52 protein-coding genes and 6 pseudogenes are annotated in these 48,657 nt (G+C 48.2%); 9 read left to right on the plus strand and 49 right to left on the minus strand.

Annotated elements, in window-relative coordinates; translation table 11 throughout:
• The 9 genes and pseudogenes from GPK90_RS03960 to GPK90_RS04000 form a co-directional block, all read right to left on the minus strand.
• The coding region (locus GPK90_RS03960; protein WP_252197345.1) for a VirB6/TrbL-like conjugal transfer protein, CD1112 family at positions 1–671 on the minus strand (671 nt) is incomplete at its 3' end.
• A gap of 69 nt (positions 672–740) precedes the next feature.
• Positions 741–839: pseudogene (locus tag GPK90_RS19505) on the minus strand (Maff2 family mobile element protein); the annotation flags it as partial.
• An 87-nt stretch (positions 840–926) separates the two neighbouring features.
• Positions 927–2,450 (minus strand): annotated as a pseudogene (locus GPK90_RS03970) (recombinase family protein); the annotation flags it as partial.
• Between the two features lie 123 nt (positions 2,451–2,573).
• Positions 2,574–2,936 (minus strand): hypothetical protein, encoded by a 363-nt coding sequence (locus GPK90_RS03975; protein WP_055145343.1) that lies wholly within the window; start codon positions 2,934–2,936, stop codon positions 2,574–2,576.
• Positions 2,937–2,978: 42 nt separating this feature from the next.
• The gene (locus GPK90_RS03980) at positions 2,979–5,483 is read right to left on the minus strand and encodes an ABC transporter permease (protein ID WP_055145341.1); all 2,505 of its coding nucleotides are present in this window, start codon (positions 5,481–5,483) and stop codon (positions 2,979–2,981) included.
• Positions 5,483–6,163 carry an ABC transporter ATP-binding protein gene (locus GPK90_RS03985; protein WP_055145338.1) on the minus strand — a complete coding sequence of 227 codons (681 nt, stop codon included), beginning with the start codon at positions 6,161–6,163 and terminating at the stop codon, positions 5,483–5,485. Before GPK90_RS03985 ends, GPK90_RS03980 begins: the two co-directional genes overlap by 1 nt.
• 100 nt (positions 6,164–6,263) lie before the next feature.
• A complete protein-coding gene (locus tag GPK90_RS03990; protein WP_055145335.1) occupies positions 6,264–7,271 on the minus strand; it encodes a sensor histidine kinase in 1,008 nt (335 codons plus the stop codon).
• A 1-nt stretch (position 7,272) separates the two neighbouring features.
• A complete protein-coding gene (locus tag GPK90_RS03995) occupies positions 7,273–7,941 on the minus strand; it encodes a response regulator transcription factor (RefSeq protein WP_055145332.1) in 669 nt (222 codons plus the stop codon).
• Complete coding sequence (locus tag GPK90_RS04000) at positions 7,938–8,150, minus strand: helix-turn-helix domain-containing protein (RefSeq protein ID WP_055145329.1); 213 nt, start codon at positions 8,148–8,150, stop codon at positions 7,938–7,940. Before GPK90_RS04000 ends, GPK90_RS03995 begins: the two co-directional genes overlap by 4 nt.
• A gap of 401 nt (positions 8,151–8,551) precedes the next feature.
• Between GPK90_RS04000 and GPK90_RS04005 the strand changes: the two genes are divergently transcribed.
• Together GPK90_RS04005 and GPK90_RS04010 are read left to right on the plus strand one after the other, a co-directional pair.
• Positions 8,552–9,112, plus strand: a complete 561-nt coding sequence (locus GPK90_RS04005; RefSeq protein ID WP_055145326.1) for an RNA polymerase sigma factor — start codon at positions 8,552–8,554, stop codon at positions 9,110–9,112.
• Positions 9,109–9,777, plus strand: a complete 669-nt coding sequence (locus GPK90_RS04010) for a hypothetical protein (protein WP_055145323.1) — start codon at positions 9,109–9,111, stop codon at positions 9,775–9,777. Before GPK90_RS04005 ends, GPK90_RS04010 begins: the two co-directional genes overlap by 4 nt.
• Before the next feature lie 133 nt (positions 9,778–9,910).
• On the opposite strand, the gene mobQ is transcribed toward GPK90_RS04010, so the two are convergent.
• The 8 genes from mobQ to GPK90_RS04050 all read right to left on the minus strand — a co-directional run bounded on the left by mobQ (position 9,911) and on the right by GPK90_RS04050 (position 18,247).
• The gene (gene mobQ / locus GPK90_RS04015; protein WP_055145320.1) at positions 9,911–11,608 is read right to left on the minus strand and encodes a MobQ family relaxase; all 1,698 of its coding nucleotides are present in this window, start codon (positions 11,606–11,608) and stop codon (positions 9,911–9,913) included.
• Between the two features lie 401 nt (positions 11,609–12,009).
• Positions 12,010–12,198 carry a hypothetical protein gene (locus GPK90_RS04020; RefSeq protein ID WP_055145756.1) on the minus strand — a complete coding sequence of 63 codons (189 nt, stop codon included), beginning with the start codon at positions 12,196–12,198 and terminating at the stop codon, positions 12,010–12,012.
• 203 nt (positions 12,199–12,401) lie between these two features.
• The gene (locus GPK90_RS04025) at positions 12,402–12,776 is read right to left on the minus strand and encodes a hypothetical protein (protein ID WP_055145314.1); all 375 of its coding nucleotides are present in this window, start codon (positions 12,774–12,776) and stop codon (positions 12,402–12,404) included.
• The gene (locus tag GPK90_RS04030) at positions 12,773–13,702 is read right to left on the minus strand and encodes a ParM/StbA family protein (RefSeq protein WP_055145311.1); all 930 of its coding nucleotides are present in this window, start codon (positions 13,700–13,702) and stop codon (positions 12,773–12,775) included. Before GPK90_RS04030 ends, GPK90_RS04025 begins: the two co-directional genes overlap by 4 nt.
• Positions 13,703–13,985: 283 nt before the next feature.
• Positions 13,986–15,311: a DNA primase family protein gene (locus GPK90_RS04035; protein WP_330375650.1), complete on the minus strand. Its 1,326-nt coding sequence runs from the start codon at positions 15,309–15,311 to the stop codon at positions 13,986–13,988.
• Complete coding sequence (locus tag GPK90_RS04040; protein WP_055145308.1) at positions 15,274–15,909, minus strand: CHC2 zinc finger domain-containing protein; 636 nt, start codon at positions 15,907–15,909, stop codon at positions 15,274–15,276. The genes GPK90_RS04035 and GPK90_RS04040 overlap by 38 nt, the downstream gene beginning before the upstream one ends.
• Positions 15,910–15,992: 83 nt before the next feature.
• Positions 15,993–18,041: a recombinase family protein gene (locus tag GPK90_RS04045; protein WP_055145306.1), complete on the minus strand. Its 2,049-nt coding sequence runs from the start codon at positions 18,039–18,041 to the stop codon at positions 15,993–15,995.
• The gene (locus GPK90_RS04050) at positions 18,038–18,247 is read right to left on the minus strand and encodes a transposon-encoded TnpW family protein (protein ID WP_055145303.1); all 210 of its coding nucleotides are present in this window, start codon (positions 18,245–18,247) and stop codon (positions 18,038–18,040) included. The genes GPK90_RS04045 and GPK90_RS04050 overlap by 4 nt, the downstream gene beginning before the upstream one ends.
• 250 nt (positions 18,248–18,497) lie before the next feature.
• On the opposite strand from GPK90_RS04050, the gene GPK90_RS04055 reads away from it, so the two are divergent.
• From GPK90_RS04055 to GPK90_RS04065, 3 genes are read left to right on the plus strand one after another with little or no spacing between them, the layout of a single operon-like run.
• Entirely contained in the window at positions 18,498–19,376 is an 879-nt protein-coding gene (locus GPK90_RS04055; RefSeq protein ID WP_055145300.1) for a hypothetical protein, read from the plus strand.
• A gap of 47 nt (positions 19,377–19,423) precedes the next feature.
• Positions 19,424–20,350, plus strand: a complete 927-nt coding sequence (locus tag GPK90_RS04060) for a hypothetical protein (RefSeq protein ID WP_215632688.1) — start codon at positions 19,424–19,426, stop codon at positions 20,348–20,350.
• The gene (locus GPK90_RS04065) at positions 20,343–21,710 is read left to right on the plus strand and encodes an ATP-binding protein (protein ID WP_215632689.1); all 1,368 of its coding nucleotides are present in this window, start codon (positions 20,343–20,345) and stop codon (positions 21,708–21,710) included. Before GPK90_RS04060 ends, GPK90_RS04065 begins: the two co-directional genes overlap by 8 nt.
• Positions 21,711–21,770: 60 nt before the next feature.
• On the opposite strand, the gene GPK90_RS04070 is transcribed toward GPK90_RS04065, so the two are convergent.
• The 15 genes and pseudogenes from GPK90_RS04070 to GPK90_RS04135 all read right to left on the minus strand — a co-directional run.
• Positions 21,771–22,142, minus strand: coding sequence for a TnpV protein (locus tag GPK90_RS04070; protein ID WP_055145291.1), 372 nt, complete (start codon positions 22,140–22,142; stop codon positions 21,771–21,773).
• Between the two features lie 143 nt (positions 22,143–22,285).
• Positions 22,286–22,381, minus strand: a pseudogene (locus GPK90_RS19745) (recombinase family protein); the annotation flags it as partial.
• A 136-nt stretch (positions 22,382–22,517) separates the two neighbouring features.
• Positions 22,518–22,709, minus strand: a complete 192-nt coding sequence (locus GPK90_RS04075; RefSeq protein WP_005932101.1) for a transposon-encoded TnpW family protein — start codon at positions 22,707–22,709, stop codon at positions 22,518–22,520.
• 12 nt (positions 22,710–22,721) lie between these two features.
• Positions 22,722–23,561, minus strand: a complete 840-nt coding sequence (locus GPK90_RS04080) for an ATP-binding protein (RefSeq protein WP_054324685.1) — start codon at positions 23,559–23,561, stop codon at positions 22,722–22,724.
• Positions 23,558–24,298, minus strand: a complete 741-nt coding sequence (locus GPK90_RS04085) for a phage replisome organizer N-terminal domain-containing protein (RefSeq protein ID WP_215702227.1) — start codon at positions 24,296–24,298, stop codon at positions 23,558–23,560. Before GPK90_RS04085 ends, GPK90_RS04080 begins: the two co-directional genes overlap by 4 nt.
• Positions 24,288–24,482, minus strand: a complete 195-nt coding sequence (locus tag GPK90_RS04090) for a hypothetical protein (protein ID WP_006573562.1) — start codon at positions 24,480–24,482, stop codon at positions 24,288–24,290. Before GPK90_RS04090 ends, GPK90_RS04085 begins: the two co-directional genes overlap by 11 nt.
• A gap of 174 nt (positions 24,483–24,656) precedes the next feature.
• Complete coding sequence (locus GPK90_RS04095) at positions 24,657–26,276, minus strand: relaxase/mobilization nuclease domain-containing protein (RefSeq protein ID WP_055155943.1); 1,620 nt, start codon at positions 26,274–26,276, stop codon at positions 24,657–24,659.
• Positions 26,248–26,646 (minus strand): plasmid mobilization protein, encoded by a 399-nt coding sequence (locus GPK90_RS04100; RefSeq protein ID WP_008818019.1) that lies wholly within the window; start codon positions 26,644–26,646, stop codon positions 26,248–26,250. The genes GPK90_RS04095 and GPK90_RS04100 overlap by 29 nt, the downstream gene beginning before the upstream one ends.
• 440 nt (positions 26,647–27,086) lie before the next feature.
• The gene (locus GPK90_RS04105; RefSeq protein ID WP_055155944.1) at positions 27,087–27,512 is read right to left on the minus strand and encodes a hypothetical protein; all 426 of its coding nucleotides are present in this window, start codon (positions 27,510–27,512) and stop codon (positions 27,087–27,089) included.
• A 42-nt stretch (positions 27,513–27,554) separates the two neighbouring features.
• Positions 27,555–27,752, minus strand: coding sequence for a helix-turn-helix domain-containing protein (locus tag GPK90_RS04110; protein WP_005946132.1), 198 nt, complete (start codon positions 27,750–27,752; stop codon positions 27,555–27,557).
• A complete protein-coding gene (locus GPK90_RS04115) occupies positions 27,730–28,230 on the minus strand; it encodes an RNA polymerase sigma factor (RefSeq protein ID WP_004853592.1) in 501 nt (166 codons plus the stop codon). The genes GPK90_RS04110 and GPK90_RS04115 overlap by 23 nt, the downstream gene beginning before the upstream one ends.
• Positions 28,231–28,346: 116 nt before the next feature.
• Positions 28,347–29,051 carry a zf-HC2 domain-containing protein gene (locus GPK90_RS04120; RefSeq protein ID WP_054324686.1) on the minus strand — a complete coding sequence of 235 codons (705 nt, stop codon included), beginning with the start codon at positions 29,049–29,051 and terminating at the stop codon, positions 28,347–28,349.
• A complete protein-coding gene (locus GPK90_RS04125) occupies positions 29,044–29,556 on the minus strand; it encodes an RNA polymerase sigma factor (RefSeq protein WP_003533443.1) in 513 nt (170 codons plus the stop codon). Before GPK90_RS04125 ends, GPK90_RS04120 begins: the two co-directional genes overlap by 8 nt.
• Before the next feature lie 257 nt (positions 29,557–29,813).
• Positions 29,814–29,942, minus strand: a pseudogene (locus GPK90_RS04130) (Maff2 family protein); the annotation flags it as partial.
• A gap of 219 nt (positions 29,943–30,161) precedes the next feature.
• A pseudogene (locus tag GPK90_RS04135) lies at positions 30,162–30,407 on the minus strand (VirD4-like conjugal transfer protein, CD1115 family); the annotation flags it as partial.
• Between the two features lie 735 nt (positions 30,408–31,142).
• Here GPK90_RS04135 and GPK90_RS19750 point away from each other — a divergent pair.
• Together GPK90_RS19750 and GPK90_RS04140 are read left to right on the plus strand one after the other, a co-directional pair.
• The gene (locus GPK90_RS19750; RefSeq protein WP_334291862.1) at positions 31,143–31,349 is read left to right on the plus strand and encodes a DUF6199 family natural product biosynthesis protein; all 207 of its coding nucleotides are present in this window, start codon (positions 31,143–31,145) and stop codon (positions 31,347–31,349) included.
• A 17-nt stretch (positions 31,350–31,366) separates the two neighbouring features.
• The gene (locus GPK90_RS04140; protein ID WP_055221986.1) at positions 31,367–32,389 is read left to right on the plus strand and encodes a hypothetical protein; all 1,023 of its coding nucleotides are present in this window, start codon (positions 31,367–31,369) and stop codon (positions 32,387–32,389) included.
• A gap of 198 nt (positions 32,390–32,587) precedes the next feature.
• On the opposite strand, the gene GPK90_RS04145 is transcribed toward GPK90_RS04140, so the two are convergent.
• The 7 genes from GPK90_RS04145 to GPK90_RS04175 form a co-directional block, all read right to left on the minus strand.
• The gene (locus tag GPK90_RS04145; RefSeq protein WP_215702228.1) at positions 32,588–34,228 is read right to left on the minus strand and encodes a recombinase family protein; all 1,641 of its coding nucleotides are present in this window, start codon (positions 34,226–34,228) and stop codon (positions 32,588–32,590) included.
• 72 nt (positions 34,229–34,300) lie between these two features.
• Entirely contained in the window at positions 34,301–34,468 is a 168-nt protein-coding gene (locus tag GPK90_RS04150) for a hypothetical protein (protein ID WP_171027916.1), read from the minus strand.
• 267 nt (positions 34,469–34,735) lie between these two features.
• On the minus strand, positions 34,736–36,094 hold the full coding sequence (locus GPK90_RS04155; RefSeq protein ID WP_055221981.1) for a virulence-associated E family protein: 1,359 nt from the start codon (positions 36,092–36,094) through the stop codon (positions 34,736–34,738).
• Positions 36,054–36,707 (minus strand): CHC2 zinc finger domain-containing protein, encoded by a 654-nt coding sequence (locus tag GPK90_RS04160; RefSeq protein WP_333491344.1) that lies wholly within the window; start codon positions 36,705–36,707, stop codon positions 36,054–36,056. The genes GPK90_RS04155 and GPK90_RS04160 overlap by 41 nt, the downstream gene beginning before the upstream one ends.
• 47 nt (positions 36,708–36,754) lie before the next feature.
• A complete protein-coding gene (locus GPK90_RS04165) occupies positions 36,755–37,999 on the minus strand; it encodes a plasmid recombination protein (RefSeq protein ID WP_117760454.1) in 1,245 nt (414 codons plus the stop codon).
• A gap of 474 nt (positions 38,000–38,473) precedes the next feature.
• Positions 38,474–38,779, minus strand: coding sequence for a hypothetical protein (locus GPK90_RS04170; RefSeq protein ID WP_055222220.1), 306 nt, complete (start codon positions 38,777–38,779; stop codon positions 38,474–38,476).
• The gene (locus GPK90_RS04175) at positions 38,763–39,056 is read right to left on the minus strand and encodes a hypothetical protein (protein WP_055222221.1); all 294 of its coding nucleotides are present in this window, start codon (positions 39,054–39,056) and stop codon (positions 38,763–38,765) included. The genes GPK90_RS04170 and GPK90_RS04175 overlap by 17 nt, the downstream gene beginning before the upstream one ends.
• Before the next feature lie 361 nt (positions 39,057–39,417).
• On the opposite strand from GPK90_RS04175, the gene GPK90_RS04180 reads away from it, so the two are divergent.
• A complete protein-coding gene (locus GPK90_RS04180) occupies positions 39,418–40,266 on the plus strand; it encodes a helix-turn-helix domain-containing protein (protein WP_055266762.1) in 849 nt (282 codons plus the stop codon).
• Positions 40,267–40,346: 80 nt separating this feature from the next.
• Here GPK90_RS04180 and GPK90_RS18975 read toward each other — a convergent pair whose 3' ends face one another.
• The 10 genes and pseudogenes from GPK90_RS18975 to GPK90_RS04230 form a co-directional block, all read right to left on the minus strand.
• The gene (locus GPK90_RS18975) at positions 40,347–40,649 is read right to left on the minus strand and encodes a hypothetical protein (protein ID WP_055219875.1); all 303 of its coding nucleotides are present in this window, start codon (positions 40,647–40,649) and stop codon (positions 40,347–40,349) included.
• A gap of 12 nt (positions 40,650–40,661) precedes the next feature.
• Positions 40,662–40,844 carry a hypothetical protein gene (locus GPK90_RS04190; RefSeq protein WP_055219873.1) on the minus strand — a complete coding sequence of 61 codons (183 nt, stop codon included), beginning with the start codon at positions 40,842–40,844 and terminating at the stop codon, positions 40,662–40,664.
• 14 nt (positions 40,845–40,858) lie between these two features.
• Positions 40,859–41,236 carry a TnpV protein gene (locus GPK90_RS04195; protein ID WP_055219871.1) on the minus strand — a complete coding sequence of 126 codons (378 nt, stop codon included), beginning with the start codon at positions 41,234–41,236 and terminating at the stop codon, positions 40,859–40,861.
• 97 nt (positions 41,237–41,333) lie between these two features.
• Positions 41,334–42,929, minus strand: a pseudogene (locus GPK90_RS04200) (VirD4-like conjugal transfer protein, CD1115 family); the annotation flags it as partial.
• The gene (locus GPK90_RS04205; RefSeq protein ID WP_118040969.1) at positions 42,926–43,426 is read right to left on the minus strand and encodes a PcfB family protein; all 501 of its coding nucleotides are present in this window, start codon (positions 43,424–43,426) and stop codon (positions 42,926–42,928) included. The pseudogene GPK90_RS04200 and the gene GPK90_RS04205, both read right to left, overlap by 4 nt.
• 90 nt (positions 43,427–43,516) lie before the next feature.
• A complete protein-coding gene (locus GPK90_RS04210; RefSeq protein ID WP_002569245.1) occupies positions 43,517–44,263 on the minus strand; it encodes a BRO family protein in 747 nt (248 codons plus the stop codon).
• 36 nt (positions 44,264–44,299) lie between these two features.
• Positions 44,300–45,178, minus strand: a complete 879-nt coding sequence (locus GPK90_RS04215) for a DUF6017 domain-containing protein (protein ID WP_215702229.1) — start codon at positions 45,176–45,178, stop codon at positions 44,300–44,302.
• 284 nt (positions 45,179–45,462) lie between these two features.
• Entirely contained in the window at positions 45,463–45,735 is a 273-nt protein-coding gene (locus GPK90_RS04220; RefSeq protein WP_118041055.1) for a DUF5720 family protein, read from the minus strand.
• 11 nt (positions 45,736–45,746) lie between these two features.
• Complete coding sequence (locus GPK90_RS04225) at positions 45,747–46,676, minus strand: ParB/RepB/Spo0J family partition protein (protein ID WP_118040975.1); 930 nt, start codon at positions 46,674–46,676, stop codon at positions 45,747–45,749.
• A complete protein-coding gene (locus GPK90_RS04230) occupies positions 46,633–47,454 on the minus strand; it encodes a ParA family protein (RefSeq protein WP_118040977.1) in 822 nt (273 codons plus the stop codon). Before GPK90_RS04230 ends, GPK90_RS04225 begins: the two co-directional genes overlap by 44 nt.
• A gap of 699 nt (positions 47,455–48,153) precedes the next feature.
• Between GPK90_RS04230 and GPK90_RS04235 the strand changes: the two genes are divergently transcribed.
• Positions 48,154–48,477, plus strand: coding sequence for an RrF2 family transcriptional regulator (locus GPK90_RS04235; protein WP_243022391.1), 324 nt, complete (start codon positions 48,154–48,156; stop codon positions 48,475–48,477).
• The last annotated feature ends 180 nt before the right edge of the window (positions 48,478–48,657 follow it).

Below are 48,657 nucleotides of genomic sequence, written 5' to 3' on the forward strand. Positions count from 1 at the left end.
TACCGGCTTGCTAAAGCCGGGTTCCCAAAATGCCCGCACACCGCCTTTGGATGAAAAGCGGCGCTTCTGGACGCGCGGTAGATCTCAATCATACGGCCATAAATGACGATAAAGATACAGATATACAGCGCCCACATGGTAATGCCAATAAAGAGGGACTGGAACCAAAGCCCGAATAGCGGTCCCAGATCCATTTCCATAAGTCTCGGCTCCATATCTGCCAAAACAGAAGAAATGTCAATGGACGCATCCGAACCGATGATCCCTGCTGCCTGCGCTACTACGCTCTGCGCCATATCAAAGACGCCCATCACGATATTCCATGTGTTTGTGACAATGAGGATGGCGGCGGCTGATTTGAACACCCACTTAAAAATCATCCAGGTGTCCACATCATGCAGGTTGTTCTTGTCTGCGATCATCTGGATCAGGTCTACGGTCATCACGATAGCCAGGATCACGCCTGCAATCGGCACCATAATGGAGTTTGACAGGTTCTCAATCATGCTGAAAATACTGCCATTCCATCCCTGTGGGGTCTGGCCTACCTGTACGGATATATCCGCGACTTGTTGGTTTACGCTGTCAAACATCCCCGAAAGGTTGCTCATAATACCGCCCACCAGCATTTCTTTCAGCCAATTTGTCAGGGCTTCAAGTAAGAAATCCATACGGTGTCAACCTCCTTTCCGCCGCCCCCGCAAAACTGCGGGAGCGGCAAGGATTTCATGCAGGGACGCTTAGACAGAGAACAGCCCGGAGAGCAGAGGTACAAGGACCATGCCGACCACGGCTACACCAGCGCCGGCCATGAGCTGCTTCATGCCCTGGGATTTTGCTTATGTGTGATAAAGAAGTAATAGAAGTGTAAAAAATTTTGCCTTTCCTATCCGATACTTGTCTTTGGTATCGGATAGGGCGGGCGGTCATTCGGGCAAGTCCACCTTGCCGACGAAAGAATAGTAAATCTCAATATCCTGTCTGCGTGTGCCGTTTTCATCGTAGCTGCACTCATGCACAACGATTTTCTCTACAAACTCACGCAAGAGGGTGTGGGTCAGTTCTTCAAAGTTCATGTGCTTGCGGACAATGTTCATAAACTTTTCTGCGTTTACGGTAGCTTCCTGTGCTTTGGAAAGCTCCGCCTGTATTCTGGCAACACGCTCTTTCAATTCCTGCTGTTCGGCTTCATAGTCTGCCGAAAGCTCCGTGAAACGCTCGTCAGAAATGCGACCGCTTACGCTGTCCTCATACAGCCGCTTGAAAATAGCGGAAAGTTCACCGATACGCTTTTCGGCAGCTTCCAGTTCCTTTTTCTTGGCGGCGTTCCGGCGTTTGCCGCCGTCCTCGTTCTGCTCGATCAGCAGCTTCATAAACCGGGCTTCATGCTTTGCCGCATAGCTCGTCACTTTCCGTAGATTGGAGAGAACGCCCGCAGTCAAAAGGTCGGTGCGGATAAAATGTGCGGTGCAGTCATGGGTGCGCTTCTTGTAGTTCCCGCAGATATAGCAGTCCTGTTTCCGCTTATCGGTCTGGTAACGCTGCTGATACATGACGCTGCCGCAGTCCGCGCAAAAGAGCATACCAGAGAACAAGCCCACTTCATCATAGCGGTTCGGACGCTTGCGCTGTTTGCGTAATTCCTGCACACGCTCCCATGTCTGGGTGTCGATGATAGGCTCATGGTGGTTCTCGAAAATTGCCTGTTTCTCAATGGGATTTTCTATGCTGTGCTTGGTCTTGTAGGACGGTTTCTCCGTCTTGAAGTTCACCAAACAGCCCATGTACTCCCGGTTTTCAAGGATATGCACCACGGTATTTGTCGCCCATTTGCACTCATAGCCGGGGTGATAGCGGCGTGTGCTGCCCGTCCTGCGGTATTCCAGCGTTCCCGGCGTTGGGATTTCCTGCTCGGTCAGCATACGGGCTATCTTGGTCGGACCGTTCCCGGCAAGGCACAGACGGTATATCTGCTTGACTACGGGTGCGGCTTCCTCGTCAATGATGAAATTTTCGTCCTCGTCCATGAGGTAGCCGTACACGGGTTTGCTCGTAACAGGCTTGCCGCTCATGCCTTTTGACCGTTTTACGGCTTTGATTTTCTTGCTCGTATCTCTCACCAGCCATTCGTTGAAAATGTTCCGCAAAGGGGCAAAATCATTGTCGCCCTGTGCGCTGTCCACTCCATCGTTTATGGCGATAAAGCGGACGCCTTTTTGTGGGAAAATCATCTCGGTATACATTCCCACCTGCAGGTAGTTTCGCCCTAACCGTGACATATCCTTTACGATAACAGTAGCCACTTTCCCGGCTTCAATATCCGCAAGCATGGATTGAAAGCCCGGTCTTTGGAAGTTCGCACCAGAATAACCATCGTCCGTGTACCAGCGCAGATTGGAAAAACCGTTCTGCTTTGCATAGGTTTCAAGAATACGCTTCTGAGATGGAATTTGTCAAGGGGCTTTTCTGCAAAACACAATGTTTCTGAAAATAGCGTTCAAAATATATGCAGAGCCGTTAGTCCGCAAAGGATGCGAATTATCGGCTCAATGGTTTTCTTTTATTTGTAATCATTACTTTTCCAATTCCAGATATTCTTGTCCCATGAAGAAGATTTTCAATTCGTTTTGATCTACTTCTATCTCAAATTCTACACTACTATTTCCCTGTGTAACACAGATTATATCCGAGTAAGAAAAACTATAATATGCGTCACCGCAGGATAGACCCGAATCGGGCATATCTTTACTCACAGCAAGTTCCCCGTTTTCTTGAAAGGTAAATATCTCCTCAGCATTTGCATCCTTCCATGTGCCAATAATATCTTTTTCGTTCTGAATGCGATTTACTTTACCAACACATACAATGGCAAGTATAACTGCACCAACAGTCAAAGCAATGCCTGCAACTCTCTTTACCAGTTTCTTTTTACGCAATTTCTATTACCTCTGTTTCAGTTGCTTTGTTAGATTGAATGATTACATATTGCTCAATTTCAGTTCCTCTACAATTTCCACCTTTGATACGCTTCTAACAGCAAACAGCATAGCGATACATACCATAGCGCCGACAGCCATAACTGCAAGAGCATAAATACCGCCGTTCATATAAAAAGCAAATGGTGTCATACCCGACGATATGAAGTAGTAGATAGCACAATGAATCAAAAAGCTCACAGGCAACGCAAGAACCAATGCTTTTACGCCGTACAAAACAGCTTCGAGCAATAGCGTACATTTTAATCCTTTGGCAGTCATACCAACAGAACGCAGAACAGCAAATTCGCTTCTTCTCAAATGAATCGTATTCGAGATAGTGTTACAAACATTCAAGCTGATAATAACCGTCATCAGGATCGAGAACAGGCAGATTACCAGTTTTGCAATCGTATATACCTGTCTGGAATTATTCGTTGCGGCTGCAATGTCCACAGTTTGCGGAAATCCTCTGTCAGCCAGACATTCCATTGCTTCTTTATGCTGTGCTGTCTGTATTCTCATTTCCACATAGGCGTTATCATCTATCAGCAAGTTAAAATAACTTAAAGGCACGATGAGGACAGCTCGATCTCTCACAAACATGGATTGGATATTTGCATTTTCTTCTGAAACGATTTCTTCCACGATAATCGGCAAGGCATCCTCGGATGCCCCCAGCGGAATGATTTCTGTTCCCGGTTCAATAAGAAACGGTGAGCCTGCAATTACCCGATTTTGTGCCGAATTATAGTATCCCATAGTCTGATTGAGCAAAATTCCATGATTGAAATTTGTCACATCCAGACTGAATCCATTTTCATCGCAAAAAGAGACAAAATGTTCTTCGTCCAATCCTACGACATATACCTCTGCTTTCGTACCATTGATAAAATATCCTTGCATATCAGGATTGATTTGTTCCTGCGAAAATTCAGCGGTCATATATCGCTGAAAAGAATAGGAAACATCCGCAGTGATATTTTCATCCGATAATGCCCCGATTGCGACAGGAATATCTTTGTATTGAATCATCGAAATCACATCAGTATAACAGGAACCGTCCTCCTTCATATCCAAGGATGTCTGATAAAGCATAAAATCAGAGAAACTATATAAGGAAAGGGCAATTACCACCGACAAGAAAATAGAGCCGGTAATCGCTCGGAAGCGTTTTGGATTACGCTTAATATTTTTTGCTGCTAACGAACCATAAATGCCAAAAACCAAAGAAACGATTTTTCCGTCACGGAATTTCTTTCTTGATACCGCATTGTTAGACTGGCGGATCGCTTCAATAACTGTAATTTTAGCTGCTTGCTTCACAGGCTTTCTACTTCCGAAGTACAAAGAAGCAATGCCGGATAATCCGCTGACGAGCAGGATCAATCCGTTTACCTTCAAGGACAGTTCTACGATGCCAAAAGTGAATGTTTCTCCAAAAGCTGCCCTGACCACACTTAATAACAGAGCAGATAGCAGGATACCAACAACCAATCCAAAGGGTATGCTCACCACTCCCAAAAGGAAGGCTTCTAAATATACGCTAAGGCGTTTTTGCCCTTTTGTGGCTCCAATACTGGATAGCATTCCCATCTGCTTAATTCGTTCCTGTAAGGAAATGGAGAGGGCGTTGCTGATCATTGAAGCAGATGCAGCCATCAAAAGACAAACGACCATGACCACCAAAGCAATCAGTTTTGCAGCTCCTTTACCCCCGGTAATTCCATGATAGACTAACAATTCCGAATGAAACTTTGCTACATGACTGTCTACTGCCGCAGCCACTTCTTCGGCTTCTGTATAGATCGAATTGGATAAATTCTTTGCCTTGACATACGCAGCAAAATCGGATGCCGTTTTGTCAACACCTGCAAAGGCATTATAGTTTGCTGCGATTTTTGAGTCATTCACATCTGACAGAATACCAACAACTACATACGCTTTCTCTTTTGTTGGAACGAAGCTTTCTTCTTCGCCCCTATAATTTGTCAGCCCGGAAAGCTGGGCATTATATTCATCCCAAATTCTTGAACCAAGAGTTAAAGAAATCGTATCTCCAATCTCTGTATTCATGTTGTTTTTCTTCAAAAAAGATTCTGAAATAACAATCTCATTTTCATCTTGCGGGAAACGCCCTGCAAGCAAATACTGATTTAACGAAAATCTTTGGGTAAAGTTCTCGTCAATCTCGCCAACGGAGAGCATTGTACTGTTGGATTTCTCCCCGTAAAAACTGTTTCCGGCAAAGCGGAGAAGCGAAACTTCGCCTACATTGTTTTGACTATATAGCTCTTGAACCTGCTCCCAAGTCAAATCCTCCATGTAGTAGTCATAATCGCCACCATACACTTTTTCTTTCTCTTTCAAAAAATCAACCAACGACCATCCCCCACAGAGAATAGCGGTTATCATACTGATTGACAAAAGAATGGTTAAAAGTGTGAGTAGGGTACGCTTTTTATTCGACAACAGATTCCTGAGTGTAAGCATGAAAATCATATTCATCAGCGTATCACCTCATCCCTCACAAGTCTGCCATCCTGAATTTCCAGAATACGGTCTGCCTGCATTGCGATTTCACGGTCATGGGTAATCAGGATCATTGTCTGGCGATAGACTTCATTGGATTCACGCAGAAGTTTCATAATATCCCTTGTGTTCTCCGTGTCCAGATTTCCCGTTGGCTCATCCGCAAGGATAATCGCAGGTGCGTTAATCAACGCTCGTCCGATTGCCACTCTTTGTTGTTGACCGCCGGATAACTGACTTGGCAGGTGCTTTCTACGCTTTACCAGTTTGAGTGTGGATAGCAGTTCTTTCAAACGCTCCTGATTGATTTTACGCCCATCCAATCGAATCGGCAGCGTGATATTTTCCTCGACAGTCAAAACCGGGATCAGATTATAAAACTGATAGACAAGCCCAACCTGCCTTCTTCTGAATACAGCCAATTCATCTTCATTTTGCTCATAAACATCCTGTCCATCCACAAATACTTTTCCCGAAGTCGGTCTGTCAACACCACCTAAAATGTGCAACAGGGTAGACTTGCCAGACCCAGATGCTCCAATGATTGCAACAAACTCTCCTTTATCGACGGAAAAAGAAACATCTGACAAAGCATGGACAGGAGCATTGTCCATTTCATAGGTTTTGCAGATATTCTCTACTCTTAATATCTCCATAAAAAGTTCCTCCATATATTTTTGCAATTCAGTATAGCAAAGCCAAGTGACTGCTTCATTACTTTTTCATTACAAAAATGTCACTTAAAAAGGGGCTGCATTAAGCAGTCCCCCGATAAAAGCAGATTTCAAATTTTGCACCGCCTGACTCCCGATTTTTCGCTTGGATGACACCACCCTGATTGACAATGATCGTCTTTGCCAGAGCCAACCCCAAACCGGCATTACCGATTGTAGAGCCACTTCCTTGATAAAATCGGTCAAATAAATGGGGGATGTCTTTTTCCTGAAAACCTGTTCCGCTATCCTCTATAATGATCTGTGTCAAAAGAGGTCTTTCTATTGCCTTGATTTCGATAGTGCTGCCCTCTGGTGAATGTTCGATACAGTTTTTGATTACATTCCCCAAGGCTTCAGCAGTCCAATCAGTATCAAGAGATAGTTTTAATTCTGCCGGAATCACTTGCGTGATTGTCTGCATTTTTAATTCTGCCGCAATCTCCAGAGGACGAATTGCTTTTTCTACCACATCTTTTAAGTATACCGCCTGTGGCTTTAGAGTAATCGTTCCTGCATCCAGCTTGGATATTTTCAGAAGTGTGGCTATCAGCCACTCCATTCTTGATAAGAGCATAGTCTGTTCGCGGATCAGCTCATACCTTTCTTCGTCAGTCAGTTCCTCATTACACAGAGAAGCATTTAAGATATTCAGCGATGTCAAAGGTGTTTTTAATTGATGTGAAATATCGGCTAAAGCATTTGCCAAATTACCTTTCTCCATTTTCAGAGCTTCTGCCTGTTCAATAAGCCGTCTTGTCATCTTGGATATTTCATCATGTAAAACAGATAACTCACCTTCTTGAAACTGCCCAAAAGAAATTTTTTCATCTCCATGTAACAGCCTATCAATATGCAAACTAAAATCAGCAATTTTCTTGTATCTCTGATATGTGAAAAAGAGGGAAACTGCACTGGATGAAATGATAGCCGACAGAACAATCCACACAGCTTTGCTATCAACGATAATGCCAATGCCGCCCCAAAATAGAATAAGAATACTGCTGACAACAATTTGCCTTTTAACTTCTTTATTTCTGATAAAGTCCATATCAACCCACCTTATAGCCAAGCCCACGAACGGTAATTATGATTTCCGGCTCCTGCGGATTGGTTTCAATTTTGTCACGTAGCCTTTTCATATAGACAGTCAATGTATTATCATTGATAAACTCCCCAGTAGTGTCCCATAAAAGCTCCAACAATCTTCTGCGAGAAAGGACAATACCTTTGTTACGCAAAAAGACTAACAGCAACTTATATTCCATAGCAGACAACAAAATCTCTTTCCCATTCTTTGATACGGTTGCTTGATTTGTGTCCACAACTAAGTCGAGGTAACTGATAATGTTTTGTGTGTTCTTAGTTCTCCTTAATACGCTGTTGATCCTTGAAAGCAGTTCTCTTGGTCTGAACGGTTTGCTGATATAATCGTCAGCCCCCATATCTAACCCAGCCACAACACTATATTCATCATCAGAAGCCGTTAAGAAAATAACTGGCATAGTTCCTCTTTCTTTAATTGCAGAACAAACAGAAAAACCATTTCCGTTTGATAATTGAATGTCCACCAAGGCTATATCGTATTGGTCGCTATCCAATTTTTCTATTGCTTCTTTTTGACCGGGAGCATTTTCGATTTTGAACCCTTCATTTCCTAAATAGTCTGATAATGAGGATACGATACTTTGGTCATCCTCCACTAATAACAATTTACTCATCGTGTGTTCTCCTTGTTGTCAGCTATAAATTCATTTTTATTTTGTTTATATCTTCCATCAGCCGGCTTTTGGGCATCTTGGGGAATTAGCCATGCACGAGGTAGCCGAACAATTCCATCAATGCGATTCTCCTCACACAGCTTTTGAACACGACGCACCGATATTCCCCAAAGTTTAGCCGCATCCTGTACTGTCATGTATTCAAACATAGTTTACCTCCGCATCAAATAGTTATATATATTATATACGCACAAACGAACAATATCAATGGGCTGTTTGTAAACACTTAAACACTAACTGTGTACGAATTAACTCGGCGCTAACAATTTCCGTCATCCTGTTTCGGATATTATTTATTTTTCCACCCAACCCATTCTGTCCGGGCAGCTACCTTTAATTTTTTGTTACGCCTCCTCTGCTGCGAGCAACTCTACCAAAACCGAAGGACCATATTTTCAGACTGCCGAGCGACCTCGACTGGTGCCAAACGATTTTGCTGAGGCGATAGAAAATAGAATTGCAATGTACTATAATAAAGGTGTGAAATTTTCCCTCGCTTCTGTAAGATTGTCCGCCAGATCCATAGTACATAGGTGAGGAGGTGGATACCTTGTTAGAGGATGTGAAGATCATTGAACTGTTCTTTGCTCGTACTGAGCAGGCAATAGCTGAACTTGCTGCAAAATACGGTTCAACTTGCAAAAGAATTGCAAACAACATTTTGAAATGCGAACCCGACGCAGAAGAATGTGTAAATGATACATACCTTGCTGCGTGGAATGCAATTCCTCCAGAAAGACCTGACCCACTCAGAACCTATATTTTTCGTATTACCCGCAATATCGCTACCGCAAAATACCACGCAAATACTGCACTAAAGCGAAACAGTTACTATGATGTTGCACTTGATGAGTTGGAAGAGTGCCTAACTTCTGCATCTACTATTGAACAGGAAGTGGATGCAAAGGAGCTGTCACAGGAAATTGATCGTTTCCTTGACAGCTTGGATCAGGAAAGCAGGGTTATGTTTGTAGCAAGGTATTGGTACTCAGATAGCATTACAGAAATTGCAAAGAGGCTTCGTACAACAAATAACAATGTGTCTGTTCGCCTTTCCCGAATCAGAAGCAAACTTAAAAATCATTTACAGAAAGCGGGGTATGATTTATGACACGAAAGAACATCTCTGACGCCGTTGGTGGCATTGGTAGCCGTCATATCGAAGAAACGGCGAGTTATCAGGCAAAGAAACAAAAAAGCATTTGGCTGAAATTTGGGGCAATTGCTGCGTGTCTCTGTCTAATCGTGGTGGGAGTGTTTAGTATGGGATTATTCGGCAAAAGTACAGAAACAGCTACATTAGGTGATGGAACTACCATATCTTTCACTAAAGCAGATACGGTAGCCTCTGCTCTGAGTTTGAACTTGCAAGCACGAGCATTGACCAAAGATGAGGTTCAGACTATTTTCGGTGATCTTCCGATTTCCGGAGATGCCCTCTTTACCTTGGACGATGTAGCATTTGTTGGCTTTGATGGTCATTACAGCGATATGAAATTTGTTGTTTCGCTGTCTGGGAACAATCTTATGGATACTACCGTAATTGGCAAGGGAAATGTATCTATGGTTGGAGATACGCCAGTTAAAGCTGGCTACTTCGTTACAAATGCAAACAGCGAAGGAATTAAGACTGTGATCTATTACGCCTATATCACATTTGATAACTATTCCATCTATATCGAAAATGCAGGCGGAGAAAGTGAAAGAGAGGCTGTTCGAGCGGAACTGATGGCAGCACTTGATAAGTTGTTGGAAAACTCTTTTGATTTTAAGTGATAGAATTCGATTAAATATTGCAAGCACCGGTATGGAAAACCCATACCGGTGCTTATTTTACGCTTGACGTATAGGGATTATCTCCATCCCCCTATGTCACAGACTTCACCTGAAGTTTCAACCTCCAGCACTTTTAACGTTCCATATCTCTGTTTTTCATCTTACGCTCAAGCCGCTCCGATCGCCGCCTTTGCCGCAGTTCTCGATCCATTGTCTTTTCCTGTGCATATTCGTCAAGATAGCCAGACACATCCCGTAGGCCACTCTCCATCAACCACCAACTGAACTTGTCGCCATAAGCCGCTTCAATGCGTTGGGCTGCTGCTTTCTCTCTGTCAGGTCGAAGTGCCTTCCGCTCCAGATAAAGCTGCAAGGAATCAAAGCCGGAAGCTTGCTCTTTCAGCTCGGCATACTCAGACAATGCAGCCTCCAGCTCTCCGGCATACTTATTCTCCTGCGCCTCAAGCCGTTTGAGATTATCTTCATAGCGGTCAATCTGGCGCTGGAAGATATCGCTTGTGGCGTCCTCTGGGTATTCCAGAGAATGAAGCAGCATAGCCTTTTCGCTTTTTAGCTCCTCTAACTTTTCCGTCAACTCGGCTATTTTGGAGGCAAGCTCACGGTGCCTGACAAAGTGGATCGCAGGAAGGGATTTCTTTTCAGCCAGTAGGGACTTCCGTTCTTTGGTTGTTTCCTTTATCTGCTGCACAAGGGAGCGGTACTGTGCCAGATTTGGCTTCAGAATATTCAAGGCACCGGTCATCTGTTTCTTGCTGCTGCGGATATGCCCTAACTGATAGCAGAAGATCAGCATATTTTCCCGCAGCTTTTCCAACGCTTCTGCAATAGCGGGCAGCGTGTTCTTCACCGCCTCCGTAATTTTCTTGAACTGCGCCTTCAGTTCCCGCAGGAGCCTGTTGTCCGCCTTGATCTGACGGTTGAGTTCGCACCTGTCGGACACGATACCTTTCTGTTCCAAAGCACGGGCAATCACGCCCTCGTGGATGGTGGGCTGCTCGTCAATGCCTCGCTCGACAAAGCTGCGGTGGTCGATGCGCTCCTCATGACCGTATCGCTCCAAATATTTGTTTGTCACATCTGCCCATGCTTTGCGCCAGATAAGGAGCTGTTCCTCGCTGTTCCAGCGTTCAGAAATGGGATTCTGTCTCCCGTATTTGGTGCTTTTGGGATACTTGCTGGCACGCTCATATCCATGTTCCTCAGCTGCGGATGGTGTCATATACACTTTCTTCCTGCCTACCTTGTACTGGTACTGTTTCTCCCATCCGTCAGCCTGTGCAGCCTTAAACTCGGCAGCGGTAAAGCCCCGTTCCTCACCGTCACGGCTGCAGAGATATTCCTTCTCCGTTTTGTATTGCCATTTGCCGCTTTCATCAAGCGGGCGCACCGTCAAGAGAATGTGGGCATGTGGATTATGACCCGGTGGATCAGGATCGTGGATTGCCAGATCGGCGCACATCCCGTCTGCGACAAATTGGTTTTGTACGAAGTCCGTCAACAGCGTCTGCCATTGCTCTAGGGACAACTCTATGGGCAGGGCTACCACAAACTCACGGGCTAAGCGGCTGTCCTTGGTTTTCTCGTTTTCCTCCACGGCGTTCCAGAGAACCTCTCGGTCTTGCCATGCGGGTGGGGCCATGTCCGGCAGGAATACCTCCTGCCACACAAGCCCCTGCTTTCGGGTGTAATCGTGCTGTACTCCGTCATAGTCATTGAGGATGTGGGAGCAGCTGAGATAAGCGGAGGCTGCACAGGCGGAGCGTCCGGCTCCCCGGCTGACCACCTTTGCCTCCAAGTGGTAAATTGCCATTTGCGTTCACCTCGATTCGTATTTTGTGAGGGGGTGGTAAAACGCCACCCCTTGGTTTCTGTTTCTCTTTGCAAAGAGAAAATGGGCTGCATTGCTGCCCATATCTGCGATAAAGCTGCCGGTGGCAGGTTTTCGCAGGCAGGAGGCGGGCAGAGTATCTGCCGGATTGGTGCGACAAGCAGCAATCTCTGCATCAGCAGAAGCGCCGACTGCACAGGGAATGCTGACTTGCGGCATTTCCTGCCCTCTCTGGAGAAGTGTCCGATGGACAGTTCGTGAAGAGCGCACGAGCCCGACCAACGGAAGGGATACCACCGCCTGCTTCGCAGGTGGTGAGTAAGTGCGCCCTTCGGGATAAAAAAGGAAGGGACGCCCCGGTTGCCCGGAACGCCCCTCGCAGATTAGTGTAGCTTCTCATATAACAAGTCCTCTAATTTTTCAAGCTCCATTTGCTGAGCCTCTGGAAATACTTTCTCCAAAACAGCGCCCTCCTGAATCAAGCGTCTGGTACGGGCCTTTCGCTCTTTCGCCCGATCCCGCATTTGTGCCTCCTCCAATCGGTGCTTGGCCTGCAATTCTTCCTTGGTCATGATCTTTTTATTTGCCATATCTGGCTCCTTTCTGCCGCTGGGCGGCTTCGTGATAGTAAAAAGCAGGGAACTGGTATCACACAGATACCAACTCCCTGCAGAACTGATGGTAAATTGTTTTCCTCATTCTGAGAATTGCCAATTTGGTAGCAAAGACGGATTGTATTGCCACCAACATAGTAGTAAAATCAAGAAAAGTAATTTCAAAAGCCGTCTGCAAAATCCAGCGCAGCTGAAATGTCCTCCTCGGTTTCCTCCGAAACAAGAGCAGCGGCAGGCTGTGCGCTCTGCATAAGCTGTAGGATACCGCCAAGGCTTACCGGCGTACAGCTCTGCAAGCTGCGTGAGATGGTATCCTCGATCCGGCTGAGGAAAGCGTCCTCCTTCTCCCGTGTTTCCAGATAGGGATCATCGGCAAGCTGCTTGCTACGGTCAAAGTAAGCGTTGACCGCCGAAACGACTGCCTTGCTGACTGAACGATATTCTCGCCTGTCAAGGCTCTGCAAATGCTCCCACGCCCTGCGGTCTGCTTCGTTCTCCAGATTCAGCCGAAGTGTTGTTGTGTAGATTTGCTTCATACAAGATCGCCTTTCTTTTGCATTTTCTGTGCAGACAGCAGCTCATAGCCCTTGGCTGTGGCGCAGATGTCATCATTGATCATCACCCGGCTGGCATCATATTCTCCGAAATTCTTCACCATGCAGCTTCCACCGCCGACAACATAGAGCCTCATCAGTTCCGGGTCATACTCATGCTCACGCAGTCTGCGGAAGATGCCTGCGGTGTAATCCCTCGCTGTGTTCTGGATAGCAGTTAGGTAGCGTTCGCTGATGTCTGCCGTCCCAAAGCGAATCACACGCTCCAGAATCGTATCATCTACCGATGCGCCAAACTGCCGCATGAGATTTTCCCGGACAGCAATCATGCACTGGTTTGTCCCGTACTTCTCCGTGAAGCACTTCTGAGATAGCGGACGGCGCTCGTTGATATACATGACATTCATCGTTCCGTTGCCAATGTCGCAAAGCATATTGATGCCCTTGAATCCCCGCAGTCTGTCCGCCACAGCGGAGAAGCCCTGCGGGAAGATGTCCGCTCCGGCAAACTCCACATGATAGCTGACACCACGGAAAATGAAATCCGCCATTTCATTCTGCAACAGGTACGCCTTGAAGCTATCCTTCTGTTCGCTGACCCAAGTAAGAGGGAGCCCCGCCGCCAAATGCACACGGGCAGAGGTCTGCTTGCGGATATTCAGCTCTCTTGCAATGGCAGCAAGGGTCAGAATATAGTAGTCACCGTCTGTCATTTTGTCAGAGATAAACTCCTTGTGACCTTCGCCCACGGTGTAATAGCTGCCGTTGTAGACAAGCAGATTGCTTTTGAAGGTCGGCTCCTTGTCAGAGATGATCACGCCCGTAGGAAAGCAGCAATGTGCAGTCTTGATATTCCCATAGCCGTGGTCGATGCCGATGATTATAGGGTTATTGTTCATATAGTTCATAGTTTGTCCTTTCTGCCGCTGTGCGGCCTTGAAAATAGATTGTTTGTGTACGGCTCTGTACGGTAAACGCCAGTGCTGTACGCCGCTGTACACCGATTGGTCTTTGGATTTTGCGTTTGCTTTGTCAAATCGCTGTTTATACCGCAAGAAAATGCGGTAATCGCAGCACATTGCACATAAAGAACGCTGATTTTGCGGTAAAATAGCTTTTTGAAAACGGAGTTGAGAACTGCCGTACATCGTGTACGGCATGTACGGCAGTTTTGAAGTCCAGTTCTCATATTTAATAAGGAAGCAAGTTCATCGCCTCCACTCCGATAAATCCACGCACCCGCTTTCCGGCTGCGTACACATTGTTGGTAGCCTCCACATTATAAAGCCGTTCATTCTGGGCCAGCTCTGAGCTGATACGATTTGCTGACATAGGCTTTTGTGCGTTGTCCTCGCACCAGCGGAGATAGGCTTCATAGATAGCCTTGGAGCTGGCTTCGCTGTCGGCCTTAAAGCGGATATAGCCCTCGGATTGCAAAAACTCGATCACATTGTTGCTGCTGCGCTTTACTGTCTCCATATTTTCTTTGGCTCTATCGCTGATGGTGAACTGATACTCGTTCCCAATCAACCGCCGCAGACCCTCCAGACACCACAAAAAGATGCCCTCACGCTCCTGTGTCAGCTTATCCACCAGAAATGGATCATCGGCTCGTCCTGCTGGCCTGTCCTTGGTGGTCAACACGATCTGCCTGCGGAAGAAGCCGTCTGACTTGTCGTGCAAAGCGGTTAAAGCGCCGTTGCCGAAGCAAAGAAAGCGGACATAAAGCTGGCTCTGATAGCTTTGAACACCCTTGCGTTCCATATCCATCTTGCACTCTGAGGTCACGATGGATTTGATATAGTTGGTCTTGGGCAGGGCACTCATATCCATATCGTCATCCACCATCAGCAGCTTGTTTTCCAGGTCTGCACGGCTGAAACGGTTGTTCTCTACCTTCTGGATGCTGGTGGTATTCATGTTATCTCCCAGCATGGAGCGCATTACAAGTCCGATTCGACTCTTTCCTTCGCCGCCCTTACCAATCATCAGGAGCATTTTCTGCCCCTTTGTGGTAGGCAATAGGCAGTAGCCCATATACTCCTGCAAGGTGGGAATGTCCTCCGGGACAAGCAGCTCGGATAAAAATTGCAGCCAGCGCACAGGCGGCGGTGCATCGGGGAGATAGGCCACACTCAGACGGTTGTTGCAATAGCTTTTGTCCTCGGTGAAACGCCCATCCAGAAAGAGTGTCCCGTTTGCCACATGGATACGGTCAGTCTCGATGGGCAGGGGCGGCGAATAGGCTTGCAGCTTGATACTGGCCAGCAGATTTGCCACCACCTTGGAAAGCCCGGAGGTCAGACAGCCGGAGATCTCCTCCAGAATGAGATTGCCGATTTGCGCCTCGTCCTCAATCAGTCCATCCACTGTGAACAGCCTTCCTCTGACACATTTCATGGGATGCTTTTTTAAGAACTGCTGACAAAACAGCACTTCGTTGATGCGTTTTCCATCATACCAATCGGGAATGCTTTCTTCAGGCGGCATAACCATTGGGGTATTCAATTCGTCCATAGGTTTCCTCCTTTCGCAGTTGTTCCAGACGCTCCTTTAGTGCTATGATTTCACCATCCGTCATCCAGTCCTGTACAATTTCCCGACGCTCATAGCTGTCACCAAAGGTGAGAATGTTCAGTTCATATTCAATCTGACTGAGCTTGTGGCAGGCTTCCACGAATAAATCATGGACTGGCTCATCCGGCGTTTGCGGCGCATAGTATGCTTTCCATTCCTCCAAGCAACGGTAATAGTCCGATAAAACAGAAAAGCACAGACGCTCGTTTTCTTTGAGCTTCTGTGCTTCTGTTCGGATACGCTTTGCATTGAGTGCCGCTGCGCTGGGCGGCTTGTCCGGGTCAAGATGAAAGTCTATCACCAGCTTCATGGCTGCGTCGTAGGGCTTGAGATCAAACAACCTTGCAGTGAAGTCAATGACATCTCCATGCTCTCCGCAGGTAAAGCAATAATAATGGTCGTTTGCCACATACAAGCTGGGGTGTCTGTCATTGTGAAAGGGGCAGAGCGCCTTGCCGTGCCGGTTGACCTCAAGGCCATACGCCTGTGCCGCTTCCCGCAGGCTGACGTTGTTTTTTACGGTTTCGAATAAATTCATGTGTCCTCCTTTGCGTAGAAAAAGCGGCTTGCCCTGATATAAGGCAAACCGCTTCCTCAAAATTTATTGTTTTATTGGAAATATTAAGCCGGAGAGGTAACTGTCTCCGCTGCCAGTTTTTCCTTCCTGTTCGCTGCATTGCGAACCCGCTGGCCTTTGATATGCCCCTCATATCGGCACTCATCACTGCAATACTTGACATTGCTTCTTGTGGTGGAAAAGGTCTTACCGCAGTTTTCACAAGTGCAGTCACGCCGCCTGTTTTCTGCCGCTTCCTGCCGGTAGAACTTCGCCCGGCAATTCGGTCCGCAGAACATAGCAGCCGAGCTTTTGGATTCAAATCCCTGACCGCAGCACTTACAGGTTAGCTGAAAAGGCTGCCCAACGGTGTGCTTCCCGGCCTTAATCAACTGATAGCGCTCCCGGCTTTTGATGCGATGCTGGCGTAGCTGCTCCTGCCGCTTGATTTCCTCTGCTGTCAGCTCCGGGGCAGGAAGTTCAAACTTTCCGATGAATTTCAGGAAGATTTCTACCTCCTGCGTTCTGTCCCCGTCGATGCGCTCCGGGGCATGAACGATGATTTTATCAATAAATTCATTGATCATCGGTGTAGTCAGCTCGGAGAAATCGGTGTACTTTTCTGCCAAAGCAAGGAACTGCTCTACACGGGCAGTATCTTCCTCATAGCTCGTCAGGCTTTCCTCCGTTTCTGCAATCTGTGCGGAAAGGTTTTTCTGTTCGACTTCGTACTCAGCAAGCAGGCTGTCAAAGCGTTCCTCAGAAATTCGGCCTACGGCAAAGGATTCATAGAGCTTTTTAATGATCGTATCCAGCTCACTGTGGCGCTTACGGTCTTTGTTCAGCTTTCGTTTGGCATCTTTGGCCGCCTCCACCTGCCTGACCTGTGAAGCGGCTCGTATCTTCTCGGTGAATTTTTCCCGATCTGCTATGGCAAGCTGGCTGACAGTGCGGATTGTCTCTAAAATAAGGATACGCAGCGACTTAGTGGTAATATAGTGCCCGCAGCAGTCCTTTCCATGCTTCTGATGTGCCAGTGTATAAGAGGAGCAGTCAAAGAAATCCGACGGATACGGAGTGCCTTCTGTACCGCCTCTGGAACGATGATTATACATCTTTGCGCCGCAGTCCGCACAGTATAAAAGCCCGGTCAGGGGATTGGCTTCGCCTATGGTATCAATACGCCGTGGCGTTTTCCGCAGTTGCTGAGCAAGCTCCCATGTTTCCGGCTCGATAATGGCCTCATGGGTGTTCTCGAAGATCAGCCAGTCCTCCTTGGGATTAGGAATAGAGGTCTTGTCCTTATATGACAGCTTGTGGGAACGGAAATTGACCGTATGCCCCATATACTCAGGCTTAGACAATATCTGCCCCACAATATAGCCGCTCCAGTTATAAGGATATGCGAACTCGGTCTTACTTTTCCAAACGCCAATGCCTTTCCTTGCAAAATAGACCGCCGGAGCTTCTACCTTATCTTCAAAAAGGATTCTGGCAATGTCATAGGGGCCTTTTCCCTCGATGGTCAGACGGAAGATGCGCCGCACAACGGCGGCGGCCTCCTCGTCAATCAACCAATGGTGCTTGTCGTTCGGGTCTTTCTTATAGCCGTAGATGGCACTGTTGGTGGTAGGCTTGCCTGATTCCCCCTTCACACGGATAGCGGTTTTCTGCTTGCGGCTCAGATCACGCAAGTACCACTCGTTCATGATGTTGAGGAACGGAGCAAATTCATTGCTGTTCTGGTCGTTGCTGTCCACGCTGTTGGCGATGGCAATAAAATGAATGCCATGCTGACGGAACATAACCTCCGTGTAAAAGCCGGTCTGCAAGTAGTCACGTCCGATTCGGGACATATCCTTTACGATCACACGAGCCACCTTGCCAGCTTCAATGTCTGCCACCAGCTTTTTCCATGCCGGTCTTTCAAATGTGCCGCCTGAGAATCCGTCGTCCGTGTAATGGGCAAAGTTTGTGTACCCCTGCTGTGCGCAATAGCCCTCCAAGTATTTCTTTTGATTCACAATGGAGTTGCTATCCCCAATCTGGTCATCGTCACGGGAAAGTCGTTCGTATAAGGCGGTGATCTTGTCCTCAGTCTGAATGATGCTCATGATGCGCTCCTTTCAGACTGACGGCTCATTTGTGGTACACCAATTATATCACAAGTTCCGTCGTTTGTAACTACTTCGTTGCGTATCATTCGTAAAATTTTATCCTCCATTGTCTCTTTCCCACTTTCACTGAAAGCGACTCTCACCTTGTAGGTGGTGCCGCCAATACGTCTTATCATATACTGTGCCTGTTTGTTTTTATCCATAGCGTTCCTCCTTGAAAAATTCATGTTCGTTTGATATACTAATGGTGGTTCCGACTGATGTAAGTCGGTGGCATCTTGTGTCATGTTTCATAAAGCTACCGCAACTTGCGTCCTCCTTTCTCTTGATACGGGTTGAAAAAGTAACCTAAATAACCGCTTATCAGATTACCCTCTCACTAATAGGAGAAATCCGGGGTGTAAATCGGAACTGTTTTTGAAAGAAATTCAAAAAATTTTCGGAGGTGAGGTCATGACAGATGAAAATAGAACATTTCTCCTGTTCCCGGATGACGGTGATGACCTAACCGAATGGGATGAAGCCTCCGATCTGACGATACAAAACGAGCAGTTAGAGGAAATCCTCTCCGAAGAACGAGCCTTAGAGCTGGAAAGAGAGCTGGAGCAGGACGAAAACCCAAGGGACTACACCGTAGAACTGGAGGACGAAGAGGAAGAAGCTGCTCCTGTCAGCGAAAAACGCTTAAAGCGCCAGATACGGGCAGAGGCGTTGGCACGGCTGGAGGATGCTGCAAGAACAGAGGACGACTTTCGATACGTTGTCAGCGAATGGGACAGGTTGGATCGGAATCGGGAACGACGGGAGCGTGACCATGAAAATCTCCGGGGAGATGTTCCGTTAGAATACATGGCAGTTCCCAATCCGAAGATGATTCCGCTGTATTTGAATCTGCCACGATACCGCCAGCTTGCCAGCGGCAATTTTCTGGATATCATTTTTTCTTGCCCCTATGAACTGCATGAGTTGGTTGCAAGCTCATTTATTTCTGAGCTGATACGCAGCCTTACCATTGATCAGAAGGAAGTGCTGTATTACCTGTCCATCCGGCAGTACAGCACCATACAGGTGGGTATGATACGGGGACAGACAGACCGAAACATTAGAAAGCTCCGAAAGAATATCCACAAGAAGCTGCAAAGAGCGGTTTATGATTACCTTTTGGAAAAACAGAACGACTGTGGAAGCCTAACGCTGCGGGAACGGCAGTTCTTAGAGGAATATGGGCTTTTGCTGAAAGCCTATGGCAAGGACGCCGTTATCCTCCGGGAGAACAAATCAAAGCCGAGGAAAAAGAAAGCTGCCCTTGGCAGCAGCAAGGACAGCGAATGATCTGATTGAATTTGATAAGCAGATGACCGAAAGGAAGGATTTGCGTTATGAATACATTTTTTGAGCAATCCCGTTCCCATTGGGTGCGGTATGAACGCTATGAAATCAAAACAGGCAAGGACGGGAAGAAATACATCACCCCGGCAAAGGATGCCAGGCCGGATGTCTATAACCCACTCAAGGAAGCCCCGGACATTGTGCTGGATGCTCTGAATGTGGGGATGCTGATGATGAACGGCAAGAAAAGCTCTGAGCCAGAGGTAGAAAAGGCAATCTTGGAATTTATTACCCACTATGGGCTGCTGGGCCTGATGACGGCCCTGCCCACCACGCCGTCCTTTATGGATTATGAGGCGGTATATCTGCCAAAGAACCATTTTATCAAGGAAGAAACGATGGAGACGGAGAAGTATCTGTCCCTGTTTTACCCCTTTGATAGGCTGGATGTGGTCAAGAACGGTGTGGAATCCAGTTGGAATGTGTCCAGCGACCGGGCAATGATTGCACTGACCATGACCTTTATGGACGAGCCGATGGCAAAGACCATGAGCTTCCAGCGGGCGTATGCAGAGCCTTACGATTGGGTGGCACAGCAACTCAAGGATTGGGCATTTAATATGCTGACCTCTTTCTTCTATTATAATGACTATGATTCCATGGAGGAAGAAAGCCGGAATATGCTGCGTAAGTCTATGGCTGCATTTGGCGGCATTGCACCCACCTATCATATAGAGCTGTTGGATAGGCCAACGATCTATTGGGATTTCCATTCCCTGCTGTTGGGGATTCAGATGATGTTCAGCTTCATGCTGGTGGACAGCACAAAGCCGTTGCGGATGTGCAAGCAGTGTCAGAAAGTGTTCCTGAGTAACCGGGCTAACTCCGCTTTTTGCAGTGCAAGGTGTAAAAATCAGTATAATGTTTATAAGAGCCGGGGAAAGAATAAATCAGAGGATGGTGATAATAATGCCTGAAAATCAGAACATAGAATGGAAAGCTAAGTGGAAGGATGACTATCTGGAATGGATTTGCGGCTTCGCCAATGCACAGGGCGGCAAGATTTATATTGGCTGTGACGATGATGGAAAAGTTATCGGCCTGCCCAATATCCGCAAGCTGCTGGAGGATGTTCCAAACAAAATCCGAAATGCCATGAGCATCGTGGTGGATGTCAATCAGCTGGAGCGTGACGGGAAAGAATATCTGGAAATCGTTGTTCCACCATATCCCGTTGCCATAAACTGCAAAGGTGTCTATTATTATAGAAGCGGCAGCACCATGCAGACCCTTTCTGGCCCAGAACTGGAGAGCTTCATTCTACGCAAACGTGGTGCTTCGTGGGATAATATGCCCTTGCCGGGATTTACGTTGGATGATATTGATGATGAGTTGGTCAAGAGATTCAAGACCCTTGCCGCCAAGAAGGGCCGGATCGACCAAAGCGTTTTAGACGAGGACAAAGCGGATTTAATGGAAAAGCTGCGTCTGACCAATGCCGGGTATTATACCAACGCAGCGATGCTGCTGTTCTGCAAAGACCCTGACCGCTGGCAGCTGGGCGCATACACAAAAATCGGCTTTTTCGAGAATGATGCCGATCTCCGTTATCAGGATGAAATTCACGGCTCCTTGTTGGAACAGATTGACAAGATCATTGAAGTCATCCATCTGAAATATATGAAAGCGAAAATCACTTACGAAGGGATGCAGCGCATTGAGCGTTATTTTGTTCCCGACGCTGCCCTGCGTGAAGCCCTTCTTAACGCTCTATGCCACAAGCAATATGAAAGCGGCGTTCCGATTCAGATCAGCGTGTATGAGGATAAGCTGTATATCGCTAACTGTGGTAGGCTTCCAGACAACTGGACGGCAGACAGCCTGATGTCCAAACACGCATCCCGCCCTTACAACACGGCGATTGCGAATGTGTATTATTTGACCGGCTTCATCGAGAGCTGGGGACGTGGTATTGAGAAAATCTGTCAGGCTTGCAAGGAAGATGGAAGCCCGCTTCCTGCGTACACCGTGCATCCCGGCGATATTATGATTCAGTTTACAGCGTCAGAGGATCGGGTTATTCGATCTGCCACCTACAAGGTGACAGAAAAGGTAACAGAAAAGGTAACAGAAAAGGTAACAGAAACCTTGGATGAAAAATCCATGCAAATTCTGGCCCTGATTTCCGAAGATCCTGCATACACATCTACCACCATAGCAGATAAGCTATCTATCAGCAGAAAAACAGTTTCTCAGCGTCTGAAGGAGCTGAAGGAAAAAGGAATCATCGAGCGCATCGGGTCTGACCGAAAAGGCTACTGGAATATAAAGAGCTAAGTGATACAGAATTAGCCCCACACCAGCGTTCATTCATGCTGATGCGGGGCTAACATGTGTTTAGCAATATACAAGCTCCGTCAGAACAATTTCCTCTGCACGGTTATGAATGTTGTTCATGCGCCGTACCCATTCCATTTGATCGGTAGCTTTAAGTGCCTCGGTCACACCTTCCAGTCGTGCCATAGCTTCGCACATGATCTCCATACGCTGATTGCAGGATTTGTCTATCTCTGCAAGATGTTCATGCAGGGTGCAGCTTGTTAGGTAGTGTGCATAAAGGACGGGACGATGCTCTTTCAAGTAGCGGCGGCGCATACGGCCATACTTACCGATCTGATATTCCTCGGTCTCCGGCAGCGCAAGGTCGGGGATATAGTAATCGCCAACCTTCGTATATGTGCCGCCCATTTCTTCAAAAATAGACTTCATTTTCATGCTCCCTTCGTGCTAAAATGTCAGCAGTTATGCGGATTTTTTTCCTTTCCCACAACTGCCAGACCAATTCACCACAAATGAGCCGCCAGTCATGTAATAGTATTAGGCGGTAGAAACCACCCTCTACATATTACATCTTGGTTGGAAATGGAATTGCTTTCGCCTTGCAGCTCGTCCTCATGGGATAGTCTTGGATAAAGGGCAGTGATTTTCTGGGTGGTCTGTCTTAACATAAAATCCTCCGTTTCCGACAGCCAGCCCCACTATTCCGTATTTCGATTATACCACATGGGGCGGCTGTCTGTATAGCGGCTTCTGCTTCTTTACCGCCTGTCAAAATGACGATTTTTTACTGTGCGGCTTGTAGCGTTAGGGCGAAAGCTGGGCTTTGTGTCCTGCGGCGGCTTCCGCCTCCAGCACTTTCATCATCTTATCGGCTGCGGTGTCGGTGGTATCTTTTTTGAAAAAGCCGGAAACGATAAGGACGGTGTTGCCCATGCGGATCTCTGTCACGCAGTCCGGGCGGCGTTCCGGGGTGGTGTTCTGCTTGTTCTCTGCCATAGGCAACTCCTTTCATTTCATCAATTCTTTTAGTCTGTTCAGCTTGGCTTGCGCCGTTTCACGGCGGAAGTTCTCTCCCGTAAAGAGGATAGGGGCGCACATTTCCAAAAGGCGGTCATAAATCCGGGCATGGGCGGTGTCCAGCGGATTTTGCAGGCTGTCCAATGTCAGATTGGTGGTAACGATTAAGGGCTTGCGGCTGCGGTAGCGGCTGTCAATCACATTGTAGACCTGTTCTAAACCGTACTCTGTGCCGCGCTCCATTCCAAAATCATCAATGATAAGCAGAGGAAAACGGCAAAGACGCTCGATATACTCGTTGCGCCCCTCAAAGCTGGCGGTCAGGTCATTCAAAATCGCAGAGAAGTTCGTCATGCGGACAGCGACTTCCTGCTCCATGAGGGCATTAGCGATACAACCGGCAAAATAGCTTTTTCCTGTGCCGACCTTGCCCCATAGCAGATAGCCGATATTTTCCTCGCGCATGATTTCCCAATGCTCCACATAGAAGTGTGCAATCTCCATTTGCGGGCATTTCCCGTTGTCGTTGGCGAAAGTCCATTCCTGCATGGTAGGATTGGTAAATCCCCGGCGTTTCAAGTCCTCCACGGTGTCAAGGTGCTTTCTGCGCTGTTCGGCGGCTTCACGCTCCAAACGCTGGGCTTTCTGGCAGTCACATTCTGCCGGGTGGCGGTCACGCCCAAACAAGGCGGCTTGCTTTTCCGGGAAGTAGGCTTCTTTCGGAGTGTGACACTTGCCGCAGTAAAGCAGTCCGTCCTCGCCCATGTAGTCCTCCGGCTGTGGGGTAACAGCCGTCATATTCAAAACTCGTTCTGTAAACAGATTACTCATAAGCTCTCGCCCTCCTTGCAGGTGTATTCGGGTATGCCCTGTTTCGGGGCAGCCTTTGCGGTATCGTCTGCCGCCCATCTGCGAATAGTGGCGGCGTGGTTTTTATATTTCTTGCCCGTGGACGCGATATAGCCGGAAAGCCGCTCAATATAGTACGCCCATTTTTCGGGCAGCTCCGCTTGCAGTTCGGAAAGCTCCGTATCAGTCAGAAATACATTCTCATATCTGCCATAGCTGCGGGCGAGGGCTTGTCCCTTTAACTCTTCCTCTTTTTCTAACTCTATATCTATCTCTTTCTTTATCTCTATCTCTGGTGGACGAATGTCGGACAAATGTCCGCCATTTGTCCGCGGCGGCAAAAGTGCCTTATTTTCAAGCCTTGCGGCGCGTTTCCGTTCCGCTTCGGTAGAGGATTGACCGATCATCAGCTCGATGTCGGTCATATAAAGCAGCCCGCAGTCAAGCTGCTCCACAAGCCCTAACTGCTGGAAGATGGCTAATGCCCGTTCCACCGTCCCGTTTTGGTGACGGGTCAGCGTGGCTATCATCTGGGCGGTATAGGGGATATGCTCGTCAAGCTGCAATCTGCCGCCATTTTTCAGCGATTTTAAGTACAGCTTCAAGAGGATATTGGAATACAAAATCCCGTCTTTCATGTCCTCCAACAGCACAATGGAATCGCTGTCGAAGAAGTTTTCTTTCAGTTTGAGGTAGTAATATTTGCGGTTATCTGCCATTGGCGGTGTCCTCCCTGTGTTTCCATCTCTTAGAGAAATACCGGGGGCAGAGGACGATAATCGCCCGGAAGCTCTGCTTGCAGCCGTGTGTGCAGCCCCGGCAAAGGTCATTGTAGGTAATACGGTTTCGGTGGTTGAGGAAAAAGCTCCATTCCAACCGCCGCTTTTTGCTCATACGTGGCATTTCTCGCTCCTTTCTGCCGTTTCCGCTGGTATAAGCGGATAGGTCGGTAAAAATGTAGTTTCTCGGTGTCATTTTCGGGGATTTCCTGCGCTGTGCGCCCCGTTTCAAAGGTGGGCAGTATTGCGGATAGGGTGCAGGGCATATCCCTGTTTTGGTATCGTTTCGGGGCGGTTTTTAACGCTCATGTTCGTGCTTTTTCTCTCTGTCTTTCTCGCCTTGCAGGATTTGAGAAAGATTGCTTTTCACGGTATGCAGCTCCTTGACACGGGCTTTTTTCTCCCGGTATTCGTTGTAATGGGCGTTCTTTTCGGCGGTAAGCTGCTCGATTTCCGCTTGCAGGGCTTTATGGCTTGGCAGCTTGGAAACGCCATGCGCCCGGAAATAACGGGTGGCTGCGTCCGCTATGATAAAATCGCTTTCGTGCCGTTCCCGATAGGTGCTGCGGGCTTTCTCCGTTTTCTGTGCTTTCAGACCGTCACGGGCAGGCTTGGTCTTGGCATAGGCAAGCACCTGTGTCTGAAGCTCCTTTTTCTCCCGGATAGCAGCGTCCAGGGCTTTCAGCTTGGCGGTGCTGTCCTGTAAATCCGCATTGGCAGATACCAGGGCTGCGTCCAGCTCCTCCGGCGAATAGCCGTACTGCCCGTAGGCGGCAACGGTAGCCGCCATTTGTTTCAGATTGTGGACTGCCGCCCAGCGGTCATAGCCCGCGCCCTTTCCCTCCGCTCGCTTCGCTGCCCGGTCAACCATGCGCTGAATACCGTCCTTTTCCGGGGTGGTTTGGACAGCTTTTTTGCCCTGCAAACGCTCCCTTATGTTGCGGGGGTATTCGGGTACGGTTGCGGTCTGCTCGGCGGCTCTGTGGGCGTTCTGTTCCAAAAGGGCAAGAACGGCAGCGCGGTCAAAATCATCTCCCAGCTTGCGGGCGGTAATGGGCTTTGTCCTGTCCGGCGTGAGGTAGGATAGCCGCCCTCGGCTCTCCTTGACAGTCACGCCCTGTTGCAAGAGAACGGCGGCGAACTCGCCATAGCTTGTGGCAGAGGACAGCGCGGTGCGTATGGCCTGCCGCAATTTTTCCTTGTCTGTTTCAAACTTCGTGGGCTTGGCTGGCTGCTCCTCGGCTGGCAAGGCGGCAACTTCCTTGTCCAGCTTTGCCTGCCCTTTCCGCTGCGCCCAATACTCACGCTCGGTAATGCGGTTTTTGCTGCCATGCAAAAGGTCGATTTGATAGAGATTTTCCCGGTGGCACAGCTCCATGACTTCGGCTTTGAAGTATTCCATCGCCGCGTCTGTGCAGCGGTGTTTGCACCCGGCGCGGGTGTCTGCCGGTCTGTCCATGTAAGGCAGGAACGGAACTTCCTCTATCCGCAGAGAATTGATAACGATATGCACATGGATATTGCCGCTGTGGTTGTGTCCGTCCGGGTGGGTGCAGACAATGGCTTGGTGTCCGGGAAACTGCTTCCGGCAAAATTCCTCGCCCAACGCCTGCGCCCGGTCTACGGTCAAACCGTTGTCCACCGCGTCCCGTGGGTCAAAGCTGATAATGTAGTGGTGGCTTTTTACATCTTCCCGCTTCTGGTTCTTCCCATAGCGGAGATTGGAGCGCATACAGGCAACGGCAAAATCCTCGTCGCCGCAGTTCAGCGTGGCTATTCGATAGTCCTCTCTGAGCATGAGCCGCCCGTTTTCATCAAGGGTGGGCTTCATGGTAAACTCGTCATGTTCAAAGGTGAGGTACTGCTCGGCTGCGCCATAATCCGCATTTTTAGAGCTGATATGTTTGAATGTTGCCAACAGCGTCACCTACCTTTCGCAGGACTTCAAACTTCAAGGCAGCAAGGTCAGAAATGGCGGCGCGGACTTCAACGGACAGGGCGTTGTATGGTGTGCCGTACTCGTTGAGGGCGCGGGCAATCTGATTGAGGTTGCCACCGATTTTTCCGTATTCGGCGGTCAGCCTGCCAACGGCGGACAACAGTTCATCATTGACCGGGGAAACGGTAACGATGGGACGAATGGTCGCCCGTGTAATGGCTTGCCGGATAAATTCGGATTGGCTCATGTCATAGTGTTTCAGCCGCTCGGTAAAGTCGGCGTATTCTTCCTCGGTCATGCGGGTTTTGACCACATGGCAGCGGTGGGGTGTGTTATATTTTTTCTTCAAGCGTTGACCTCCTTTCTCGCCCGACAGGGCGCATGAGCAGGGTTTGGGGAAGGCACTCCCCAACAAGATTTACCAAAGGGGGCAAAACCGCAGATATGCGGATTTTGGCACCGTGGTAGAATCTTGCTCTAAAAAACTACCGCTTTCCTCGGCGGCTCTGGTTTGCGGATATACTGGCTTGCTCCACCAATATAGCGATTGCGGTGGCGTGTTCTGCCCGCTGTTCACCACTACAACGGTGAAAAGGGGGCGTTTTGGCAAACGCAGCGGAAATTTTTTTGTTTTCCCTGTCTGCTCCCTACAACAATCCGGCGGTGTGGTTTGCCAAAGATTTTTGAAAATGGGCGCAAAAAAAGCAGTAAACCTTTTCAAGATTTACTGCTTATCTGCCGCTGTGATGGGTGGCGGTATTAAATTGTCAGCCGTTTTTCAAATGGAATTTATCTGCAATCGCTTTCTTTCTGCTTTCCAATTCCTTTTCTGTAATCTTCCATAATCCTAACGCAATGATCTGCTATCTTTTGCATTCCGAGTTCTTCAAAAAAGGCAATTTGTATTTTCATCAGTTCTTCACAAACAGTCAACTTCTGCTCATCCATATTGCTAATAGCAAGCCATGGGAACGCTTTATATTTCTTAGTGTCCCCAATGAGAAAATTGTACCCTATCAACTCATTTTCACGGAAAACGAAATAGAATTGTGGGCCTGAACCTGGAACTGACTTTTCCATAATTTGCTGCATTGTTCTCACGCCGCCGTATGCCGGAAAAAAACCTATTCGCTCAAGAGCATTTAATATGTCAATCCTTTTATCTGTGGGTATGTCTCTATAATTGATAATCTGTTCCATTTGCTCTACCCTCATTGAAGTTTAATTTGTCAGGCTCTAATTATACAACTTTTCTGTTTAGCGGTCAAAGCGGAACTTCAACAGGCTTTCTATCAGTTGCCTGACGATATGCTCCTGCATATCCGTGTTAATCTGTCCGTCCATTTTCGCACAAGAGCGGATATATCCCGCATAATGGGATAGGACGGCGGCAACAGCTTCCGGGTCGCCCTCGCTTGCCTTAACGATTGTCTCATAGGGAAGTAGCTGGCTCATAGGACAAACCCTCCAACTCTGCCCGTAGCCGCCGTAAAATCATCTGAATACGCCGCCCGGTTGTGTTGCCAGCCCGTCCATATCTCCGTCCAATCTCCCTATGCGTCAATCGTTGGAAGTAGTACAAGAAAATGATTTCCTGTTCCATCTGTGATAGTGCGGACAGGGCTGCGGCAAGCTCTGGACTTTCCAAAAGCACCATCTGACCACAGACGAAAAGCGGATAGCTGGTCATGCCGGATTGCTCCGCAAAGTATTTATCTGTGGTACTGAATGGATAGTGTTTTTCTTCTATCAGATATTCAAGCGAGATTTCCCGCTTGCGGCGGCTCCGTATGCTCCGGGCTGCGTCTATGGCAGCGTGGCGAATAACAGTCTTGCAAAAGGCATCGTGTGTATGCCGGATATGTTCTTGATACTTTTCGTGTTCGGTCATGGAAAATCCCCCTTTCTGAATAATGGCAGAGGGCGGCAGCATCTTGTGCTGTCGCCCTCTTGATTACCGAACAGCAAAGACGGGCGGGGCTGTCAACGGCGGCGCATTTGCGCCGTTCATCTTGACCGTTGACAGGCTCGGCTGGGTTTGCTATCTGCTCACGGCAATTCACTCTCATTGATAGGAATTGCCTCAAGTTCCGTATTCAAATTGTTCCAATAAGAGCCGATATCCGCACTTGTGAAATACTTAAAACCGCCTGCTGCTGACTTCAATTCGCCGTTTTTAACCCCATAGCAGGCGTAAATCAAATCGTAGCTTGTTCCATCTGAGAGGTTAAATCTAAAGCTGGTCACATCTGCTCCGGCAGTTTCCTCAGTCGTTTTGTCTTTTAGGGATAAGCCCTTGAACTTATCATACAGGGTCTTTATATCATTTTCAGCAACAACTACTTTCTTTTCTGCTGATGCAGGCACTCCGTCATAGTGGTACATTTCAACGTTTTCGACATCTTCAACCTCAAATGGGAAGTTGATTTTGACAGGCTCATAAGCAATGTTTATAGGTAACAGAAAGAGAGCTGTAAAAATTGCAATGATACAAAGAGCGATGGAAACGAGAACAGCAATCGTTATCTTTTTTCTGCCTCTCTGCTTTTCTTTTGCCTCATGGCGCATAATAACGCTTTCGCTTTCTTCGTGAAGAACATCTTCGCTCGTGTGAGAAAGCAATTTCTGATAAATTGCGTTACAGTCAGCACAGGCGTTCAAATGCTCTTTTACCATCTCTGCGCTTGCTTCGCTGCAAGCACCGTCAACATACAGCGGAAGAATATCTCGAACAATATCGCATTGTTTACTCATGCTTTTCATCCATCCTTTCTTGAATTTTTAGCTTTGCACGATGATAAGTAACTCTCGCCCATGATTCTGTTTTTCCAAAAATTGCAGCGATTTGTGAAAAAGATAGTTCCCCGAATACGCGAAGCTGAAAGACTTCTTTGTATGGTTCTTCCAAACGGTGAAGAACGAGGTGTATGCGGAACGCCATGTCAGAATCTGCAACTGAGTTCTCAACATTTTCATTTGATGGCAAGTCATTGATTTCACTCACATCAGCTACTCGCTGACGGCTTCGCATTTCATCATGGTAAAGGTTTTTTGCTATGGAGCAGAGCCATGTCAATTCATCTGACTTACCTTTGAATTGTGATGTTGTAGAAACAGCCTTATAGAATGTGTTCTGCGTGATTTCCTCTGCTATCTCACGATTTTTGGCAAGAGAAATAGTATACGAGTATACCTGTAAATAGTAGGCTTTATAGAGCTTTTCATAGTCCATACTTGTCATCACCTCCTTCAGCTTCATAGGTTAGACGGAGAAATCGGAATTTCGTTACAAAGAAGTTTGAAATTTTTATACCTTTACGCTACTCTTGCTTTGTGCGGACTATTGGTAGACGCGCATTAACGGCAAGTAAAGAGATTGCTGTGTCAGCTTGATATGTTCAAATGCTAATTAAGTATAGCATACAGCTATGAATTTTTCTATTGCGTTCCCCTGACTTCGGAATAGTGGCAGGGCTGGCTATCCTTGTTTTGCTTTGTGCTTCTCTACCGTACATGAGCATTTGCGCCCGGATTATCATTTCCGTAGCCCTCCAAGAGATTGATAACGCCCCAGATACCGAGACCGGCACCGAGCGCGATAACGAGGGTCTGAAGAACGGTAATTGCCTGTTCAAAAAATGCCATATAGTTTGTTAGCCGGAATCTGATTAAAAAATAGGTTTGTCATGTTTCATAGGCATACAAAAGCCGGAACAATCTGCCGCCCGGTTTCCGGGGGCATGATTCCGGCTGTCCTCCTTTTTCATTATTTTTTCTTGCGATTGTCCGCTTTGTACGCCAATGGCCCGTAGAGGGCAGGTGCGGCGAATAGATAAGATCACTCCCTTCAAAAGCGGAACGAAGTTAAGCGCCATTTGTGTCTACTTCATATACATCGCAGACCTCATTGGGCTTGAGTTTCAGCCTTGCGGACAGGAATGCTTCAATGTCAAAAGCGTTCTTGTCATCTGCGTCGGCAGTGTACTTGAAATTGGGGTGCTTGGTGATGTCGTACTTATCCGAAAGGAAAGGACGCACACCGCGCAGCTGGAGAATACACTTGCCGCCATCCATAACAGCAAGCTCATCCTGGCTCATCAGCTCTTTGCCACATTGTCAAGTGATGAATTCAAGAAAACGGCAGCCGCAAAGAAAAATCTTTGTGGCTGCCGTTCTAATTGGCGGCTTGAAGCAAAAAAATCCCCGGTTGTACCAGGGAAATAAAAACTTTAGTATAGCCTAAAAGAGAAAGCTAGCGCCTTGAGGCGCGGCCAAGTAGAGTGGGCTTAAAGCCTGCGTCCCGAGCCACCCGTTTTACGGGTGGCAGCGACTCCTTGTCTGTTTATCTTATACTTGTCAATTTATATTATCCAATAATGTGAATTATAATATGACAGTACGGATGCATATTATAGAAACATAACTTTGAAAGAATCAAGCATAACCTGTGGAGTGACTCTTCAACGGATAAACTATTTTCACTTCATACAGTTCCGACATATGGAATAAGGAACACCAATCGCCCTCAATACAACTTTCTTTCTATTAGTTAAAAATGCACATAATCAAAAAAGAAAATCGACTTATTTTAGACAAATTCATTGACAAGTTCTGCTTTAGGTGATAAAATAAAAGTGAAAAGTCGAAATTTATATTGTTGGGAGGTAAGACCGATGATTTGTTTTAAGGTTAAGTTGCCTAACTTAATAATGGAGCATTTTTACCGACGCTGCCAGCTTTGGAGGCTTAGAATTAAAATTGTTTCTATTTGCGCATAAGTTAGGCATGATTATTTGTCTACTTATGCGCTTTTTTATTTGAATTTTCAGTATTAGCAGAAAGGAAGTGTTATACATAGATAACATATGGCTTATCCTTTTGCTTCTATTAAGTTTTTTTATGATTTTTAAGCCGGAACTTTTATGGAAAATTGAACACTTCTTTTCTGTAAAAGGCGGTGAACCTACAGATTTATATCTTGGTTTGATGCGGGTTGCTGGAGTATTCTTTTTTATTGCATCCATCATTTGCATTATTGTTTTGGTTTTATAAGAGAAGGGGGGCTTTTAATGAAAAAGCTAACACGTAAGATTGTTGCACTTACTCTTTCCTTGGTTATGTGCATAAGTTTTTCTAACACTACTTTTGCTTATGCCGACAACGAGAATATCAGTTCTTCTGCTGAAGCAAGCAAAGTGAATTGGTGGAAGATTGGCTGGATTATCCTTTCAGATTATGTGGAAAAGCTTATCGATCTCGATGGACAGAGTGAAAAGGATAGTAGTTGGGCCTATCTTGTTTCACCTAGCATAGAATATAACACGGGTGATATGGGGCCTGAGGTTTATTTTCGTCCAGAAGTAGATAACAGCGTTGGTTCTATCCGTATGCATGGACATAGGATTATCTTTGTCGATATTTTTACACAGATTGCACTCATCTTGTCAGATGCCTCTGGTGATACGGTAAGTCAAGCAACTACTGGTACAAATCAGTATATGTTTTATACAAAGAAAGCAGGAGACAGTTCTGGTACATGGAAAGCACAGTTTGTTTCAACTGAGACATACAAATGGCAGTTGTATTATGCCCATTATTACAATGCCAATGCTCGTTCAAGTGTTCCTATGACGGAAGATGGATTTTACTTTGGGGATAATAACAGAGTTTATCAATTCTCTGTTGCAGAATCTTACAGACTTAATTCTCTTCCTCCAGAGGTTGTTGATATGACACAACTTAATGCTCAATTTATTAATCCTGCTGATGGAAAAACTGTAGATTATCTCAAAGACTTTAATGCTGGAGATCAAGTTCATTTCTCTGATATAATTATTGACATTAGTTATGATGCGACTGAGGATGCGACTACATTTTATTTTACCGAGGATACTTATGAGGAAAACATAGGATGGAAATTTGCAGGAAATCTTCTTGACCAATATTCCGCTGGTGATGTTCTGAATCTAACTTTTGATGTGTTGAATGTCGGAAACTATCAGGGCATTACTTTTGAAAGCCTCGACTACTTTGAAGCAGCTTACGCGCATAATAACGGTGCCGCTTATCCCAATATTCAAGATTACCAATAATTTGATTTTGACATAAGGACTTATAGAAGAGGGCGTGTTGCGGATAATTTTCTGCAACGCGCCCTTTTTAGTATGCTTTAGCAAAATAAAGTTATCCCTTTTACTCTGGCCAAAGGAATAACTTTATTGCCTGATAGCATTAAAAGAAAATTGTTGTATCACTTTTGATATAAATTAAAAGTATTTAGCGTCTAAATTCTACCTTGACATTTCCCCAACAAAATTGTAAATAATCTTAACCTCCTGTGTCCTCTGACCATCAATCTTCTTGATTTCTCCAATCAGAATCCGGCTAATGAGCCGGTTCAGCACCGCCTCGTCCAGTTCCTCGATGGCGGCATAGCGCCGGATTTCCTTGATAAAAGTGCGGACTTCGCTTTCTTGCGCATCGGCACGACCTTGCATCATTGCCAGGTCATGCAGGCGTTTCTGGTTGGATTCCTGCTCCTGTTCCAGCGCCGCCGTCAGCTTCACAAACCGCTGCTCGGTCAGGATGCCTTTGGCCTTATCGGTGTACAGGCTCAGGAACATCCCGTCAATTTCCTGATTTCGGGCTTCCAGCCGCAGGCGTTCCTTTTCTGTCTGGGAGGCGTCCACCAGATACCGGTGCTCCATCCGGCGGCTGAGCCGCTGGTAGAACGCATCGGCATCCTTCATAGCCTGCGCCGCCAGTTCCTGAATGTCTTTCAGCACCAGATTGTATAAATCCCTGGCCTCGATCTTGTGGCTGGAACAGACCTTGCAGCCCATGCGGTTGTAGGTCTGGCAGATATAGTACGCCTTGTCAATCGGCTCCCGCATTTCGCCGGTGAAGCGGTTCTTCCCGGTTCGGCCCACTTTCTCATACCGCACCTGCATGGACTTCCCGCAGGTGGCGCAGTAGACCAGACCGTGGAACAGATTATAAAAGGGGCAGGAATTCCCCTGAATGGTCGGCCTGCGGTCAATGAGTTCCTGCACCTGTTCCCATTCCTCCGGCGTCACAATGGCCTCATGGCAGCCCTCGATCACTTCCCACTGGTCACGGGGAATAATGTCATAGGTGTTGGAGCGGATGCCTTTCTGATGCGTCCGAAAGACCAAATGTGCGCCCTTATAGAATGGATTTCTCAGGATGTGACTGATTCTGGCTCCGCCCCAGAAATAATAGTTGGCGTCAAACTCCGTGTTGGCTTTGACATGGGTGATTGGGATTTTTTCTTCCATCAGACGTTTGGAAATCCTCATGCAGCCCAGCCCGTCAAGGGCATAGTCATAGATTTTGCGGATGATTGGCGCTGTCTCAGGGTCAATGATGAGATGCCCCTTGTCCTCCGGGTCACGCATCAGGCCGAAGGGCGGCGTCCCTCCGCAGAACTTCCCCTGCCGGGAGCGGGTGGTGATGCCTGCCAGCACCTTTTTAGAAATATCCCGGCTGTACATATCGTTCAGGATATTCTTAAAGGGCGTAATGTCCATCTCCTGACGGGTCAGGCTGTCCACGCCGTCCGTGATGGCGATATAGCGTACATTGTGTTTGGGGAAAAAGATTTCGATATAGCTGCCAGCTTCAATATAGTTCCTACCAAGCCTGGATAGGTCTTTGGTGATGACGCAGCCGATCTTCCCCGCCTCAATGTCAGCGATCATGCGCTGGAAGGCAGGGCGGTTGAAATTGCGGCCCGTATAGCCGTCATCCACATAATATTCATACTGGAACATTCCATGCTTTTCAGCAAAGTCCCGAAGCATGATTTTCTGGTTGCTGATGCTCATACTCTCGTTGTCGCCGCCGTCATCCAGAGAGATGCGGCAGTAGAGAGCGGTGATTTTCTTATAGACTTGTTTTTTCCTGCTCATAGCGTTCTCCTTCTATGAACAGGGACACGATACCATTATAGTACCATGTCCCTGCCCCTGAATCAACCGTTTTTACGCAGCGTTTTCGGCCATTTCCCGCTGCTGACGCCATTCCTCGAAGTGTTCGCAGGTCTGACGCTCAATCAGCTGCTCAAAGGCTTCCCGCATGGACTTCTCCCCGGAGAACTCCCGCACCACCACAAAACGGACTTTATTTTTCTGCTGTTTGCTTTTTTCCATAGGCTACCTCCATAGAGTAGCAGGCCAGACGGCAGCACTGGCAACGAAGTCCGGCAACGAACCTCTGAAAACCTGTAAACTACCGTCTGACCTGCAAATCTTACTTTATCAATTTTCTTGAAAAATCTCGTTGTTTTCGTTGCCGGAGATAGAGATAGATATTAGAAAATACCTTATTTACAGGCTTTTTCCGTATCCAGACCGGAGAATCCCCGGCAACAAACCCGGCAACCAAGTGGCAACCATCCCGGCAACAGACCGCTAATTTTATGCGATCCACTCCTTCGGCAGTTCCAGCTGGCAGCATTCTTCCTCGGTCAGCTCCACAAATCCATCTTCGTTGCCGGGCAGTTCGTTGCCGGAAACGTCCCGTTCCCAGCCCCTCTGCCTGCCATATCCGGTGAACATCCGGGGATTGGAGAATGGTTTCCAGCCCGTCACCACCGTGTTCATGATCTCGTTGATATTGTGCAGCTGCCACCGCTTCGGCTCATCGTAGGTGTGGCCCAGCGCCTCCTTGAACAGCTGTTTGGAGCAGACCATGCTGCCGGTGTAGTGTTCCAGAAAGCCCTGTATCTGTCCGGCCTCGGTGTCCTCCGGCATGAAATCCTTCTGCACCTCCACCAGCTGGCGCTGGATGGACTTGCTGAACTTCATAGAGTAGTGGCCGCTGCGGTAAATCGTCATGGCCTCCGCCCAGACCTGTAAAAGATAGGCTCTGGAGGCGTCCTCGTCCTCCAAAATGTGAACCTCTGCATTCTCCGGGTAAATCATGATCGGCAAAAAGCGCCGATTTCCGGCCCGGTCAAGGGGCAGGAAGTCCAGTGTGTTGGACGAACCGCCGAACACACACTGCCGCAGCCGGTCTTTGGGCTGGGCCTCGTAGGGCGTCCGGTAGGTTTCCTTCTGGCGGCTGATAAAGGAGCGGATTTCTTCAATGCTTTTGGCGCTGCTGGTAGCCAGCATCTCCGACATTTCGATAATCCAGTGTCCTTGCAGCTTCAGATACACCCTGTCATCGTCCAGTTTTTTCAGGTCGTCACTGAACCACTCGTCCCGGATCGCCAGCAAGCGGAAGAAGCTGGACTTGCCAGCCCCCTGACCGCCCACCAGACAGAGCATTTCCTCATATTTGGAGCCGGGGCGGAATACCCGCCGGATAGCCCCCAGCAAAAAGTGTTTCAGCATTTCCTCCACATAGTCGCTCTCGTCCGCACCTAAGAAATGATGGAGACAGGAGCGGATGCGGGGCGTCCCGTCCCAGACAAGGCCGTTTAGCACGTCCTGTATGGGATGGTAGCAGTTCTCATTCGCCACGATGGAGAGCGCCGCCGTCATCTTTTTCTCACTGGTCAGGCCATAGGTCTGCTCAAAATAGAGAAGCAGATATTTCACGTCCGTATCCGTCAGGGCACTGGTATTCCTGCGCCAGCCTAAATCCTGTACAATGTCCACCCGGTCAGTCAAAAGGTTCAGGCGGATCGCCCCACGCAGGAGAGGGTCATGGCAGAACACCGTCCGGCAGTTGCCGATGGTGTTGGCGGGCTGGCCCTTCTCGGTGACGGACAGGCTTTCCCGCACCTCATCAACGCTCCGCTCCGGCGCTAAGGCTTCGGCTGCGCTCATGGCGGCCTGCCGGGTGGCTAGCGGTAAACTCTGATATTCGCTGCTCAATCTTCCTCACCTCTTTTCCATACTCAGCGACCACGGAAGCACGTTCCTCCATGCTGCCGGACAAGAGAATATCCAGCAGATATTCCGTGTACGGTTTCTTTTGCAGGGCCTCCACGAACAGCGGATTCCACGCTTCATCCGGCGTCTGCGGGGCGTATTCCTTCTCCCAGCGTTCCAGCAGATGCAGGTAATTGCACAGCACCCGGAAACATTTCTGCTCCGCCTGCCGGTAACGCAGTTCCTCGCTGATTTTTCGCTTGACCGGCCTCCTGCGGGGCGGGTCATGGCCTTTGGCGTCATAGTGGACAGAGAAATCCTCCGCCAGCTTCAGCGCCGCCTCCTTACTGCTCAGACTAAACAGACGGGCGGTAAAATCAATCACATCCCCATCTGCCTGACAGCCAAAGCAGTGGAACCGATGGTCAATCTTCATACTGGGATGTTTGTCATCATGGAAGGGACAGCAGGCCATGCCATTCCTGCCAACCTGCACCCCGTAATATTCCGCAGCCTGCCTTGTGGTGACAGACTCCTTCACCGCTTCAAATATATTCGATTTTCTCACCTCCAGGCAGAGAAAAAAGCACCCGTTTCCGCAGAAAATCAGGTGCCTCATAACTCCATATCGTGTTTCTTTTTCGGAGCAATCCGCCCCTCACGTTCCCAGCGTTCCCGGTTATCTCGGTCAGCGTTCAGCCTGCCTTTCGCCAGCTTCTCCCGGATGGATTCTCTGGCCTTCTCCTTAATCTGCTCCTTACCGGCCTTCTTGACCTCCGGCTGCATGAGAGTTTTCTGGATTTTTGCCAGGGCGTTCTGCATGACCCGTTTGATTTTGGTAATCACTCCATCCAGACGGGCGGCAGCGTAGTCACGCTCCTTCTTCGGGGCCTTGCGCTCCGGCGAAAGCACCCATTTTTTCGATTCTTCCACCAGACGAATATCTTCCTTGTGTGTCTCCTGCCGGACGGTATCGGTCACCACCTCCACCGCCTTGTCATAGGCCGCATCGGAAACATCATCTAACAGCGTCTCCACGTCCTCGATTTTGAGCGTCAGTTCTTCCAGCTTCTGCTCCTGCGCCGCAAGCTGCTCCTTCTGCTTCATCAGGATATAATCCTGTTTTTCCAGATAGTCCCGCCCGCCGTAGGACGGCTCCTGATCCAGATGCAGCCCATGCCGTCTGGCGATGTCAAACAGGATCGTCCGGCAGACCGCATCAAAGGTCTGCTTGCGGTTGTTGTTCCGGCCTTTGGGCTTCTCCGGGTTGGGGAGAGGGATGCCAAGTTCTTCCAGCGCCTTTTCCTGCTGGGGGCACAGTTCCCCATAGCGGTTCTCACAGTCAAAGACGTGCCGCTCATGGATGTGGGGCGTCCCCTCGTCCAGATGGAGCGCCCAGTCCAGGATGTGGATATGGGAACCGAAGCGGCGCTCAAATTCCTGATAAAACTCATTGACGATGGAAAAGAGCGTATCCGGCGAGACGGATTCTCCCATCGTGCCGATCTGGTAGATACTTTCCTCCGGGCAGGTCTTGTTGTTTTTCAGCAAGTCCTCCACAGTGCGGTTGCGCTCGGTGTGCCGGGTTTTCTCATTCCGGGCGTTCTGAGCTTCCACATAGCCGCCGTAATGCTCGTAGTAATACATCCGCTCGATTTCCTCAAAGCTGAAATCCGGCTGCTCCGGGTTCTCCCGGAACTCATGGGTGGTAAAGCCCCGGTAGCAGTCCCAGTAGACATTTTGCCTTGCCCGTTCTGCGTCAATGTGTTCGCTGTTCTCCACATCGAACCGGCGGTCATTGTGGCGGGGATTATAGGTGCCATGCTTGCCGGAGCGTCCATTGTGTCGTGTCAGTTTCAAACAGATTTCCTCCTTCCTGCGAAGATGTTCTGGGGCCGGGGAAGGGGCGGCGAAGCCGCAAATCCTGCGAATTTTGCGTCAGGTAATACCCAATACAAGTTGACGCAGGCATCAACTTTCCCTGGGCAAGGCGTTTCACCCTTGACCCGATGGGGCGGCTGCCCTCAACCTGCCAAGGCACTTCGTCCTTGACCCGATAATGGCTGCCGCCCTTAACCTGCCAATGGGCGTTGCCCCTTGACCCCAGCAGTGCGCTGCCGCCCCTGCACCCCGCCACAAAGGGCTGGCCGCCCTCTGTACTTCCGCACCGGCGAAGCTGGCTTCCACCGCAGGAACGGTGTTTGCCAGTTTCACCGGCTCCGTATCCACACATTTGCGCCCATAGGCGGGGAGTGGATACGGAATACGCCTGCGGGGATTGCCGGTCAAAACATCGGGTGCAGACCCGTCATTTTTCCCGTAAACACCCCGATTTTAGGCGATTTTTTCTTCCGTTACCACCACCTGAAAGCCATGCTCCTTTGCGTACTCCCTTGCGGCGGCTTTCCGTTCTTCGCTGTACGGAGGCACCAGCCGGATCGACAGCCGGGACTTGTCCAGCACATAGGTCACGCTGCCCTCCGGCGTGCTGCGCTCCAACCGGCACAACAGTGGGTACTTCCGGCTGAAATCAGCCAGCCTGCGCTTCAAGCTGGCGTTGAAGGTGTAGACGCTGGCAAGGTTCTCCGCCTCGTTCCAGTTGATGATGGTTTCTTTCTCATACTTAGACAGCTTCTTCATACAGATCCTCCTCATAATCGGTGTAAGATTTCAGCACACGCAGGTTGCGCTTGAGACGGCGGTACTCGTCCATCTCCATGCGCAGATGGTGATAAAAATCCTCGTACCAGCTTTCGTTCATCTCCGTCTCCACCTTCCGGGCCAGCCCCAGCATCCGGCGTTTGGCCTCCGGGTCAACCGTCAGAGCCGTCAGCCATTTCAGCCGTGTCACCGTATTGTGGTGGCTGAGACAGCCGTAAGCGTAGAGAATCTTCTTTTCTTTCATACTCAGTGTCATAATGATTTCCTCCATTTCTTTGCTGCGGAGCCATGCGCCCCGCATGATAAACTTGTTTCCTGTCCGCCGGTCTGCCTGCAAGCCGCTCCTGCCCGGAATTTCTCCCGGCGTATCGGCCTCTTTGGTGTGCTCGATTTCTGTCCTGGCGTCACTTCCCCGGAGGCCATACCCCTTGCAGCCGGTCATTCGATTTTCAAGGTTCTGTGCCTGTCTGCAAGAACCAGTTTACCGAAAAAAGAGGCCCTTTCCCGTATATCCAAAACGTCGGAAAAACGCTCGAAATCCGCATATTTCCACGCTTATGGAATCGTGCTATAATGGGTGTAATCACTGAAAAAGATAACGAGAGAGGGGGCTTTGGATGTACGCAAAGCTGACAATCCCGGAGCGGCTCAAAGACCTGCGGGTGGTGGACAAGCACCTGACGCTGGAACAACTGGCGGAGCAGACCGGCCTGTCTAAATCCGCGCTGGGAAAATACGAAACCGATGACTACAAGGACATCAGCCCGTTTGCGATTGCAACGCTGGCGGACTTTTACGGCGTGTCCACCGACTATCTGATGGGGCTGACGGAAAATAAAAATCACCCAAACACAGAACTTCAATCTCTGCATCTGAGTGATGATATGGTGGAACTTTTGAGCAGCGGCAAAATCAACAACCGGCTTCTCTGCGAACTGGCTGCCCACCCGAATTTCCGGCGGCTGATGATAGATATGGAAATCTGCATCGACCAGATCGCCAATATGCGGGTGGAGCAGATGAATCTGGTGTTGGAGGCCACCCGGCAGACCGTCATGAGCAAGTATGCGCCCGGAGAAGATGACCTCTATATGCGGACGCTGGAACTGGGGCAGGTGCAGGAAAGCGATTTTTACAGCCATGTCATGCACGATGATCTGGACAGCATCGTCCGGGACATCCGGGAAGCACACCGCAAGGACAAGACCACCGCCGACCCGCAGCCCACGCTGGATGACGTCAAGGAAAAGTTTGAACAGGCGCTCGAACAGGGCAGCCAAGAGGAAGTGGTAATCCACGAATTTTGCGACAGAATGCAGATACCCTTCGAGAAGATTTCCTCAGAGGACTTCTCTGCATTTTTGCGGATACTGAGCCTGTCCAAAATGCTCAAAAATCCCAACAACATGAGAGGAAAGGCCAAGCCGCAGCCGTACTATGCGCCCAAGCGGAAGAAACGCAGATAACAGGAAAGCCGCCCAATCTGTACCGTTGGACGGCTTTCGACCCGTTTGTGGGCGGAATAAAATATGTGGTTATACATCCGTTAGCTGACCGTTTTCATCAGCTTTTTCATAAACTTCCAGAGACGGATGCCATCTTTGAGGCCCAGCCGGTAAAAGAAGCACTCGCTTTCTGCACCAGAATCGAAAATAGAATCACAGTAGTGTCTTACAGCGTCCTTCTGTTCCTCAGACAATGCGCTGATTGCTTTTTCATACTCGTTTTCCAAGCGAAGGCAGTCCTCTTTTTTCTCCGTGCCGGTTTCTGCCTCCCGCCACTTAGCAAACTGGCTCTGCATCCGCTCCTGAATCATCAAATCAACCAATTTTTCTATATCTGTACCCATAAGCGCCCCTCCTTATGCTGGGCGGATATAATTCCGGTATGTTTCCAGGACGGAATCTGACACACCGCTTTTATATACTTTGCGGATGTCGGAGATTTCCTCTTGCTTCAGCAGTTTCAGCCATTTCAGCAGCTCAGCCCTGCCGTTGGCAAAGTTACAATAACGCCCATCGGCGTATTCGATACGGTATCTCATAGACAGGCACCTCCTTAAACAAAAATCATCTCAGAGAGGATGATTTCCTCTGCTCGGCTGCGAATGCTGTTCATGCCCCCGACCCACGCAAGCTGGTCACGGGCTTTCAGTTCCTCGGTGACACCCTCCGCCTCCTGCATCTGCGAGACGATACACGCCAGCCGGTCAGCGGCCTGTTCGTTCAGGTCAGCAAGATATGTCCAGAGTTTTCCCGACAGAAGCAGGGCATTGTACTGGCCGGGCCGGTGTTCTTGCAGAAACGCTTTGTGCATCCGGCCCCACCGCCCAATGGGGCGGCTTTCCTCCGGTAGCTCCAGATCGGGGATGTAGTAGTCTCCCACCAGCGTGTAGCTGATTCCGTTTTGATGGATTTTCTTTGGTAAATGCTCCATGTTCGACCTCCTGTATTCAGTTATTTCAGAATCCAGTTGATCGTGTCCCTGTTCATGATAAATTCAAGGCAACTGAACTCTTCACGAACAAGTATGGCATATCTTTCCCCAACTTTTGATAGTTGAGAGAGTGGGAGGTTTCCCGGCCACGGCTCTCGCCGGTGTTGTAGGTGTCGATGGTTTCCTTGCCCAGCACGGCAGCCAGCTCCTTGAGGGTGGTTGGCTCCTTACCGCCCAGGAAGATGGAAGTATCCATGTTGCCGATGATGGTATCCGCATTATCCTTATAGATCGCCTTGAGCTGACTCTGCGCCTGCAACACCAGACAGGCGGAGATCTCACGGCTTCGGATGGTGGCCACCAGCTTTTCCAGACGAGGAATCTGCCCGATATTGGCGCACTCATCAATGAGACAGCGTACATGAACTGGGAGCCTGCCGCCATACACATCGTCAGCTTTTTCGCAAAGCAGGTTGAAAAGCTGGGTATAACACATGGAGATCAGGAAGTTAAAGCTGTCATCTGTATCACTCATAATGAGGAACAGAGCAGTTTTCCGATCCCCCAGAGTATCCAGCTCCAGCTCGTCATAAGCTGTGACCTCACGCAGCTCTGCAATGTCGAATACGGCAAGGCGCGCACCACAAGAAATAAGAATCGACTTGGCTGTTTTTCCGGCAGCCAGCTTATATTTCTTATACTGGCGCACCGCAAAGTGGTTTGGCTTCTCGGCTTCCAGTGCATCAAACATCAGATCCACGGGGTTTTTGAACTCCTCGTCATCCTCACGGACTTCCATGGCGTTGATGAACTCAATGAGGGTGGAGAAGTTCTGCTCCTCCACCGGAGCCTCATAGTGGATATAGCCAATGAGCGCGCAGTACAACAGCGTCTCCGCTTTTACCCAGAAATCGTCCCCGGCCTTGCCTTCGCCTTTGGTATTGGCGATCAGCGTTGTGACCAGCTTCAAGATGTCCTTTTCGCTATGGATATAGGCGAAAGGGTTATAGTGCATTGATTTTCGGAAGTTGATGGTATTGAGGACCTTGATGCGGTACGGCTCATAAATGACCTTGCCGTGCTTATCCTTCATAGGCTTTCCGTCCTTTCCCAGTTTGGGTGCGCCCTTTTGGAGCATTTTCCCGCACTCCACCAAAATGGTTCCCTTCGGGTCTGTGACCACATAAGAACTGTGCATCTGCATCAGATTTGGTTTGAGCCAGAAACGGGTCTTACCGGAACCGGAGCCGCCGATCACCAGCACATTTTTGTTTCTGGCGGTCTTTGGGTCCTTGGGGCGGCTGTTCATGGTCAGGCTTTCGGTTTTTGTGAGAATGACATTGTTCTGGAACACCGGGTCGATGTAGGGAGCAATATCCTCACGGGTTCCCCAACGGGCAGAGCCATACTCCATGCCGTGACGGTACTTCTTGGCGTTTTTACTTTTGAGATACACCGCCAGACGCAGGCCAGCACCGCAGCACAGCCCCACCAGCAGATCCAACGGATGCAGGCTGGGCCAGAAACTTTGCAACGCCCCAGGCAGGACAGCAAACAGGGAAAGGAATTTCTCCGAAGCATTTGCCCCCCGAGCCAGCCGCCATGCCTCCCCGAAGTTAGTAGCAAACAGCCCCATCAGGAGATAGGGCAGGTTCAGCAAAACGAGCTTTTTGATGTCAAACTGCTTTTTCATCGTTCCAGCTCCTTTCGCTTGGTGCGGTCCACCACAGCATTTTTGACCATCTCTTTGAACTGACTGAGTTTTGCCAGCACAGACGGGCGTTCCGTTTTCTCGGCCTTCTTGACCTTTTTGCTGGTGTACTCGGTAAATGCAGCGGTCAGCGCATCGGCGTCACGGCCTTTGAAAAAGATCAGGTACTTGGGCGGGGAGCTGCTGCGGTCTTTCTTCACCGCATAATCCACACCATATTTCCGGGTGATCTTCTCAAATTCCTTGATGGAAGGGTCTGTGATCTCGATATTGGAGATCCCCTGATTTTGACCAATGAGCTGCTTGACGGTCTGTTTGCCGTGGGGTGTCACAGGAGCGTCACGGCTTCTCTGCTTTTGCAGCTTCTTTTCCTTGCAGTGGGCCATGTACTTGCTGATGGCGGCTTTGAGCAGCCTGCCGGTGAACTTTGTTCCACTGACAACCAGCGTTAAAGTCCTGTTTTCCACTTCTTCCTGCATTTTCATCGCCTCCTATTCCATAAAATGTGCAGGGGTGGTGCATTTCTTTCTAAGGCGGGACCACCAGCCGCCGGAGAAAATAGTGATTTATCATATCACCATCAGGATACTGTCTCGCAGTTCAGCAAAATACAGCTTGCCTTGCGGTGTTATCAGCGTATAAGAACCGGTATGTCCGTGATTGCAGTAGTCCTTTACACAAAACAGCCCTTCATTGGCTGGCTTTGCATAGGGCAGTACATTGCCGGACGCAGTGCGGTACACAAAACGCTTTTCCAGAAGAAATCGGACAAAGCGGCGTTCCGGTACATCAAGCTCTTTGGCAGTAGTTCTGAGATTGGTGCTATGCTCCAAATCAATGAACAGATCATAGAAAGCGGCTTTACCCTCCAGCTGTGCGTTTGCTATGCGCAGAGATACATTCTCCTCTCGCTCAGCCAGAAGATCCGAGCAGAGCTTGAGCAGCGCCTCCGGTGAAGTAGCTACTTCCCATAGCTTTTCTTTTGTGAGATAGGCCCCATGCTTGCGAATGGTAGGAAGAACCTCGTCAAAGACCCATTGCTCAAATCGTTCAGCTGATGGCAATTTACTGTGGACAATCAAACGATACAGATTTCCTTCACTGATGAATTTAGCTTTCTGTTCACGCCCCAAATTATCGGTGAGGTGGTAAAACGCCACCCCATCTTCTCTGCAATGTGTCTTTAGGGCGTTTACTGTATCTTTGTATCCCAGCGATTTTGCAACATCAGCGCCGCAGAACAGGTATTTCCCATTTTCCTCGACTATTCGAATGCTTCCAAACTCTGGACTATTGAAAATTTCAATCTGATTCATGCTGTGCCTCCTTTGGTGTAATACAAAAGCGGCTGATTACCAGCCGCCTGCGTGCATATCGTGATTTACCAGTGAAGTGTAGTGGTTATTCATGGTGGTAGGAGCGTTGAACAGCACTGCAAGCAGGTACTGCTTGATGTTGCGTACCTGGGTGGTGTTCTTTTGCAGACAGTCCATGACAAACTCGATATGAGAGCTGTCCAGCTTCAAAAAGCGGGAGCGTACAATCTCGTGAGGAAAGTCCGCACCAGAGATCCGGGTGGTCTTTCGTTTGGCACAGACCGTTTCTACCAACAGCTCTACAATCTCATTCAGGTCATCCAGGTAGAGAGGATAACGCTGCTTCAGACAGTCATACTCGATATTCTCTAAAATCAATTCCCAATAATTTTCTATCTCTGTGACAGACATCGCATCCCTTCCTTTCCGTTCCGGCGGTATTGCCGCCGCTGTTTCCCGGAAGGGAATGGAATCGGTATTTGATCCATGAGTATTTTGTTTTTGGGTATTTGATTTCTTAGTATTTAATTGTGTTGGATTTTCCGGTAACGGATTTACCGCTGACGGGTTTACCGTTATCGGGTTTTCCGACGACGGCTTATCCAACATCGGTTCTCCCTCGATGGGACGCTCAAAAATGGTATACTCATTGGCTGCGAATTTACCAGAAGCATCAGTTGTCTGTCTGCGCCGAATGTATCCGGCTGTTTCAAGCTCATTGACAGCAGAGCGGATTGCATCTTTGCTTTCTCGATTGATATAGCTGAGTCCTGACAGCGTATAATCCCAGTCATCAGGCAGAGATAACATCTGTGACAAGAGCCCCTTTGCCTTCAAAGAAAGCCGTTTATCCTTTAGATGGAAATTGCTGATAACCGTGTAATCGCCAGTGCGTTCTACACGAAAAACAGCCATTTACTTCACTCCTTTCATTTCTCAGGTATGAAAAAAGCCGCAATTCATAAGAGAATTGTGGCAGCGGTTAGGGTCTGTCTGTATCTTTTTTCTTGCGTCGGTAGGGGCGTTTTGGCATTGGTGGTTTATCAAACAGATCCCTTTCCTGAGAAAATGGTAAGGTTTGAAAAACACAGTCAATCTCGGTGGATTCCATATCACGCTGTGAGCGGCAATCTTCTTGAATAGCTTCTCGGATTTCTCTTACAGTACACATATTCATTCCTTTCCTTTCGTTGTATCGGTTATGAACGACGGTGTTTTTTAGGCTTGAAGTCGAGAATATGCCCCTCAATAACATGAGCATATCTCTTAATTTTGATTTCTCGCCGCTGCTGGCTTTGCAGAGCTGACTGATACCTGTCCTCTGTGAGAAAAAGCCTCATTTCGTCACCGGGTTCTCCATAAGCAGTAGGGCGCAAGACAGTAAACTCAATCATCCAGCAAGTGCTGTCCCAAAATCGCTCCACTGCAAGAATGTTGTGGCCTTTCAGCTCCCTTGCTGCAATATCTTTCATAGGCTCTCCCTTCATCGTTCCTGATCTCGTTGGCGTTTTTTCTGCCATTGTTCCAACAGTTTAATAATGGTTTCCTGCATTTTGGCCGGTGTATAGCTTTTGGGGAAATACTTTCGCAAGGTATCACTGCTCAAGGTCACTTTATCCAGATCACCCTTTTTTTCCTCTGACATGATGGCAAGCATCACATCTTCTGACAATTTCCCGTCCTGGCTGAACTTTTTCATTCGCTGAGCCTGAGAAAGAGAAGGGGTGGCCTGCTCATAGTCCATTGTTTCCACCAGCATTTGCTGTTCGTCCGGTTTCAAAAAAGAGAGTTCATAGGCTGGATTAAATGCGATTTTCTTTTCATCCACCATATCCAAAAGCTCTGGAATCAGCTCAGTCAAACGAACATATCGCATTACCTGAATACCGCTTCGTTCACCGGCTTCTTTTGCCACCTGGTCTCTGGCGCTCAACTTCTGTTCAACTTGAACAGAAGTCAGGTCTGTTCTTGCTCCTTGATGTTTAATGGCTTCCAGCTTCATTTTGTAGGCAAAAGCCCTTTCACTGGGGAGCAGATTTTCTCGCTGCAAATTGCTGTCAACCATAATAATTGTGGCAGCATCGTCATCCAAGTCGCGCACAATGACAGGCATGGTTTCTTTTCCGGCCAATTCGCTGGCTCTGCGGCGTCTGTGACCGGCTACCAGCTCATAACCGCCATCAGGCAGTGGTCTGGCAATCGCAGGAACCAACACTCCATACTTTTTGATGCTGTCTGCGGTTTCTATCATTGCATCATCATCCTTGACCTTGAAGGGGTGATCCTTGAACGGATGCAGTTCAGATAGGGGAATTTCCTGAATTTTTTCCAGTTGCTCGTCTTGCCGACTTTCTTCAGTAGTAAACAGATCATCTACCGAGGCCAGCTCTACTTTTTTCGCGCTGCTTTTCAAGTTTTATCACCTCCTGGGTCAGATTTTTGTATCCATCAGCCACCTTGCCATTGGGGTCATGGGCAAAAATGCTTTTGCCTTCGGCGCTGATTTCTTTTGCCCTGACAGAATGAGGAATCTCGGTGCCGAACACCTTGATTTTGCTGCCATAGGTTTCGCGCAGGAGAGCGGAGATTTCTTTGGCAAAATTGGTTCGGCTGTCTACCATCGTCAGCAGAATCCCATCAATTTGCAGCTTGGGATTGATTTGTCTTCGAACCTTATTGATAGTTTGCAAAAGCTGCTCCAAACCTTTAGCGGGAAGATACTCTGCCTGGACGGGGATTATAACCCTATTGGCGGCAGCCAGTGCATTGACCGTAAGCATACCCAGGGAGGGCTGGCAATCAATAAGGATATGGGAATATTGCCCCTTCAGCGTGTCCAGATATTGTCGCAGAATGGTTTCTCGGCTCATAGCGTTTACCAGAGATACCTCCATACCAGATAGCTGGATGTCCGCAGGCATCAGGTCTACGCCCTCAGGGTGGTGCAGGATACCCTCGCCGGGACGAATTGGTTCATCCATCAAAATACGGCCCATAGCGTCTGACAGTGTAAAGGGCAGCTTGTCAGGTTGGGGATTGCCCAAGCTGATGGTCAGGCTTCCCTGTGGGTCTCCGTCAATCAGAAGGACTTTCTTCCCAGACTGAGCCAGACCAATTCCAAGATTGGCACAAGTGGTTGTTTTGCCGACACCACCTTTTTGGTTGGCTATGGCAATAATCTGTGTATTCATAATTTCACCTCATTTCTTTCTAAGTTTAGATATGAAAAAAAGTGCCTGCTCTACCTTTCCTGAGAAAGATAAAACAGGCACTTTTACTGGCTCAATACCTCTTGTAATGAGCCTCTATGTATGGTAGACTATGTCCACGAGACCATAAATATAATTAAGTCCCGACGGGAATTGAACTTTTGGCTAACGCTAAAATTCGCGCCTTTGCAAACAGAGTGCAAACAATAGGGGGCTAAAATCCTTTGTTTTTGCTTGATTTTGCTTGTACGAGGTTTACAGTGAATGTGGAGAAATGCCTTGATATAACTGCATTTTCTTTATCTCCGTTGATAGGGAATATATGCACTGGGTCCATCTCCTAAGCGTGGGGTCGGAGGTTCAAATCCTCTTATGGACGCCAGCTAACAACGCCGAAAGCCTCTGTTTTCAAGGGGTTTCGGCTTTTCTTATATAAAAAGCTGCGAAAAAGCTCGTTCACTGTATGAGATAAAATTCTACTCCAAAATTTGATTTTTGACAAGCACTCCAGAATCGAACGGTTGTTATAAGACAAAATCGCCAGCTAATTTTTAGCAGAAAACGGGCTGTTCTTGCTAATGAAAATGCCCTTCCTGCTAATCAGCCCCAAAATCGTGCCAAAAATCCAGCTAATCAAAAAAGGCGGATGTTTTGAGTACCATGCTGTTATAGCAGATGAAATTGAATATCGTTATATACATAGAGCGTCTATTTGCCCCGTATTGGGGATGGATGATCTCTACATCAGAATTATCTCAGGAACTAAGTGTTCCATCCAGTTATATTCCAAAAATAACAAAAAAATTAAAACAAGCAGGAATCATAAAAGCCTGTGAAGGGATAAAGGGTGGATATCAGATTGCAAAACAGCCAGAGAATATATCTTTAAGGGATGTGATATCGTGTACAGAATCCACCATGGCAATTAGCAGGTGCCTGGAAAAAGAGGGAGGTTGCTCCAAAAATTATATAGCCTGGGAAACCCGGAGATGGCGGCGTTGCTGACGAGTCTGGCGAAGAGCTTGAAAGCTGAATAAAAATATAATAATGGAAATAGAACAGAGTCTACTGGCATTAGGAGAAATCCAGATGTGGGTGGACTTTTTGGCTGACTTGAAAAAGTAAATTCCAGTGAAAAAGTAAATTCCACCGCTCTTTTAAAAGTTGCTTATAATCTAGTGATTT

It is taken from the genome of Clostridium sp. MCC344 (genome assembly GCF_018785365.1).
Classification (GTDB): Bacteria; Bacillota; Clostridia; order Lachnospirales; family Lachnospiraceae; genus Pilosibacter.

Bases quoted from the DNA above. Each gene is read 5' to 3' on its own strand.
- GPK90_RS03980 (WP_055145341.1), bottom strand. From the start codon at position 5,483: ATGAATATGATTTTCATGCTTACACTCAGGAATCTGTTGTCGAATAAA.
- GPK90_RS03985 (WP_055145338.1), bottom strand. From the start codon at position 6,163: ATGGAGATATTAAGAGTAGAGAATATCTGCAAAACCTATGAAATGGAC.
- GPK90_RS03990 (WP_055145335.1), bottom strand. From the start codon at position 7,271: ATGGACTTTATCAGAAATAAAGAAGTTAAAAGGCAAATTGTTGTCAGC.
- GPK90_RS03995 (WP_055145332.1), bottom strand. From the start codon at position 7,941: ATGAGTAAATTGTTATTAGTGGAGGATGACCAAAGTATCGTATCCTCA.
- GPK90_RS04000 (WP_055145329.1), bottom strand. From the start codon at position 8,150: ATGTTTGAATACATGACAGTACAGGATGCGGCTAAACTTTGGGGAATA.
- GPK90_RS04010 (WP_055145323.1), top strand. From the start codon at position 9,109: ATGACACGAAAGAACATCTCTGACGCCGTTGGTGGCATTGGTAGCCGT.
- mobQ (WP_055145320.1), bottom strand. From the start codon at position 11,608: ATGGCAATTTACCACTTGGAGGCAAAGGTGGTCAGCCGGGGAGCCGGA.
- GPK90_RS04020 (WP_055145756.1), bottom strand. From the start codon at position 12,198: ATGACCAAGGAAGAATTGCAGGCCAAGCACCGATTGGAGGAGGCACAA.
- GPK90_RS04025 (WP_055145314.1), bottom strand. From the start codon at position 12,776: ATGAAGCAAATCTACACAACAACACTTCGGCTGAATCTGGAGAACGAA.
- GPK90_RS04030 (WP_055145311.1), bottom strand. From the start codon at position 13,702: ATGAACTATATGAACAATAACCCTATAATCATCGGCATCGACCACGGC.
- GPK90_RS04035 (WP_330375650.1), bottom strand. From the start codon at position 15,311: ATGGACGAATTGAATACCCCAATGGTTATGCCGCCTGAAGAAAGCATT.
- GPK90_RS04040 (WP_055145308.1), bottom strand. From the start codon at position 15,909: ATGAATTTATTCGAAACCGTAAAAAACAACGTCAGCCTGCGGGAAGCG.
- GPK90_RS04045 (WP_055145306.1), bottom strand. From the start codon at position 18,041: ATGAGCATCATTCAGACTGAGGACAAGATCACCGCCTTATACGAACGA.
- GPK90_RS04050 (WP_055145303.1), bottom strand. From the start codon at position 18,247: ATGGATAAAAACAAACAGGCACAGTATATGATAAGACGTATTGGCGGC.
- GPK90_RS04055 (WP_055145300.1), top strand. From the start codon at position 18,498: ATGACAGATGAAAATAGAACATTTCTCCTGTTCCCGGATGACGGTGAT.
- GPK90_RS04060 (WP_215632688.1), top strand. From the start codon at position 19,424: ATGAATACATTTTTTGAGCAATCCCGTTCCCATTGGGTGCGGTATGAA.
- GPK90_RS04065 (WP_215632689.1), top strand. From the start codon at position 20,343: ATGCCTGAAAATCAGAACATAGAATGGAAAGCTAAGTGGAAGGATGAC.
- GPK90_RS04070 (WP_055145291.1), bottom strand. From the start codon at position 22,142: ATGAAGTCTATTTTTGAAGAAATGGGCGGCACATATACGAAGGTTGGC.
- GPK90_RS04075 (WP_005932101.1), bottom strand. From the start codon at position 22,709: ATGGCAGAGAACAAGCAGAACACCACCCCGGAACGCCGCCCGGACTGC.
- GPK90_RS04080 (WP_054324685.1), bottom strand. From the start codon at position 23,561: ATGAGTAATCTGTTTACAGAACGAGTTTTGAATATGACGGCTGTTACC.
- GPK90_RS04085 (WP_215702227.1), bottom strand. From the start codon at position 24,298: ATGGCAGATAACCGCAAATATTACTACCTCAAACTGAAAGAAAACTTC.
- GPK90_RS04090 (WP_006573562.1), bottom strand. From the start codon at position 24,482: ATGCCACGTATGAGCAAAAAGCGGCGGTTGGAATGGAGCTTTTTCCTC.
- GPK90_RS04105 (WP_055155944.1), bottom strand. From the start codon at position 27,512: ATGAGGGTAGAGCAAATGGAACAGATTATCAATTATAGAGACATACCC.
- GPK90_RS04110 (WP_005946132.1), bottom strand. From the start codon at position 27,752: ATGAGCCAGCTACTTCCCTATGAGACAATCGTTAAGGCAAGCGAGGGC.
- GPK90_RS04115 (WP_004853592.1), bottom strand. From the start codon at position 28,230: ATGCTGCCGCCCTCTGCCATTATTCAGAAAGGGGGATTTTCCATGACC.
- GPK90_RS04120 (WP_054324686.1), bottom strand. From the start codon at position 29,051: ATGAGTAAACAATGCGATATTGTTCGAGATATTCTTCCGCTGTATGTT.
- GPK90_RS04125 (WP_003533443.1), bottom strand. From the start codon at position 29,556: ATGAAGCTGAAGGAGGTGATGACAAGTATGGACTATGAAAAGCTCTAT.
- GPK90_RS04140 (WP_055221986.1), top strand. From the start codon at position 31,367: ATGAAAAAGCTAACACGTAAGATTGTTGCACTTACTCTTTCCTTGGTT.
- GPK90_RS04145 (WP_215702228.1), bottom strand. From the start codon at position 34,228: ATGAGCAGGAAAAAACAAGTCTATAAGAAAATCACCGCTCTCTACTGC.
- GPK90_RS04150 (WP_171027916.1), bottom strand. From the start codon at position 34,468: ATGGAAAAAAGCAAACAGCAGAAAAATAAAGTCCGTTTTGTGGTGGTG.
- GPK90_RS04155 (WP_055221981.1), bottom strand. From the start codon at position 36,094: ATGAGCGCAGCCGAAGCCTTAGCGCCGGAGCGGAGCGTTGATGAGGTG.
- GPK90_RS04170 (WP_055222220.1), bottom strand. From the start codon at position 38,779: ATGAAGAAGCTGTCTAAGTATGAGAAAGAAACCATCATCAACTGGAAC.
- GPK90_RS04175 (WP_055222221.1), bottom strand. From the start codon at position 39,056: ATGACACTGAGTATGAAAGAAAAGAAGATTCTCTACGCTTACGGCTGT.
- GPK90_RS04180 (WP_055266762.1), top strand. From the start codon at position 39,418: ATGTACGCAAAGCTGACAATCCCGGAGCGGCTCAAAGACCTGCGGGTG.
- GPK90_RS18975 (WP_055219875.1), bottom strand. From the start codon at position 40,649: ATGGGTACAGATATAGAAAAATTGGTTGATTTGATGATTCAGGAGCGG.
- GPK90_RS04190 (WP_055219873.1), bottom strand. From the start codon at position 40,844: ATGAGATACCGTATCGAATACGCCGATGGGCGTTATTGTAACTTTGCC.
- GPK90_RS04195 (WP_055219871.1), bottom strand. From the start codon at position 41,236: ATGGAGCATTTACCAAAGAAAATCCATCAAAACGGAATCAGCTACACG.
- GPK90_RS04205 (WP_118040969.1), bottom strand. From the start codon at position 43,426: ATGCAGGAAGAAGTGGAAAACAGGACTTTAACGCTGGTTGTCAGTGGA.
- GPK90_RS04210 (WP_002569245.1), bottom strand. From the start codon at position 44,263: ATGAATCAGATTGAAATTTTCAATAGTCCAGAGTTTGGAAGCATTCGA.
- GPK90_RS04215 (WP_215702229.1), bottom strand. From the start codon at position 45,178: ATGGCTGTTTTTCGTGTAGAACGCACTGGCGATTACACGGTTATCAGC.
- GPK90_RS04220 (WP_118041055.1), bottom strand. From the start codon at position 45,735: ATGAAAGATATTGCAGCAAGGGAGCTGAAAGGCCACAACATTCTTGCA.
- GPK90_RS04230 (WP_118040977.1), bottom strand. From the start codon at position 47,454: ATGAATACACAGATTATTGCCATAGCCAACCAAAAAGGTGGTGTCGGC.